Source organism: Bacillus sp. VT 712 (genome assembly GCF_001614195.1).
GTDB lineage: Bacteria > Bacillota > Bacilli > Bacillales > Bacillaceae_H > Priestia > Priestia flexa.
In genome coordinates this window covers 1-57,671 of record NZ_LWBK01000012.1, presented here as the reverse complement: position 1 = coordinate 57,671, position 57,671 = coordinate 1, and the positions used below count along the sequence as shown (strand labels likewise).

The 57,671-nt window shown below is 38.5% G+C and carries 50 protein-coding genes and 1 other annotated feature; of the genes, 15 read left to right on the top strand and 35 right to left on the bottom strand.

Going from position 1 to position 57,671, the window contains the following annotated elements:
* Positions 1-171: 171 nt before the first annotated feature.
* From A2U94_RS07910 to A2U94_RS07900, 3 genes are all read left to right on the top strand, one after another.
* Positions 172-1,395, top strand: coding sequence for an efflux RND transporter periplasmic adaptor subunit (locus A2U94_RS07910; protein ID WP_025908147.1), 1,224 nt, complete (start codon positions 172-174; stop codon positions 1,393-1,395).
* The gene (locus tag A2U94_RS07905) at positions 1,382-4,471 is read left to right on the top strand and encodes an efflux RND transporter permease subunit (protein WP_025908148.1); all 3,090 of its coding nucleotides are present in this window, start codon (positions 1,382-1,384) and stop codon (positions 4,469-4,471) included. Before A2U94_RS07910 ends, A2U94_RS07905 begins: the two co-directional genes overlap by 14 nt.
* 152 nt (positions 4,472-4,623) lie before the next feature.
* The gene (locus A2U94_RS07900) at positions 4,624-5,199 is read left to right on the top strand and encodes a GNAT family N-acetyltransferase (protein WP_025908149.1); all 576 of its coding nucleotides are present in this window, start codon (positions 4,624-4,626) and stop codon (positions 5,197-5,199) included.
* A gap of 257 nt (positions 5,200-5,456) precedes the next feature.
* Here A2U94_RS07900 and A2U94_RS07895 read toward each other — a convergent pair whose 3' ends face one another.
* The 5 genes from A2U94_RS07895 to A2U94_RS07875 all read right to left on the bottom strand — a co-directional run bounded on the left by A2U94_RS07895 (position 5,457) and on the right by A2U94_RS07875 (position 11,050).
* Positions 5,457-6,374, bottom strand: coding sequence for an ABC transporter ATP-binding protein (locus tag A2U94_RS07895; RefSeq protein WP_025908150.1), 918 nt, complete (start codon positions 6,372-6,374; stop codon positions 5,457-5,459).
* Between the two features lies 1 nt (position 6,375).
* Positions 6,376-7,446 carry an ABC transporter ATP-binding protein gene (locus A2U94_RS07890; protein WP_025908151.1) on the bottom strand — a complete coding sequence of 357 codons (1,071 nt, stop codon included), beginning with the start codon at positions 7,444-7,446 and terminating at the stop codon, positions 6,376-6,378.
* Between the two features lie 13 nt (positions 7,447-7,459).
* Complete coding sequence (locus A2U94_RS07885) at positions 7,460-8,377, bottom strand: ABC transporter permease (protein ID WP_025908152.1); 918 nt, start codon at positions 8,375-8,377, stop codon at positions 7,460-7,462.
* A gap of 6 nt (positions 8,378-8,383) precedes the next feature.
* On the bottom strand, positions 8,384-9,319 hold the full coding sequence (locus A2U94_RS07880) for an ABC transporter permease (protein ID WP_025908153.1): 936 nt from the start codon (positions 9,317-9,319) through the stop codon (positions 8,384-8,386).
* Positions 9,320-9,415: 96 nt separating this feature from the next.
* Entirely contained in the window at positions 9,416-11,050 is a 1,635-nt protein-coding gene (locus A2U94_RS07875) for a peptide ABC transporter substrate-binding protein (RefSeq protein ID WP_025908154.1), read from the bottom strand.
* A 536-nt stretch (positions 11,051-11,586) separates the two neighbouring features.
* Positions 11,587-11,785 (top strand) — a binding site (T-box leader).
* A 55-nt stretch (positions 11,786-11,840) separates the two neighbouring features.
* Here A2U94_RS07875 and trpS point away from each other — a divergent pair.
* The gene (gene trpS / locus A2U94_RS07870; protein ID WP_025908155.1) at positions 11,841-12,827 is read left to right on the top strand and encodes a tryptophan--tRNA ligase; all 987 of its coding nucleotides are present in this window, start codon (positions 11,841-11,843) and stop codon (positions 12,825-12,827) included.
* Between the two features lie 43 nt (positions 12,828-12,870).
* Here trpS and A2U94_RS07865 read toward each other — a convergent pair whose 3' ends face one another.
* The 4 genes from A2U94_RS07865 to A2U94_RS07850 all read right to left on the bottom strand — a co-directional run bounded on the left by A2U94_RS07865 (position 12,871) and on the right by A2U94_RS07850 (position 16,988).
* Positions 12,871-13,620, bottom strand: coding sequence for a YjbA family protein (locus A2U94_RS07865; protein WP_025908156.1), 750 nt, complete (start codon positions 13,618-13,620; stop codon positions 12,871-12,873).
* A 196-nt stretch (positions 13,621-13,816) separates the two neighbouring features.
* Positions 13,817-14,587 (bottom strand): DUF2268 domain-containing putative Zn-dependent protease, encoded by a 771-nt coding sequence (locus A2U94_RS07860; protein ID WP_025908157.1) that lies wholly within the window; start codon positions 14,585-14,587, stop codon positions 13,817-13,819.
* Positions 14,588-14,773: 186 nt separating this feature from the next.
* Positions 14,774-16,015, bottom strand: coding sequence for a beta-ketoacyl-ACP synthase II (gene fabF, locus A2U94_RS07855; RefSeq protein WP_025908158.1), 1,242 nt, complete (start codon positions 16,013-16,015; stop codon positions 14,774-14,776).
* Positions 16,016-16,049: 34 nt separating this feature from the next.
* Positions 16,050-16,988, bottom strand: a complete 939-nt coding sequence (locus A2U94_RS07850) for a beta-ketoacyl-ACP synthase III (RefSeq protein WP_025908159.1) — start codon at positions 16,986-16,988, stop codon at positions 16,050-16,052.
* Between the two features lie 277 nt (positions 16,989-17,265).
* On the opposite strand from A2U94_RS07850, the gene A2U94_RS07845 reads away from it, so the two are divergent.
* Positions 17,266-17,457: a hypothetical protein gene (locus A2U94_RS07845; protein ID WP_025908160.1), complete on the top strand. Its 192-nt coding sequence runs from the start codon at positions 17,266-17,268 to the stop codon at positions 17,455-17,457.
* A gap of 17 nt (positions 17,458-17,474) precedes the next feature.
* Here the strand turns inward: A2U94_RS07845 and A2U94_RS07840 are convergent, their stop codons facing one another.
* The 3 genes from A2U94_RS07840 to A2U94_RS07830 all read right to left on the bottom strand — a co-directional run bounded on the left by A2U94_RS07840 (position 17,475) and on the right by A2U94_RS07830 (position 19,460).
* Entirely contained in the window at positions 17,475-17,669 is a 195-nt protein-coding gene (locus A2U94_RS07840) for a ComZ family protein (protein WP_025908161.1), read from the bottom strand.
* Positions 17,670-17,781: 112 nt separating this feature from the next.
* Positions 17,782-18,657: an NAD-dependent epimerase/dehydratase family protein gene (locus A2U94_RS07835; protein ID WP_025908162.1), complete on the bottom strand. Its 876-nt coding sequence runs from the start codon at positions 18,655-18,657 to the stop codon at positions 17,782-17,784.
* 65 nt (positions 18,658-18,722) lie between these two features.
* Entirely contained in the window at positions 18,723-19,460 is a 738-nt protein-coding gene (locus A2U94_RS07830) for an alpha/beta hydrolase (RefSeq protein ID WP_025908163.1), read from the bottom strand.
* A 246-nt stretch (positions 19,461-19,706) separates the two neighbouring features.
* Here A2U94_RS07830 and A2U94_RS07825 point away from each other — a divergent pair, with 246 nt between their 5' ends.
* Positions 19,707-19,895, top strand: coding sequence for a YjzD family protein (locus A2U94_RS07825; protein ID WP_025908164.1), 189 nt, complete (start codon positions 19,707-19,709; stop codon positions 19,893-19,895).
* Positions 19,896-19,926: 31 nt separating this feature from the next.
* Here the strand turns inward: A2U94_RS07825 and A2U94_RS07820 are convergent, their stop codons facing one another.
* Genes A2U94_RS07820 through A2U94_RS07805 form a run of 4 tightly spaced genes read right to left on the bottom strand, consistent with a single transcriptional unit; the run spans position 19,927 to position 25,766 of the window.
* Positions 19,927-21,921, bottom strand: a complete 1,995-nt coding sequence (locus tag A2U94_RS07820) for a beta-galactosidase (protein ID WP_025908165.1) — start codon at positions 21,919-21,921, stop codon at positions 19,927-19,929.
* Positions 21,922-21,980: 59 nt separating this feature from the next.
* A complete protein-coding gene (gene galT / locus A2U94_RS07815) occupies positions 21,981-23,516 on the bottom strand; it encodes a UDP-glucose--hexose-1-phosphate uridylyltransferase (protein ID WP_025908166.1) in 1,536 nt (511 codons plus the stop codon).
* A gap of 58 nt (positions 23,517-23,574) precedes the next feature.
* Complete coding sequence (gene galE, locus A2U94_RS07810; protein WP_025908167.1) at positions 23,575-24,573, bottom strand: UDP-glucose 4-epimerase GalE; 999 nt, start codon at positions 24,571-24,573, stop codon at positions 23,575-23,577.
* Positions 24,574-24,587: 14 nt separating this feature from the next.
* Positions 24,588-25,766 carry a galactokinase gene (locus A2U94_RS07805; RefSeq protein WP_062954504.1) on the bottom strand — a complete coding sequence of 393 codons (1,179 nt, stop codon included), beginning with the start codon at positions 25,764-25,766 and terminating at the stop codon, positions 24,588-24,590.
* A gap of 613 nt (positions 25,767-26,379) precedes the next feature.
* Between A2U94_RS07805 and A2U94_RS07795 the strand changes: the two genes are divergently transcribed.
* On the top strand, positions 26,380-27,273 hold the full coding sequence (locus A2U94_RS07795) for an AraC family transcriptional regulator (protein WP_025908170.1): 894 nt from the start codon (positions 26,380-26,382) through the stop codon (positions 27,271-27,273).
* A gap of 60 nt (positions 27,274-27,333) precedes the next feature.
* Here A2U94_RS07795 and A2U94_RS07790 read toward each other — a convergent pair whose 3' ends face one another.
* The 4 genes from A2U94_RS07790 to A2U94_RS07770 form a co-directional block, all read right to left on the bottom strand.
* Positions 27,334-27,576: a hypothetical protein gene (locus tag A2U94_RS07790; RefSeq protein WP_025908171.1), complete on the bottom strand. Its 243-nt coding sequence runs from the start codon at positions 27,574-27,576 to the stop codon at positions 27,334-27,336.
* A gap of 377 nt (positions 27,577-27,953) precedes the next feature.
* Positions 27,954-29,543: a solute:sodium symporter family transporter gene (locus tag A2U94_RS07785; RefSeq protein WP_025908172.1), complete on the bottom strand. Its 1,590-nt coding sequence runs from the start codon at positions 29,541-29,543 to the stop codon at positions 27,954-27,956.
* Positions 29,544-30,371: 828 nt separating this feature from the next.
* Positions 30,372-32,972 carry an ATP-dependent chaperone ClpB gene (gene clpB / locus A2U94_RS07775; protein WP_025908174.1) on the bottom strand — a complete coding sequence of 867 codons (2,601 nt, stop codon included), beginning with the start codon at positions 32,970-32,972 and terminating at the stop codon, positions 30,372-30,374.
* Between the two features lie 103 nt (positions 32,973-33,075).
* Positions 33,076-33,255, bottom strand: a complete 180-nt coding sequence (locus tag A2U94_RS07770; RefSeq protein ID WP_025908175.1) for a YjzC family protein — start codon at positions 33,253-33,255, stop codon at positions 33,076-33,078.
* 224 nt (positions 33,256-33,479) lie between these two features.
* On the opposite strand from A2U94_RS07770, the gene A2U94_RS07765 reads away from it, so the two are divergent.
* Positions 33,480-34,292 carry an undecaprenyl-diphosphate phosphatase gene (locus A2U94_RS07765; RefSeq protein ID WP_025908176.1) on the top strand — a complete coding sequence of 271 codons (813 nt, stop codon included), beginning with the start codon at positions 33,480-33,482 and terminating at the stop codon, positions 34,290-34,292.
* 37 nt (positions 34,293-34,329) lie between these two features.
* Here A2U94_RS07765 and A2U94_RS07760 read toward each other — a convergent pair whose 3' ends face one another.
* The 9 genes from A2U94_RS07760 to A2U94_RS07720 form a co-directional block, all read right to left on the bottom strand.
* Positions 34,330-34,974, bottom strand: a complete 645-nt coding sequence (locus A2U94_RS07760) for an SDR family oxidoreductase (RefSeq protein WP_025908177.1) — start codon at positions 34,972-34,974, stop codon at positions 34,330-34,332.
* 356 nt (positions 34,975-35,330) lie between these two features.
* Entirely contained in the window at positions 35,331-36,281 is a 951-nt protein-coding gene (gene argF / locus A2U94_RS07755) for an ornithine carbamoyltransferase (RefSeq protein WP_025908178.1), read from the bottom strand.
* Positions 36,278-39,394 carry a carbamoyl-phosphate synthase (glutamine-hydrolyzing) large subunit gene (gene carB, locus A2U94_RS07750; protein WP_025908179.1) on the bottom strand — a complete coding sequence of 1,039 codons (3,117 nt, stop codon included), beginning with the start codon at positions 39,392-39,394 and terminating at the stop codon, positions 36,278-36,280. Before carB ends, argF begins: the two co-directional genes overlap by 4 nt.
* Complete coding sequence (locus A2U94_RS07745) at positions 39,387-40,481, bottom strand: carbamoyl phosphate synthase small subunit (RefSeq protein WP_025908180.1); 1,095 nt, start codon at positions 40,479-40,481, stop codon at positions 39,387-39,389. Before A2U94_RS07745 ends, carB begins: the two co-directional genes overlap by 8 nt.
* A gap of 69 nt (positions 40,482-40,550) precedes the next feature.
* Positions 40,551-41,705 carry an acetylornithine transaminase gene (gene argD / locus A2U94_RS07740; RefSeq protein ID WP_025908181.1) on the bottom strand — a complete coding sequence of 385 codons (1,155 nt, stop codon included), beginning with the start codon at positions 41,703-41,705 and terminating at the stop codon, positions 40,551-40,553.
* Positions 41,671-42,495 carry an acetylglutamate kinase gene (gene argB, locus A2U94_RS07735; RefSeq protein WP_025908182.1) on the bottom strand — a complete coding sequence of 275 codons (825 nt, stop codon included), beginning with the start codon at positions 42,493-42,495 and terminating at the stop codon, positions 41,671-41,673. Before argB ends, argD begins: the two co-directional genes overlap by 35 nt.
* Before the next feature lie 12 nt (positions 42,496-42,507).
* Positions 42,508-43,740: a bifunctional ornithine acetyltransferase/N-acetylglutamate synthase gene (gene argJ, locus A2U94_RS07730; protein WP_373688705.1), complete on the bottom strand. Its 1,233-nt coding sequence runs from the start codon at positions 43,738-43,740 to the stop codon at positions 42,508-42,510.
* 26 nt (positions 43,741-43,766) lie between these two features.
* Positions 43,767-44,810, bottom strand: coding sequence for an N-acetyl-gamma-glutamyl-phosphate reductase (argC, locus tag A2U94_RS07725; protein ID WP_025908184.1), 1,044 nt, complete (start codon positions 44,808-44,810; stop codon positions 43,767-43,769).
* A 200-nt stretch (positions 44,811-45,010) separates the two neighbouring features.
* On the bottom strand, positions 45,011-45,319 hold the full coding sequence (locus A2U94_RS07720) for a metal-sulfur cluster assembly factor (protein ID WP_025908185.1): 309 nt from the start codon (positions 45,317-45,319) through the stop codon (positions 45,011-45,013).
* Positions 45,320-45,772: 453 nt separating this feature from the next.
* On the opposite strand from A2U94_RS07720, the gene A2U94_RS21115 reads away from it, so the two are divergent.
* Both A2U94_RS21115 and A2U94_RS07715 read left to right on the top strand, forming a co-directional pair.
* Positions 45,773-45,925, top strand: a complete 153-nt coding sequence (locus A2U94_RS21115; RefSeq protein ID WP_153301193.1) for a hypothetical protein — start codon at positions 45,773-45,775, stop codon at positions 45,923-45,925.
* A 3-nt stretch (positions 45,926-45,928) separates the two neighbouring features.
* Entirely contained in the window at positions 45,929-46,300 is a 372-nt protein-coding gene (locus A2U94_RS07715) for a hypothetical protein (RefSeq protein ID WP_025908186.1), read from the top strand.
* A gap of 42 nt (positions 46,301-46,342) precedes the next feature.
* On the opposite strand, the gene A2U94_RS07710 is transcribed toward A2U94_RS07715, so the two are convergent.
* Positions 46,343-47,191: a YitT family protein gene (locus A2U94_RS07710; protein WP_025908187.1), complete on the bottom strand. Its 849-nt coding sequence runs from the start codon at positions 47,189-47,191 to the stop codon at positions 46,343-46,345.
* 209 nt (positions 47,192-47,400) lie between these two features.
* Between A2U94_RS07710 and A2U94_RS07705 the strand changes: the two genes are divergently transcribed.
* Both A2U94_RS07705 and A2U94_RS20585 read left to right on the top strand, forming a co-directional pair.
* The gene (locus tag A2U94_RS07705; RefSeq protein WP_025911871.1) at positions 47,401-48,264 is read left to right on the top strand and encodes a DegV family protein; all 864 of its coding nucleotides are present in this window, start codon (positions 47,401-47,403) and stop codon (positions 48,262-48,264) included.
* A 55-nt stretch (positions 48,265-48,319) separates the two neighbouring features.
* Positions 48,320-48,451, top strand: coding sequence for a DUF3941 domain-containing protein (locus tag A2U94_RS20585; protein WP_076513403.1), 132 nt, complete (start codon positions 48,320-48,322; stop codon positions 48,449-48,451).
* 48 nt (positions 48,452-48,499) lie between these two features.
* Here A2U94_RS20585 and A2U94_RS07700 read toward each other — a convergent pair whose 3' ends face one another.
* Positions 48,500-49,363, bottom strand: coding sequence for a CvfB family protein (locus tag A2U94_RS07700; protein ID WP_025911873.1), 864 nt, complete (start codon positions 49,361-49,363; stop codon positions 48,500-48,502).
* A gap of 189 nt (positions 49,364-49,552) precedes the next feature.
* Between A2U94_RS07700 and A2U94_RS07695 the strand changes: the two genes are divergently transcribed.
* The 3 genes from A2U94_RS07695 (at position 49,553) to A2U94_RS07685 (ending at position 52,557) form a co-directional block, all read left to right on the top strand.
* Positions 49,553-50,044, top strand: a complete 492-nt coding sequence (locus tag A2U94_RS07695; RefSeq protein WP_025911874.1) for a YajQ family cyclic di-GMP-binding protein — start codon at positions 49,553-49,555, stop codon at positions 50,042-50,044.
* 138 nt (positions 50,045-50,182) lie between these two features.
* Positions 50,183-51,049 (top strand): SDR family oxidoreductase, encoded by an 867-nt coding sequence (locus tag A2U94_RS07690; RefSeq protein WP_025911875.1) that lies wholly within the window; start codon positions 50,183-50,185, stop codon positions 51,047-51,049.
* 110 nt (positions 51,050-51,159) lie between these two features.
* Positions 51,160-52,557 (top strand): sigma-54 interaction domain-containing protein, encoded by a 1,398-nt coding sequence (locus A2U94_RS07685; RefSeq protein ID WP_025911876.1) that lies wholly within the window; start codon positions 51,160-51,162, stop codon positions 52,555-52,557.
* 10 nt (positions 52,558-52,567) lie between these two features.
* Here the strand turns inward: A2U94_RS07685 and A2U94_RS07680 are convergent, their stop codons facing one another.
* From A2U94_RS07680 to A2U94_RS20580, 4 genes are all read right to left on the bottom strand, one after another.
* Positions 52,568-54,226, bottom strand: a complete 1,659-nt coding sequence (locus A2U94_RS07680) for a M20/M25/M40 family metallo-hydrolase (protein ID WP_035321451.1) — start codon at positions 54,224-54,226, stop codon at positions 52,568-52,570.
* Between the two features lie 68 nt (positions 54,227-54,294).
* The gene (locus A2U94_RS07675; protein ID WP_025911877.1) at positions 54,295-55,497 is read right to left on the bottom strand and encodes an ornithine--oxo-acid transaminase; all 1,203 of its coding nucleotides are present in this window, start codon (positions 55,495-55,497) and stop codon (positions 54,295-54,297) included.
* A gap of 37 nt (positions 55,498-55,534) precedes the next feature.
* Positions 55,535-57,082, bottom strand: coding sequence for an L-glutamate gamma-semialdehyde dehydrogenase (pruA, locus tag A2U94_RS07670; protein ID WP_025911879.1), 1,548 nt, complete (start codon positions 57,080-57,082; stop codon positions 55,535-55,537).
* 423 nt (positions 57,083-57,505) lie between these two features.
* Positions 57,506-57,671, bottom strand: a 166-nt coding sequence (locus A2U94_RS20580) for a transposase domain-containing protein (RefSeq protein WP_197473393.1), incomplete at its 5' end; no start/stop codon positions are given.

The window sequence follows — 57,671 nt, the reverse complement described above, 5'->3', positions numbered from 1 at the left end:
GCACCTTATTAGGCGAAATAATAGGAAGATACGTGTATATTAAAAGATAGGTATTCGTCAATTTTTGCATGACTTTTGTCAAAAAAAATCATAATTTTATAAGAGATAATAGGCAAACTGAGACGATGTAGTTTATTATGAAGAAATTTAGGCCAACGAGGTGATTCACACATGAAAATCTTGCAGCTTAGCGCTGTTGCGACTGTTTTATTATTAGCCGCTTGTGCTCCGCAAGAAATTACTACCGAAGACACGAAAGATAACGTACCGGTAGTAGAAACAGCAAAAGTTTCAAAAAGTGACTTGGTTAACACCACTGAACTATCGGGAGTAGCGATGCCTTCAAAACAAGTCCCTATTGTAACGGCAAACCCCTTAAACGTAGAAAAAGTCCATGTTAAAGTAGGTGATACTGTCCAAAAAGGTGATTTGCTTGTGTCTTTAGATGCTTCCGAAGCAACTAAACAGCTTAATGAAGCTAGACAAGCGGCTGCTGATATTAGTAAAGCAGTTAAAGAAGCAGAAGCAAAAGCTACGCCTGATCAATCCCAAGAAATTCAACAGGCCCAAAAGGAACTTGAAGCTTCAATGAACAAATCAGAATCTTTGCTAGAGGAAGCTCAAAATGGAGATGTAACCTCTTCTGATTTAGTGCAAAGCGGACTCGAAATTTCATTAAATCAAGCAAAGTTAGCTCAAAAGTCTCTGTCACAGATTTCATTAACTCCTGATATGCTTCCGCAGTTAAAGCAGCAACAGCAACAAGCAAACCAAGCAGTTGCTCAGGCTGAGCAGATTGTTGCATCTACTCGTCTAACTGCTCCAATAAGCGGAACGATTGCGGATGTCAGTGCTGTTGAAAATGGAATTGCCGCTCCTAGTACTCCACTTATGACGGTCATTGATCAATCCAATGTGGATGCTACTTTTCAAGTTAACAGCTATCAAGTATCACAATTAAAAGCTGGAAACCAAATTAAACTTACATTTGACGGGGTAACACAAGAATTTACTAGTAAAATTTCAACCGTGTCTCCTACCGCTAATCCTGAAACTGGACTGTTCACAGTAAAAGCACCTATTGAAAATGCAAAGAGTCAAGTAAAAGGTGGCATGAAAGCAACTGGAGAAGTAACAATTGATTCTTTATCAGATGCGTTAGTCATTCCATCCAGCGCCATCTCGTACGATGAAGAGCAAGCGTATGTATATATTGTTAATGGGAAGAAAGCAGTTAAGACTCCTATCACATTAGGATTTGCAAATGACGACCAGTATCAAGTTGTCGATGGTCTAAAAGCAGATGATGTCATTGTGACTGATGGAAAAGATCAGATACAAGACGGCAATGAAGTAAAGCAACGAGCGAGTGAAAAACAAGATGAAAATAGTTAAGCTATCCGTTCTTCGCCCTGTTGCCATGTCAATGGTTCTTGTTCTTCTTCTCATTCTTGGAGGCGTTAGTGGAAGAAACATGCCCGTTGATTTATTTCCTGAATTAACGTTTCCCGTAGCTGCCGTTACAGCTACATATGACGGAGCAGGTCCAAAAGAAATTGAAAACCTGCTTGCAGAACCACTTGAAAGTTCTATGAGTACGCTGCCTAATGTTGAAAGCGTACGATCTGTCTCTCAAAACGGTGGCGTACTCGTGCTTGTTTCGTTTACGTGGGGAACCGATATGAACTTCGCTACGTTAAATATGCGCGAGCGAATCGACATGGCACGCGAAGCTCTACCTGAAGGTGCTTCCCTACCGCGAGTCATGCGCTTTGACCCAAGTGATCTACCGATTGTTCAGCTCTCATTAACAAGTGAAAATGAGCAAATTCTAGAAGATTTAAAACAAATTGCAGAAGAAGATATTAAAGCTGCTCTAGATGGAGCTGATGGTGTTGCTTCCGTTACGGTATCGGGTGGAGCGGAAAAAGAAATCTTACTAACGCTTGATCAGCAAAAAATGTCTTCTTATAACTTAACGTTACAAGACCTTCAACAAATTATCGGATCAGAAAATTTAAACTTACCTGCTGGAAATGTTCAAGATCAAAATCAAAACTTACCAATAAGGATTACGGGACAATTTACTTCAATTGAAGATATTAAAGAGCTCCCGATTCCTACACAGTCTGGTGTTATTAAGCTCGAAAATTTAGCAGAGATAAAAGAAGCTTATGCAGACGCTGACCAACTGAGCTACCTAAATGGAAAAGAAGCTGTTGGAATCTCTGTCTTAAAACAATCAGGGGCAAATACTGTTTCCGTAGCAAATGAAATTGATGACAGGCTGAAAGAGTTAAATCAAACGCTTCCTGAAGGTGTAAAAATAGATACGATTTTGGATCAGAGTGATTTTATTAATCAGTCCATTAAATCCGTAACGTCCAACATGATTGTGGGAAGCATTTTAGCATCAATTATCCTTTACCTATTTCTACGAAATCTTCGTAGTACCATTATTATTGGTCTTGCAATTCCACTTTCAATTGTCACAACCTTTGTATTTATGTACTTTAGCGGTCAAACGCTTAACTTACTCACATTAGGTGGACTAGCACTTGGAATTGGGATGATGGTAGATAATGCCATCGTTATTCTTGAGAATATTTTCCGACTTCGAAAGCAAGGGTTATCAAAGAAAGATGCAGCTATTAAAGGAACAAATCAAGTTGGGACAGCAATCATTGCTTCCACTCTAACAACTGTTGTTGTCTTTCTTCCAATAGTATTCGTAGATGGACTGGCTGCGCAGCTCTTTAAGCCGTTAGCTTTAGTTATCAGCTTTTCATTGCTTGCGTCTTTATTTACAGCTTTAATCATTGTACCTCTGTTTTCTTCACTGTTCCTTAAGTTATCGACACGTGAAAAAGAGCAAAGTAATACAGATGGAAAGTTGTTTGGTAAAGTAAAGCATTTTTATAAACGAAGATTAGACACCGCTCTACGCCATCCGAAAAAAACAGTTGGTGCAGTTTTACTTCTATTTGCTTTATCCTTTGCAGGAATTCCTTTTATCGGAACAGAATTCCTTCCTGCCCAAGATCAGAGCACCGTTTCTGTTACAGCTAAGCTACCTCAAGGAACGGCTTTAGAAGCAACTTATGAGAAAACGGAAGAAATTAATGAAATTCTTAAAGATATTCCAGAGGTTGACTTATCATCCGTTACCGTAGGTGGATCGAATAACTTTTCAGGCTCCGCTGGATCGAATACAAATCAGGCTACTTATAACATCTTATTAAAACCTGTAGATGAGCGAGATCGTTCAGATAAAGAAATAGCTGATGAAATCCGCAATAAGCTTAACGACATTCCGAGCGTTGATGCAACCGTATCATCTAGTGAAGGAGGCTTTACTGGAGATCCGATATCTCTTGAAATTTCAGGCCCTGATTTGGATGAATTAGTGAGAATCTCAGATCAAACTGTCGATATTTTATCTGAAATTGACGGGGTAAGAGAACCCGAGTCAAGCTATAACGATGGAAATCCTGAAGTTGTGATTTCAATCAATCGTGATAAAGCATCACAATACGGAATTGGAAGTGCACAAATCTCCAGCACGATATCAGAAGCTACACAAGGCGTTGTCGCTAGCCAGCTTGCTCGTGACGGTGAAGAGCTAAACGTTCGCTTATTAATTGATCGAAAAGATACAGCTTCAACATCTGACTTAGAAAATTTATTAATTAAATCGCCAACTGGTACAACGGTTCCGCTAAAAGCGGTTGCTGATATATCAAGGGGACAAGGTCCATCGCAAATTACGCGTGAAGATCGATTGCGAGAAATTCGTGTCACAGCAGACATTATTGGACGTGACCTCGGAAGTATTACAGATGATATTGAAAAGCAGCTAAAAAGCGAAATTTCATTACCAAACAAGCAATATAAAATTGTATTTGGTGGTCAGAATGAACAGATGAATGATGCGTTTTATAAGCTTTCACTTGCACTTGCTTTAGCAGTAGTTCTTGTTTATATGGTAATGGCAGGACAGTTTGAATCTTTCTTGTATCCATTTATCATTATGCTTTCCGTTCCCCTAACTTTTATTGGAATCATAAGCGGTTTGCTAATTACCAATCAACCTTTAGGCGTAGGCTCTTTAATTGGAATTTTAATTTTAACAGGTATTGTTGTAAATAATGCCATTGTATTAGTCGATTACTTACAGCAGCTTCGTAAAGAAGGCTACGAATTAAAAGAAGCGATTTTACTAGCAGGTCCAACGAGACTTCGTCCGATTTTAATGACAACACTTACGACGATTATCGGCTTAATTCCTCTTACGCTAGGTATTGGAGAAGGAACAGAACTACAGCAGCCAATGGCCATTGTCATTGTATTTGGCCTAAGCTTTGCTACTATTATTACGCTCATTTTTATTCCAGTCATTTATTATCTAGTTGAAAAGCGAAAGTTGAAAAAGAAAGCGAAAAAAGAACAAAAACTGATTGAAGAAAGTTAATCCCCTTCCCTTGAACCACTCATTTTGATGGCTAACAATTTAGTCCCCGTGATGAGTGGTTTTTCTATGTTTATTGTCGTTTATTTTAAAGAAAAACGGGTAATTCTAAAAGGAAAACAAAGTGAGTCACTTAGTCCCAAAGGAGGGGTATTATGAATTGGTATGAAAAATTAAGTCAATACTTTCCTATAGAAGAAATGAAATCGAAGAAGCATTTAGAGCTACTATTAAGTGAACAAAGTGAAATTTACAACAAAGATGAAGGTCCTCACCACGTCTTGATGTATGTCGAAACGGATGAGTTTATCTTTATTGATTACTTATTTGTATCAAAGGATGCGCGAGGACAAGGGTTAGGTGGAAAATTAATCAACAAGCTTAAAGATCATCAAAAGCCAATTATTTTAGAAGTTGAACCCGTTGACTATGCTGATTCCGACAGTGAAAAACGTCTTCACTTCTACAAAAGAGAAGGTTTTAAGCACGCGACTTCTATTGGTTACAAACGTCGATCTCTAGCGACAAACGAAGTCAATCAAATGGAAATCCTCTACTGGTCTCCTACTGAAGAAAGCGAAGAGAGTATTTTAAACAGCATGAAAAAAACGTATGAATTAATTCATACTTACAAAGATAAAGAAATTTATGGTGAAAAATACCAACCTGTTGACGAAGTGTTAGTACTAGATAAAAATCGTGAAGATATCGATATTCTATCTGAACTATAATCTTTCTAAAAGGGAACTATCCAACAATTGTTCACTTTTTATATTTATACAAGATATAGAATAAAAAATGGAAAAATATTGATTTTAAGAAGTTTTATATGCATAAAGAAAGCGATATTATAAATTTCTGAAAATTTTTAATAGTATTTAATCCTACTTTCATGTATAATATTTTTAAAGTAAGATGTCAGAGTAAATGACATGATTTTCTAGTCCTATATAATCAGAAAAAACGACCTCTTGTGAGATCGTTTTTGTCAACTCGTGTATTTAGCAAACTCAGTTTGTGAGCAAGATACGTAGTGTCCTGGTGATACTTCACGAAGTTCAGGCTCTTCACCATCGTAATTATGAATACTTGGATCATATACTTGACGCAGACGCGTACGCTCACTATCCGGATCTGGCAACGGGATTGCTGACAGCAATGCTTTTGTATAAGGATGAATGGGGTTACGGTATAGCTCTTCGCTTGTCGCAAGCTCTACAATTTTACCTTGATACATTACGCCGATACGATCGCTAATGTATTTTACCATTGAAAGGTCATGGGCGATAAATAAGTATGTTAATCCACGTTCACGCTGTAGCTTCTTCATTAAGTTAACAACCTGAGCTTGAATTGATACATCAAGTGCTGAGATTGGCTCATCAGCAATAATGAAGTCTGGCTCAACAGCTAGTGCGCGAGCAATTCCAATCCTTTGGCGTTGGCCACCACTGAATTCATGTGGGTAGCGGTTTGCGTGCTCTCGGTTTAATCCTACTGTTTCAAGAAGGGCTTGAACCTTTTTCATACGCTCTTCTTTGCTTTTTGCTAAACCGTGAATATCAATTCCTTCTGCAATAATATCAGCTACCGTCATACGTGGATTTAGTGATGCATATGGATCTTGGAAAATCATTTGCATTTTACGGTTGAATTTCTTCAGTTCAGACTTTGACTTACGACCGTGAACATTTTCACCGTTAAATAACACTTCACCATCCGTTGCGTTATAAAGGCGAATAATAGTACGACCCGTTGTTGATTTACCACAACCAGACTCTCCTACAAGACCTAATGTTTCCCCCTTGTAGATGTCGAATGTCAGACCATCAACAGCCTTAATCGTTCCTTTTGATGTTGGAAAGTGCTGCTTTAAATTTTTAATTTCTAGTAACTTTTCAGCCATCTTATTCACCGTCCTTTCGAGATAAAACTGGTTTTGTATAAGCTCCTTTTACTGGACGCATACGGCTTGTCACAGATGCTGGCGGTTCTACTTTTGGTGCATCTGGATGTAATAACCATGTTTTCGCATAATGCGTATCCGATACTTGAAACATTGGTGGTTCTTGCTCAAAATCAATTTTCATCGCATATGGATTACGCGGAGCAAACGCATCACCTTTTGGTGGATTCGTTAAATCTGGCGGTGTTCCCGGAATTGCAGCCAGCTCTTCTTTTGTATCGCTGTCAAGGCTAGGCATTGAAGCAAGTAGCCCCCATGTATAAGGATGCTGTGGATTATAGAATACTTCATCCACTGTACCCGTCTCGACGATTTGACCGGCATACATAACAGCAACGCGATCCGCAACGTTAGCTACTACTCCTAAGTCATGCGTGATGAAAATAATAGATGTATTTGTTTTCTTTTGAATATCTTTCATCAATTCTAAAATTTGAGCTTGAATTGTTACGTCAAGAGCTGTTGTTGGCTCATCGGCAATTAATAGCTTTGGATCCGATGCCAATGCCATTGCAATTACAACACGCTGTCTCATACCACCACTGAATTCGTGAGGATATTGGTTAACACGCTGATTTGGAAATGGAATACCAACAAGCTTTAATAGCTCAATCGCACGCTCTTTTGCTTGTGTTTTTGACATTTTAGAATGCTTAACAAGTACTTCAGCAATTTGACTACCAACTTTCATCGTTGGATTTAAAGATGTCATTGGATCTTGGAAAATCATCCCGATATCTTTTCCACGGATTGCCTCCATCTGCTTATCTGTTTTCTTTACAAGATCAATACCGTCAAATAAAATTTGACCTTTATTAATTCGACCTGGTGGCATTGGAATAAGGCGCATAATTGTTTGTGATGTTACACTTTTCCCTGAGCCCGATTCACCTACAATTGCGAGCGTTTCACCCTTATCTAAGTGGAAGTTAACACCTCGCACAGCTTTAACTTCTCCACCGTATGTTTGGAATGAAACTTCCAAATCTTTTACATCTAATAAACGTGACATAGGTTTCACTTCCTTACTTACGTAGTTTTGGATCTAATGCATCGCGCAGTCCGTCACCAATTACGTTAAATGCTAAGATTGTTAAGCAAATGAACGTTGCTGGGAAGAATAAACGCCATGGATAGTATTCTAATGCTGGTAATCCATCCGAAGCCATTGTTCCCCAACTTGCAAGTGGTGCGGGAACACCTAGTCCTAAATAACTTAAGAAAGCTTCTGTAAAAATTGCTGATGGAATTGTTAACGTCATTGTTACTAAAATTGGTCCCATCGAGTTTGGAATTAAGTGCTTAAATAGGATTCGTTTTGTATCGGCTCCAAGCGTTTGAGCTGCCATCACGTACTCTTGGTTTTTCAACTGTAGTACTTGTCCGCGAACGATACGCGCCATGTTAATCCATCCAGTGATGGTCATCGCAAGAATCATTGTACCTAAGCCTTGCTCTAACACAACCATTAAAAGAATAACAAGAAGTAAATATGGAACACCGTATAAGATATCTGCAAAACGCATCATTGCTTCATCTGTACGTCCACCGCGGTATCCAGAAATGCTTCCCCAAATAACACCGATGAACAAATCGATTAAAGCAGCAGATAAACCGATAAATAACGAGATACGTGCACCTTCCCATGTTCTTGTAAACACGTCACGACCAAGGTCATCTGTTCCAAACCAATGTTCCGATGAAGGTGGTTGGTTCGTATTCATTAAGTCATTTGTTTTGTAGTCATAAGGCGTCATCATTGGCCCGAAAATTGCCATGAAAACTAATAGAGCTAGTAATACAACACCAAACATCGCTAATTTATTTTCTCGAAAGCGTAAGCCTACATCTTTCCAAAACGATAAACTAGGCTTTGAAATCTTCTCTGCTTCGTTTGCATCAACTGATGCTGGTTCAAACATATTTTTTGGAATTTGTTGCATCGCTCGTTACGCTCCTTTCTTTCCGCCGCTTAGCTTAATACGTGGATCAATTAATCCGTATAGAATATCAACGATTAAAACAGACGCTAGTAATAAGATACTATAGAAGACTGTTACGCCCATGATAACCGTGTAGTCACGGTTTGTAATGCTTGTTACGAAGTGAAGACCTAAGCCTGGAATACCAAAGATTTTTTCAATAACGAAACTTCCTGTTAAAATACCCGCTGTCAGTGGTCCAATGTAAGAAACAACTGGTAACATTGCATTTCGCATCGCGTGCTTCACCGTAATAACTGGTTTACTTAAACCTTTTGCTTTTGCTGTTCGAATATAATCATTATTTAGAACTTCAAGCATACTGGAACGCGTTAACCTTGCGATAAACGCCATTGGAGTAGATGCTAAAGCGAGGGCTGGTAAAAACGTATGTGCCCATGATTCCCAACGTGCAACCGGAAATAATTCTAGTTTCATAGCAAAGATATATTGTAATGCCGTTGCCATGATAAAGCTTGGTACCGATATTCCAAGTACTGCAATAATCATCGCCGTGTAGTCCTGCCATTTATTATGTTTTAAAGCGGAAATGACTCCTAACAACACTCCAAATGCAAGCGCTAATAAAATAGCTTCCATTCCTAGCATAAATGAAACTGGAAAGCCGTTGCTAATTAAATCATTGACCGTTTGGCCCTTGTATTTAAACGATGGTCCGAAATCAAGGGTTGCAACAGATTTTAGATAGTCGAAGTATTGAACATATAGTGGTTGGTCAAACCCGTAAAATTCATTTAGGTTTGCTTCAATTTCTGGCGGAAGCTTTTTCTCTGCTGAGAATGGTCCCCCAGGTGCTGCTCTCATTAAGAAGAACGTTGCTGAAACAATAAGGAAAAGCGATAAGAACATGTACAACAAACGTTTACTAATATATTTAAGCACCGACAAACACCTCCATAATTTAACATTTTTCGCTCTTTAAACAGAAAAGTATATGGGGGTAAGAGATCACCCCCATATACTTGTTAATGCTAGTTATTACTCAAAGTGAGCCCATTTGAACTGTACATCACCTGTAGATAATACAGTAACATCTTTTAAGCTATCGCTTTGAATCCAAGCATCAGTGTAGTAATAGATTGGTGCCGCCGGCATTTCATCCATTAAGATTTGTTCTGCTTGTTTTAAGATATCTAAGCGTTTCTCAACGTCCGTTTCACCGCGAGAAGCATCGATTAGTTTTTTGTACTCAGCATTTTCCCAGAACGTATCGTTGTTTCCGCCGTCTTTATCTTTGAACATTTCTAAGAACGTAATTGGATCGTTGAAGTCACCAATCCAGCCCATACGTGCAACTTCGTAGTTACCTTTTTGTAACTCATCAATGTAAACGTTCCACTCTTGGTTGTTTAATTCAGCTTTAATACCTAAGTTTTTAGTCCACATATCTTGAATTGCTTGTGCAATCTTTTGGTGGCCTTCATCTGTGTTATAAGAAATCTTAATTGCAGGTAATTCAGACATACCTAGTTCTTTTAAACCTTCGTCAAGAAGTTTCTTCGCTTCTTTAACATCAGCATCTTTGAATAGTTCGTTCTTTTCGTCACCATATGCTTGTGGCGGAACCATTGCTAATGCTGGAACTTGCTCAGCTTTTGTAACGTTTTCTACAATCGCTTTACGGTCGATTGCGTAAGTTAATGCTTTACGAATTTTTGCATTGCTTAAAGCTTCTTCTTGAGTGTTAAACTTGTACATGTAAGTACCAGTTTTCACTTCAATGTTTAAGTTACCTTTATCTTTTAACTGAGGAATTGCGTCAGTTGGAAGTTGCCCAATTGGGTTACCTGCCCAATCTAACTCATCTTTTTCAAACATTGAAAGTTCAGTATTTGGATCGTTAATCATATACATATTGATTTTTTCAAGTTTTACTGTGTCTTTATCCCAGTAAGTGTCGTTTGCTTCTAATACGATTTCATCGCTATGCTTCCACTCAGTCATTTTAAAAGGTCCGTTTGATACGTAGTTTTCACCAGCGTCTGTGTACCATTTGTCATTTGCTTCAGCAACTTTTTTGTTAACAGGGAAGTACGTATAGAATGCTGTTAACTCTAAGAAATATGGAGTTACGTGATCTAACGTTACCTCTAAAGTTTTATCATCTACGACTTTAACACCGACATCATCGATGCTTCCTTCACCTTTGTGTGCTGCTTCTCCACCTTTTAAGTAGTACATCATTTCAGCATATTGTGATTCGTTCTTAGCATCTAAAACCCATTTCCAAGCATATTCGAAATCTTGTGCTGTTACAGGGTCACCGTTTGTCCATTTTGCATCTTCACGGATTTTGAATGTGTAAGTTAATTTATCCTCACTTACATCGATTGACTCTGCCATTGCTTCTGTAGGCTTCCCGTCTTTATCTAAACGAGTTAAACCTTCAAATGTTTGACGTAATACGTTACCAGATACGTTATCGTTTGCTAAACCTGGATTTAAAGAGAATGGTTCTGTGAGAATATTTACGCGAAGCGCTTGTTCTTTTGAACCGTCGCCGCTACCGCCTTCTTTGCCGCTCCCAGAATCGCTACCGCCGAATCCACACGCAGCCAAGAAAAGACTCATTACCAGCAGCATGCTGAAAAGAATGGATAATCTTTTCTTCATTGAATCTTACCCCCCATTGGAATTGTATGACTGACAAACATAATTTTTAATCATTTTTCAATACAAAATAGTCAGAAAGTTTTTCACCTGGTAGAGCATTAAAGCCCCTGTAGCAAAAAGAATACCTTAATTCTTAAAACGGTGGTACATGCATGTATATGTATGCCATTCATTAAGAAAAGACGTGCTACCTAGTTGTAATAAAACATTTTCTATTTTATATTTTCTGAAAAATTAAGATATTGTAATATCTTTGTAAAAAATATGTTTGTTACGCCTATTATAAATATTTTAAAAATTTATTGCAATACTATTATTTACTGGTATTTTTTTGCTCCCCCCTACAAAAGCCGGTTTTATAAGGATTATGACTTCTTGTCAGACATCTAAAATCTTTTTTGTAGAATAGGTATTGCAATAATGTTACAAAAAATATAGCATAAAATGATTTACTTGCAAATGTTTTTTTTCAAGATTTCGGTTTAATTTTTTTTAAAATCGCGTTATAATGGACTACAAACTGAAAAATTTCATACTGTAAAGCGATGAAAAAGAATAGTACATAGTTCCTTCATTTTTAGAGAGTTTGTGGTCGGTGTAAACAAACAATGAAGCCTATGGAATGGACTTTGGAGCTTTCAAGTGCAAAGCTTGAACGCTAATTGGCGTTATGTAAATGAAGATGATTACTTTGTAATCTAATTAGGGTGGTACCACGGTTTATGCGTCCCTAGCTCCGGCTAGGCTTGCATAAACCTTTTTTATTTTCAAAAAAGAAAGGAAGTACGTTATGCAAACTATATTTTCAGGCATACAGCCAAGCGGTACAATTACACTAGGAAACTATATCGGAGCAATGAAACAATTCGTCGAGCTGCAAGATGATTATAACTGTCATTTTTGTATTGTTGACCAGCATGCTATTACAGTACCGCAAGATCGACTAGCTTTACGAAAAAACATTCGTAGCCTGGCTGCGCTTTACATTGCAGTCGGCATCGACCCAACAAAATCAACGCTCTTTATTCAATCAGAAGTTCCAGCTCACACTGAAGCTGGATGGATGCTTCAATGCGTTGCTTATATCGGTGAGCTTGAGCGCATGACGCAGTTTAAAGATAAATCTGCTGGAAAAGAAGCTGTTTCAGCAGGATTATTAACATATCCACCTTTAATGGCAGCCGATATCTTACTATACAAAACAGATCTAGTACCTGTTGGTGAGGACCAAAAGCAGCACTTAGAATTAACGCGTGACTTAGCTGAACGTTTCAACAAAAAATACAATGATATCTTTACTATTCCTGAAGTGCGTATTCCGAAGGTGGGAGCGCGTGTGATGTCTCTTCAAGAACCAACGAAGAAAATGAGTAAATCAGATCCAAACCAAAAAGCGTTCATTACCATTTTGGATGAGCCAAAAGTTATTGAAAAGAAAATTAAGAGCGCTGTTACGGATTCAGAAGGCATCGTACGTTTTGACAAAGAAAACAAGCCTGGAATTTCAAACTTGATGAGCATTTATTCAATCCTTGGAAATGTATCAATTGAGGAAATCGAAAGAATGTATGACGGAAAAGGATACGGTGACTTTAAAGCCGACACAGCAAAAGTTGTTGTCGAAGCACTTGCACCAATTCAGCAGCGTTACTATGAGCTAATTGATTCAGAAGAGTTAGACCAGATACTAGATGCTGGTGCTGAAAAGGCAAATTTCGTCGCTAATAAAATGCTGCGTAAAATGCGCAATGCTATGGGATTGGGACGCAAACGATAAAACAAACCATAAAAAAGCTGTGCAGGAAAACTGCACAGCTTTTTTAGTTTACTTTTGGCTCTTGCTCAATCTCCCAAAGCTTTTCAAAGAAAGGTTGTCCTTTAATAAGATGCTCACATAATTGACGATGCTTCGATGACCACCCTCGCTTTGTTTCTTCATAGAGCTTGGACCAAACGTCTTCAAATGACATGATTTGAATATCTTCGTATTCCGTTGGATTCCACTCTGTATACCAATAGCGAATTTGAGCTGTGTTTTTCGTTGTATGTAGTTGATCTAATGCCATGAACAACAGCTGCTTTAACTGGCGCTCTTTTCGAGTTAGCCCGCTCATTGTTACAGGTGATGGCGATAAAATATGATATTCTTTTCCAACTAATTCAGATTCTGTAAATTTATAATCGATTACTTCTTGATCAGCAATCATTTCATACACAAGCTGTTCCTGTCTTGGAATAAGCCTGCTTTTACGAATTGGAATTTGATATCCCATTGTATCCACTGCTAGGATATTCGTTCCATCTGTTACAATAAAGCAATACTCTACTTGCGTACGCTCATGATTTTTCCGAATATAAGCTTTTTGATAAACATCTTGTAGTAACTGTTGAGGTAATTCGGAAAGATCATTTTCAATATAACTGAATAATAAAGGACTTACTTTTAACAACGGCGCTTGATCTAGCAACTCCACACAATCATCTTTTCGCCATTCATGAAAATGACAAACATTGTAACCATTTTCTTCGCCTTCAAACCAATTAACCCATACATCATGAAGATATAGCATTTTTTACCCCTCACTTACTAACTGTTTGTTACCCCTCAGTATAGGCAAACAAAGGAAGTTTTATTCCAAAACATACTATTTTCTTTCTAATTTTTTCAAAGCTTTTTGTATCTCTAATTATTTTACTTTTTTCGAGTTTCTACTATTATATATGTGTTTGTCAGACCTTCTGACAAACACATATATTGATTTCATGTTAAAAGGTTGATTTTCTTAAAATTTCTTCTGATGTAAACTGAAAAAATTTTTGTGTGTCATACCCAAACTGCTGAGACACTTTACTAATCATTTGATACCCAATATTGTATCCTAACATTGTTGGGTACCACTTATGGCCATATAATAAATCATCGTATTTTTTATCACGAGGTGTTAATTCTATATATCCCTCTACATACTTGTTCCAAAACCTTTTTACTTCTTCATACGTATAATAAGATGTCCAAGGTGCTAAATACGCCTTTCCACAATGCTCTTTTACGGCTAATTCAGCTAAGCCTTCCATCAGCATGGCATCTAATAAAGTAATGGTTCGATCACTTTTTTTCATCTGCATTAACCGACAAGCATGATGATATTCGTGTGTTAAAACAGAGAGAACTTCTTCATCAGTCGTTTGATTAGTTAACAGTACGAAAATTTTATCTGTAAACGCCACTCCTGCTCTGCCATGAAATTCTCTTTGCATTTTATGATTATGAGGATTGCTTGGCAGTAGAAATACCGGCACATCTGGTCCTCCCCACTCATGCTTCAACAGCTCAAATTTCCTCTTTACCTTTTTCCAAAGAGTATGTCTCTTTCCTATCTTTTCTAATTCAAGCATAAAGGTTGATGAAGGTGGACACATTCCATATCCGACTAAAACATCTAAGAATTTGTCTTTTGATAAATCTTTAAAATAACGCTCAAGGCGGGTTACAACTTCTTTTTCTTTTGTCCATTTTAACGTAGCGACAACCGGCATTATATCACCTTCAATTTAAATTACTGTCGCTTTCATCTTATGTAGGAGACGTTTTTTTGGTTTCTGTATTTTCAACATAAAAAAGCTGTTTTACCCATGTAAAACAGCTTTTTTATGTTGACGAGAACCTTACAGATTTCTCGTCAATCTGAAAAGCGCAGCGGATTAGCCGCTGCGCTTTTTCTATTAAGCTTCATATTTTTTAAAGATAATCGTTGCGTTATGGCCACCAAAACCTAAAGAGTTACTTAATACTGCCTTCACTTCTTGCTTTCTAGCTTTATTTGGAACATAGTCTAAATCACACTCTTCATCAGGCGTCACATAGTTAATTGTTGGTGGAATAACACCATCAGCAATAGCTTTTACGCTAAAGATTGCTTCGACACCACCAGCTGCTCCTAGTAAATGACCCGTCATTGATTTTGTTGAGCTGATTGCTACTGATTTAGCATAATCTCCAAACACTTCTTTAATCGCCATTGTTTCAAACTTGTCATTATACTCAGTGCTTGTACCATGAGCATTAATATAACTGATATCTTGTGGCTCAAGACCTGCATCAGCAATAGCTTTGTTCATTGCGCGAACGCCGCCTTCTCCTCCTGGAGCTGGCGCTGTAATATGATGCGCGTCGCCTGTAGAACCATAGCCAACAATTTCTGCATAAATGCGTGCACCGCGTGCTAGCGCATGTTCAAGTTCTTCTAAGACAACGATTCCTGCACCTTCACCCATGATAAAGCCATCACGGTCTTTATCAAAAGGACGACAAGCTTTTTCTGGGTCGGGATTCGTTGATAGCGCTTTGTTTGCACAGAATCCAGCGATCGACAGCTTTGTAATTGGTGCTTCTGTTCCGCCCGTAATCATCACATCAGCATCTCCACGCTGAATAACTTTAAATGCATCTCCGATTGAGTTTGTACCAGTTGCACATGCCGTCACAGTACAAGAGTTTACCCCTTTTGCACCTAGAGCAATTGATACTTGACCAGTAGCCATATCCGGAATCATCATTGGAATAAAGAATGGGCTTACGCGACGCTGACCCTTTGAAAGCAATGTTTCAAACTGGTTTTCGAACGTTTCCATTCCTCCAATTCCAGATCCGATCCACACTCCTACGTTTGGTGCAATTTCGTCTGTAATGGTTAAGTCCGCATCTTTAACAGCCATTTTGGAAGCTGCTAACGCATACTGCGTAAAGCGGTCCATTTTGCGTGCATCTTTTTTGTCGATAAATTCCTCAACATTAAAATCTTTTAATTCCGCAGCTACTTTTGCAGGAAATTCTTCTGGATTTAAGCGAGTTAATGGGCCAATACCTGATACACCCGCAACTGCATTTTCCCAAGTTTTGTCCACGTTATTTCCTAACGGCGTTACCGCTCCAAGACCTGTTACAACAACACGTTTATTACTCATGTTAGCTTCATCTCCTTCAAGAAATTATCTACAATTATCTTCCCCATCTAATTGCGATTGCACCCCATGTAAGGCCACCGCCAAAACCTACCATTACGAGTAGATCATCATCTTTAATTTTACCTTGCTCCAATTCATGCACAATTGAAATCGGAATTGACGCAGCAGATGTATTCCCATAGTATTGAATCGTTTTTGACATCTTTTCTTCTGGTAAATCTAATCGCTGTCTTGACGCTTCCATAATGCGAATATTCGCTTGGTGTGGGATTAAGAAATCCACGTCTTCTTTTGATAACCCAGCTTTATCAAGAACATTAATAGCTGACTCACCCATTTGGCGCACCGCAAATTTAAATACTTCTCGGCCGTTCATGATGATATGATCATGTTCATCTTGATACAGATGCTTTCCACCCGTACCATCTGAACCTAGTTCAAATGATAAAATGCCTCGACCTTCTGATACAGGTCCAACAACAACCGCACCAGCACCGTCACCAAATAACACGGCCGTATTACGATCGTTCCAATCCGTAATTTTTGAAAGCTTTTCAACACCAACCACTAAGACATTCTTATAAGCATTCGTTTCAATGAACTGCTTTGCGGTAATAACACCGTACATAAAGCCTGCACAAGCTGCGCTCACGTCATAAGCTGCTGCTTTTTTCGCCCCTAGCTTTTCTTGTAGCATACAAGAAACCGTTGGAAACGGCTGGTCGGGCGTCACGGTTGCGACGATGATCATATCAAGGTCTTCAGCTGATATATTTGCATTTTCTAGTGCATTTACTGCCGCTTTATACGCTAAATCAGATGTATCTTCATTATCTGCAGCGATTCGTCTTTCTTGGATACCCGTTCTTGTACGAATCCACTCATCTGAAGTATCAACCATTTTTTCAAGGTCAAAGTTTGTTAAAATTTTCTCTGGTACATAACGTCCAATTCCAATTACACCAGCGTTCATATTCTTCACTCCTTTTATAGAAGATGTGGGAACTACACACCTTAACGCGACTGCCTTTATGGAACAAAGCAGCCTTTTTTGATCAATCCTCGCTACTAAGATGATCGTTTCTATATCTTTTACAGTTTATATAATCAAATATTATGAGTTGGTACTAATTTTACTTCATTTTTTATTTTTTGTCTATATAGGTGTTTGTCCTAGTCGAATTTAATGGCTTCTACATATAGTGTTTATACGCAATGTTTTTACTCTTACCAAGAAAGGATGAGACAACATGGCGCGCAGACGCTCACCTGACTTTTTCTCACAAGTGATGTTTGGTCGTTCTCCTAAGCAAGAGGAAGAAAAAGTAGACTGGGAATCCTTGCTTACTCAAATTGATGAGATTATCGTTTCAATCGATGAATTGGCTCCCCTACTGCTTGAGCTTTCTCCACTCCTTGATCGCTTCCTCGACAAAAAATAACAGTCCAGAGTGGACTGTTATTTTTCATTCTGCTCTTTTAACGCATCTTCTTTACCAAGTTCATAAGCATCATTCATTACTTTTGTTAAAAGCCCTAAAACTGGCTGAACGTGCTCCATAGAAAGCTCTACGCCTGTTTGATCTAAAATCTCTTTTGCTTCTGGTAAATACTTCATTGCGATTTGCATAAACTGCATTTGTTGTTCCATCATTCTTTCTCCTTCATATAAAGAATCTGTTCTTTCGTTTCACATTTTATATTAGCGATTATTATGCAAAAGTACAACCAGTATAGCTTCTGTTTTTAGTAAGTCATCACTATGACTAGAAGAATGTTCTCATATGCCTTCTTTGAGCGCGAATCCCCTCTTTTAAGGTTGTTTTTGTTTCATAGTTTAAAAGTGTTTTTGCTTTTTTACTATACTCATACGCTTCATGTCGACTATTTTCCTCTACGTAATCTTTGTTCAGTAACTGTGCACCATCTTCCCACTTTTCTATTTTTTGATCAAGTAAGTGAATCACTTCGTTTCCATTTGCTCTTTCTTCTTTACATTTTAAAAAAGCAGGTACAACATCTTCAATATACGCAATATAATCGGTACCTTCTCTTATATCCGCTGGCTTTTGATTGCTTAATAGCTGCGAATAGTACATAGAAAGCGGCTGCCATGGGCCATACAAGTTTGGTATTCGGACAATAATGCACATTAATCCTTTTTCGCGATACTTATCAATAAGCTGCTCAAACTGTAGAAAAAGGCGCCCTTCACTATTGTCAGGTTCAGGCTTCGTTTCTTCTCTTACTTTTAGCTGTTTTTTTCCAAATACGCGTAAAGATGACGTAAAGATTAGCTTGGTATGAGTCTGAATGCATTTTTTTACTACATCACGCAGCGTTTGATATGCATTATTCATCTCTTCTCGTAAAAAATCATCATGATAAAAGTCGCCACCGTCAAAGTATGCAAAGTATACAGCATCTGTTTCAGATGTAATCATCTCTAGAACATCACGATCCGTTCGCTTTTCAAAATTAGCATTTCGTCCTAGCAGCAACCCCATTTCATTTTGCAAACTCGTTTCTGAAGTATGAGCTTTATGAACAGATCCGCTCACTTCTTCTCCATTTTCTAATAGCGCCGTACAAAGGTGGAACCCCAAAAAGCGGTTCGCTCCTATCACTACAAAATTCCCCATTTCTTCTCCCCCAGTCTTATTCAGAAAAAAAGCTCCTATGATATGTATAATCATAGGAGCTCTCCTTATAACACTTTTTCATTTAGTTTATAAAATTGTAAAAGCGAACGTTCAAACAAATATTTTTTTTCCATTAGATAAAGCGACAATGAAATCGGTGATTGTAAGCTTAAGCGATGCTGCTCATACTGCTTACTGTGAATAAGCGGATAGTGGGTGACTTCATTAGCAGTCGTCCAAATTTTCACAGGCAGTGTAGACGTTAATTGTTCACATGTAGGATACTGAGCAATCATTTTCGCAACTTGTTTACGCTCTACATCATAGGCTACCGTCATATCTCTTGTAAATTGCTTGTAAAAAAATTTATTCTGTTTCTCATGACTAGCATGCGTATGCAAATCAATACACGGGTTCAAAAGAGCTACCGATCGAATAAACGTTTCTCCGCCTTCCATTAACTGCATGGCAAGCAATGCTCCCATACCCTCGGCTAAAATATGAATGCGTTTATTTAAGATTTCTTGTTTCATAACCAAGTGATATAACTGTTTGGCTAAGCGGTTGGCTTTCGGGCTGCCCCAATGGCGTCCGTATAAGTTTGAATAAAAAACAGTATAGCCTTCATCTTGTAAATATTGCAGCAGTTGAGATCTGCCACCGTGCTGAATCCAAAGACTTGTAGAGCTTTCAACAAAGTGGTCTTTATCACCAAGTACTAACACCCCGAAACCATTCGGCTTTTCTGGTACCTGTACGACATTCCATTGAGTATCTAGACTAAAAAAACGTCGATGCATCATGACTGATCCTCCGTATAAAAAGCTACTTTCCTTTCATACAGCTTATGACAAAGCGTCACAATGTGACCGATTCGAATGCCTATTTATTCATGAGTTTATCAATACGCTATACATTTTTTTAAACAAAAAAGGACTCTGTGTATAAATGCACTGAATAGAAAATACTATTCATAAAAAATTCAATTTCTTCTTTGTAAACGCTATGATAAAATAAAATCAAACTGTACTGTGAATGGGGTGAAAGTTGTGCGCATTATTGCTGCTTTATTTTGGGGATTTTTATTAATTAACATGTCGGTTTATGTTATTTCTTCTATGTCTGGTCAAGCGTTTGATTTTGCAACCGCTTCGATTATCAGCGTGGTATTTACGCTGTTAGTTGTTGTACTTGGTGAAGCCGGTGTTCCAAACGAACCTATTGACACTCATCATTAAAAGAACCGCTAGCTTTTGCTAGCGGTTCTTTTTATTCGTTAATTAACACCACTGCTTGAAGCGGCTTCAGCATTAATTCACCTTTTACAAGCTCATTTGTTGCGGCAGTCTTCCATGTTCCATCTGGAAGTTCAACTGGTGTTGTCTCTGTTGTTGAATGATTTAAAAAGCTATAGAATTGACCTCTTTTTACAACTTCAACTTCACCATTTGTTTTAAATGTGTCTACTTGCGCTTCAGCTAAGATATCATCATATAATCCATCTAACATAGCATCTTCAAGCGCTGTACCGATATAATAAACAGTGCCTTCCCCAAAACTATTCTTAGTTATAGCAGCAGTGCCTTCATAGAAACAACCTTTGTACTCTGCCAGCACTTCAGCTGTTGTTGGCTCAATTAAGTCACACCAAATCGTTGCTGTTGACTCTTGCCCTTTTATCGTACCTTTTGTGCCTACAACCATATTTTGTTGTGATGTTTGTAGGGATTCATATTCATGAATTTGAATACCCGTAAACTCTGATAATGCACCTGGAAGCGTTTGTCCTGTGACAAAATTGTTTTCTTCTTTTACACCTGCACGATAAGATAAAATAGCTGTTCCACCATTTGAAACAAACTGCTTTAACTTCTCCGTAAACTCACTATTTGTTAGGAAGTAAATTGGCACGATAACCGCTTTGTAGCGCGCTAAGTCATCTGCAGCCGTAACCAAATCTGTTAATACGTTTGCACTATGCACAGGGCGATAGAAGCGAAGAAATTCTTGCTTGTAAGCAAATGCATCACTTTGAGGCTGAATTCCCCACGCCCATGCATTCTCAATATCATAGTAAGCTGCTACTTCCGCTTCATATGACGCATTAATCCACTCATCACCAAACGTTTTTAGTTCTTGAATAACTTCTTTTACTTCCTCATACTTGCGCTTTGGTAACCCATCATGATCTAAAATCCCATGACAAAATTCTTCTGTCCCGAACTGAGCTGCACGCCAGCGGAAGTAAACGATTGCTTCTGCTCCTCGAGAAATCGCTTGATACGTCCACAGCTTAATATGACCTGGACGCGGTAAGTAGCCAATACGACTCCACCCTTGCGCTCCCGATAATTCTTCCATTACCCAAAAGTTTTTTCCGCCTTTTGCAGAGCGACATAAGTCGTGCTGCTGAGCGATTGCTGCTGGCTTAATTGGTTCAGCTAAACCGCCCCAGACAGGGTAATTATCAAACGAAACAAAATCTAAATCCTTTGACATATCCCATTGATTGATGGCTTGATCTGTAAATACAAAATTATGCGTAATGAATTGATCTTTACGAACAATGGAGCGTAAGATATCAACTTGAAGCTTATTATAAGCCGTATAAGCATCTGCACAGAAGCGGTCAAAGTCTAAAAGAAGGCTCGGGTTATGCTCTTGATAAACTTTACGCGGCGTTGGAATTTGTGACCAGTCCGTATACGTTTGACTCCAAAATACCGTTCCCCACTGCTGATTCAACTCATCAAGCGTCTGGTATTTTTCTTTTAACCAGCATTGAAAAGCAGCACGATCAAGGGCTCCATAGCTACGATCTGACTTTTCATGGCCATATTCATTGTCTACCTGCCAACCGATGATGTCAGGGTGTTGACCATACTTTTCTGCCATTTTTGTTACGATTTTTTTCGTAAACTGATGGTATTTTCCACTATTAACCGTGTAATGTCTACGCGCTCCAAAGGAAATAGTTACTCCGTTTTCATCAACCGGTAAAATTTCTGGATAGCTATGAATCATCCAAGCTGGTGGCGTAGCAGTTGGTGTACCAAGCACTACTTTGATTCCGTTACTTGTTAATAGTTCGATAGCTTCATCATATAGTGAAAAGTCATATACTCCTTCTTCGGGCTCCATTAACTGCCAACCAAATTCAGCAATACGCACAACATTAATACCTAGTTCTTTCATTAAGCGTACGTCTTCTGCCCATCTTGTTTTAGGCCATTGTTCTGGATAATAGTCCACACCAATATACATATCTTTCAGTCTCCCTTTAGCTGTTTATTTATCAAATGAATGTAAGAATGTTTTCTAGGTTATTCGCTACGTGCCGTTTGTTTTTTTAGCTGCTTTGTAAATTGATGAAAAGCTTCTTTCCCCTGCTCGTCTCGCTTGAATACACCAGCATGCTCTAAAATCGTCATAAATGTGGTACCAATCTCCTTACGAATAATTTGCTGGACATTTTCTTTAGTAAAGCCTTCATAGCTTTCTCGGAGCCGTTTCATCCATGCTTCATGCTTTTGAATATGTGCATGCTCATCTCGAATTGTACAATCTCCGTTAACCAAGTATTCACTGACTAGACGCATTTCTTCTTGTAAGCGACCCGGTAATACCGCAAGTCCCATCACTTCAATCAACCCAATGTTTTCTTTTTTAATATGGTGGACTTCTTGATGAGGATGGTAAATACCATCGGGATGCTCGATACTCGTTCGATTATTTCGAAGAACAAGGTCTAACTCAAATAATTCTCCTCTTCTTCTCGCAATTGGGGTTACCGTATTATGCGGCGTTTCCCCCGTGAAAGCATGAACCCCAACGCTTTCATCACTGTACTGCTGCCATGTTTTATATACATGATTAGCGCATTCCACTAGCTCCTTTTTATCAGTGCTCTGCAAGCGGATAACGGACATCGGCCACTTGACAATTCCCGCTTTAACTGTCGGATAGTCTTCCATTGTAAAAGTTGCTTCTACGTGTGCTTTAGCCATTGGAAACTCATGATTTCCACCTTGAAAATGATCGTGAGTTAAAATGGATCCTCCTACGATGGGCAAATCTGCATTTGACCCCAAAAAGTAATGCGGAAATTGGTCCGTAAATGATAGTAGACGTTCAAACGTAGCCGATGAAATTTTCATTGGCGTATGTTCACCGGAAAAGACAATCGCATGCTCTTGATAATAAACATAAGGTGAAAACTGCAGGTACCACTGCTCTTCTGCAAGTTCAACAGGGATGATGCGATGGTTTTGTCTAGCTGGATGATTAACACGTCCCGCATAGCCCGTATTCTCTTTGCAAAGCAGACAGTTAGGATATGAGCTCTCCTTCAACGTCTTGCTCGCAGCAATTGCTTTTGGGTCTTTTTCTGGCTTTGATAGGTTAATCGTAATCTCTAACTGACCATACGGTGTATCAGTCAGCCACCCCTCATTTTTAGCAATTCGATTTGTTCGAATATAGTGAACATCTTTTGAGTATTGATAAAAACCTTGCGTAGCTTGCTGCGCGCCTTCTTGTTGAAATGTTTGATAAAAACGGCGATTAACCTCAGATGGAAGTGGCACAAAACTACTCATGATTTTTGTATCTAGTAAATCTCGGTACGTAATGGTATCTTCTATTAGATTGTGTTCAGCCGCCCAATCAAGCATTTTCTCTAAAATACCAACTGGATTTTCATAGGTTTCTTGGCTAACAGCCGCTGGGATATATTCATCGAGCTGCAGTATTTCTAACAGCTTATTCCGAACAACATCAACGTCCCATGCTGTTATAAGCTCTTTTTGCAATCCGTATTGAATAAGTCTTTGAATTTGTTCATGAATGTTGACTGACATACAATCTTCCTCTCTTCTCGTTCCGTAATCTATGGCTAAGCTATTTTCTAACAGCTTTTTATCGTTGAGGCTGTTTATACCCTTCCGGATGTGCTTGAAACCATTTCCATGCACTTTCAATCATTTGCTCCATTGACGTATAGCGTGGATTCCAACCCAGTTCATCCATTGCTCTTTGAGAAGATGCTACTAGTTTGGCTGGGTCTCCCGCACGTCTCGGCGCAACGATAGCTGGAATGGAATGATTCGTCACTTTACGCGCAGCATCAATTACTTCTTTAACTGTAAAGCCGTTTCCGTTCCCTAAATTGTAAGTACCGCTTGTATTGTCAAGCGCTAACTTTTCAAGCGCTAATACATGCGCATCAGCTAAATCTGTTACGTGAATATAATCTCGAATGCACGTACCGTCTTTCGTATCGTAATCGGCACCAAAAATTGAGATATGCTCACGTTTTCCAAGAGCTACTTGTAAAATGATTGGTATTAAGTGTGTTTCTGGCGTATGATCTTCCCCTAGCTTCCCATCCATATGAGCACCTGCAACGTTGAAGTAGCGAAGAACAACATAACGAAGTCCATACGCTTTCTCTGACCATTTCAGCATTTTTTCAATTGCTAGCTTCGTTTCACCATAAGGGTTTGTTGGCTCTGTTGGATCATCTTCTAAAATTGGAAAGTTCTTTGCTTCTCCATATGCTGCAGCCGTGGATGAAAATACAATGTGCTTAACACCATGTTTATTCATCACTTTTAACAAGCAAAGTGCGCCGTACACATTGTTATCGTAATATGTTAAAGGATCTGTTACGCTTTCCCCAACAAGAGAATCCGCTGCAAAGTGCACAACCGATTCAATCTCGTTTTCCTGAAAAACTTCATCTAAAAACTCGATATCTCTTAAATCGCCAACATATAAACGTACGCCTTCTAAAATCGCTTCTTTATGACCTTTTTGAAGGTTATCAACAACGACTACGTCTTTCCCTTTATTCAATAACTCTGCTACCATATGGCTACCGATATAGCCAGCTCCTCCGCATACTAATACAGCCATTCTTGCTCCTCCTTTTATACCGTTTCCAATGCTAATTCTCGTGCGCCTTCTCCAACTTCAACAACGTAAAAGTTTGCTTGTAAGCCTGTTGCTTTTGTATAAGCAGCGCTTACTTCAGAAATAAATGAATCGACCTTATTTTCTTTCACTATACTAATTGTGCAACCACCAAACCCTGCTCCTGTCATTCGAGAACCAATCACACCTTCTTGAACCCAAGCAGCTTCAACTAATGCATCCAATTCTTTTCCCGTAACTCCGTAGTCATCTCGTAGTGAGCGGTGAGATTCGTTCATTAATAAACCAAACCCTTGCAGATCACCGTTGTTCAGCTTTACCACAGCTTCTTTTGTTCGTTCATTCTCATAAACTGCGTGTTTTGCACGCTTTTGATTCGTTGGGTTTTTAATCAAATGTTTTAACTGCTCAAACTGTGCCTTCGTTAGATCGCCTAATGACTCAAGCTCATAATTACTTTTTAAGTCTGCTAATGCTTGATCACATTCAGAACGGCGTTCATTATATTTGGAGTCTGCTAGCCCTCTTCGCTTGTTCGTGTTTGCAATTACTAACACTGCATTTTCTAACTGAAGCGGGCTGTACGTGTAGTCAAGTGTTTGGCAATTTAACAGAATTGCCTTATCCTCTTTCCCCATTCCAATTGCAAATTGATCCATGATTCCACAGCTAACGCCAATAAATTCATTTTCCGCTTGCTGTGACATCTTAACCATCTCGACCATATCAATATCTAATTCTTCTAATTGATTTACTAAAACAGCCGTTGCTAATTCGATAGACGCTGAAGAAGATAAACCAGCACCATTTGGAATATTGCCATAGAATAACACGTCAAATCCATTTCTTAGTTCATAGCCATTTTTAACAAATGTGCTAATTACTCCTTTTGGATAATTGACCCAATCATGTTCTTCTTCAAATACAAGCTCATCAAGCTTGTATTCTATTACACCTTTATCCTCAAAGTTTGCCGAGTACATACGAACCTTCTGATCGTTTCGCTTGTGCACAACTGCGTATGTTCCAATACTTAAAGCACATGGAAATACGTGCCCTCCGTTATAATCTGTATGTTCACCAATCAAATTAACGCGTCCTGGTGCGAAGAAGCAACGAACGTTTTCCGTTGTTTGAAAGATTTCTTGAAACTTTTTAATTAATTCACCTATCATGTCACATCACCTGTTTCTTTTTTATATCGTTATCGCCAAACTGTAAACGTATTCATGCCTCTATTTTAAAAGCGTTAAGCACGTTTTCTCAATGGTAAAAATAATCCCTGTAAACGGTAATTTCTTGCTAACAAACTTACAATTATGAACACCCACTGCTAATAAAAACAGTGGATATCTTTTGAGAATGTAAAGAGTTTGGGACATAACAAAATGATTGCTTCTAAAAGACGAACACTCGCTGTTCCCATCTCTTTGATTTGTCTCAACTCGTTCGTTCCATTTCGCTACGGTCACTCGCTTTCCGCGGGGAGGAACCTGAGCTTCCTCGCTGCGCTGCGGGATCTCCGTTTTCCCTCTCTTTCCCGCAGGAGTCGAGTGTCCTACGCTCCATTCCACCCTGTTTCCAACATTGTTTTCACAATCAACCAAAAAACCTGAACGATTAAAAGTTATGAACTCTCAATCGTTCAGGTATAGTAAGGACTGAATTACTTATGTCTCAGTCTCCTTTTTTAATATTTTCATAAATAAAGTGAAATATATATAGCGAAATGAAAACGATTACGTTAAAGTATAAATAACAACATTTTTTAAAAAAGAAGGTGAAAATTTGCTACCACAATTTCAAACAAAAGAATATGCTACCTATGCTTATCGTTTCTTCGAATCCCGTACCAGTGATGTTGCACAGCTATGGTCAGTGGGATGGGATGAAGTATACTCTCCTCTTTATAATTGGAGCGGGAAACAGCGAAAAGAGGTAGGGAAATATATTTTTCAATATACAGTGTCTGGATATGGAATGATTGAAGTAGACGGAACTCAATATAAGGTAGATGCAGGTAAAGCCTTTATTGTCAGCACGCCGGGAGACTATAGATATTATTTACCTAAAGAGAGTGAAAATTGGGAATTTATCTTTTTAACGTTGTATGGTGATGAAGTGAAAAAATGCTGGGATTACATCAAAACAAAGTTCCAGTCAGTCATTCGATTCCACCCCGAATCAGCACCGATACAGCTTCTGGCTCAAATCTATAAGGGAGCAAGTGAAAAAAACATTACAGATCCATTTTATGCATCAAGCCTGTGCTATCGCTTTGTAATGGAGCTTTATCAATATGTAAAGAATATGGACTCCTTTACTGAAGACTGGCCTGAGAGCATTATTAGCTCTATCTTATTTGCTAGAAACCATTATCATGAAGAAATCGGCCCAGATGAAATGGCGGAATCAGCAAATTTATCTCGCTATCACTTCAGCCGCTTATTTAAGCAAACAACGGGATTGACTCCGATTCAATATTTAACAAAGATGCGGGTTCAAAAAGCAGCTGAACTTTTGAACCAAACAAAATACTCAATTGAAGAGATTGCAGAAAATGTCGGCTATGCCAATGCTAATTACCTTACGAAGGTGTTTCGTAAAACCACAAATATAACGCCTGGACAGTATCGAAAGAGCAACGCATCAATTGATGAGCTTTTTATTCTTCCAAAATAATCGTACAAGCAAAAAAATCCCTTTGTTGTCCAAGATTCTCGACAACAAAGGGATTTTCATTTATTTTTCCGGTATTTCTACAACAACAGAGCCGTTTTCATAAATAAAAGTAAGTTTCTTACCCGGAATAATCATATTTTCTAAAATGTCGCGTGCTGCTTGCAAAGCAATTTCCGTACGCTGTCTTTTTTCTTTTATTTCATCATCTGCTTCTTCAGTGCATTCAACGCTTCTAATTTGTTGAAGTGCTTGATCAATAAAGTCATATGCCTCATCATATACGCGCTCAACATGTTCTTTCATAAATTCAACCGATTCCTTTCCTTAACCTCTAATCGAATTACGCTTTGTGCTTATTATCTTAAAGGATAGTACTTCGTTCGACAATATGCAAGATAAGAAATATTCATTCAACCCGTAAAATACTCTACTCTCTAGAGACAAGTTTGTTACATTGCGCCCCAGACACTTGCTTTCCGCGGGGAAGAATCCCAGCCTGTTCGCTTCGCTGCGGGTTCCCAGCTCTTTCTCTCTTTCCCGCAGAAGTCGTCTTTTACGCTTCATTCCACCAGTTTTTCAACTTGTTTTCGGAACGAACAAAAAATATCCGACCGATTGCAGGTTAGCAATCGGTCGGATATCTCGTTGACTGAAATATTTATATCCCAGCCTCTTTTGTCTTAAGAAGCAATTCCAATTGGTGAAAAGAGCGCGTAAACTACTAACATTGCAAGAACCGCTGCAATTCCCATCGGATACAGAAGCTTCCAAGGGGTTAAATCTACTGCTTTTTGATCTTCTAACACATATAGATCTTGCTTTGGAGCAATTTTTCCGATGATAAACATTAATCCGCTACATAAAACGAATAAGATGGCTAAAATGTGAAGATAGTGTAAGCCTGTATCCCATACTAGCTGCGTTACGGCATAGATTGAGATAAATACAGCTAATGACACTTTTGCTGCAACCGCAGGCACTTTTTTCGTTACATAGCCGATAAATACAATCGTAAAGATTGGAACGTTATAAAAACCGTTAACCATCTGAAGATATGCAAAGAATCCGTTTGGTACATTTGCAATTAAAGGCGCTACGCACATTGCAAAAATAGCTAAGAATACGCCTACCAATTTTCCATTTTTTACAAGCTCTTTATCCGTAGCTTTTGGCTTAAAATAAGGCTTGTAAATATTTAAAACAAAAAGCGTAACGCTCGAGTTTAACGCTGAGTTAAACGATGATAAAATAGCTCCGAATAATACAGCGGCAAAGAAACCAACAAGTGGCGTTGGCAATACATGATTAACCAACTTTGGATACGCTTCCATCGGTGGAAGTCCCGGTCCAAAAATATTAAATGCAATAATACCAGGGATAATTAAAAATGCTGGTCCTAATAGCTTTAAAAATGCTGCAATAATTAACCCTTTTTGCCCTTCTTTAAGATTTTTGGCAGCTAATGCACGCTGCATAATATGCTGTGCTGTTCCCCAATAAAACAAGTTTACAAGTAGCATTCCCGTAAACATCGTGCTGAACGGCACGGGATCTTTCTCTCCACCGATTGAATTTAGCTTCTCGGGGGTATTTTCCATAATTTTATTGAATCCATCAACTGGTGAACCATCACCTAAAGCCATCAGCCCTAAAAATGGAATCATTAATCCTCCAATCAATAAACCAATGCCATTTACCGTGTCTGATACAGCAACCGCTTTTAATCCTCCGAATATTGCGTAAATTGATCCAATAATTCCAATTCCCCACACTGTAATCCACAGCGCGGTCGTTGAACTAACTCCAAACATGCCTTGAACATTAAAGATGCTGCTTAGTGCAGTGGCTCCTGAATATAAAATAGGAGGTAATAAATTTAGTACATAGCCAAATAAAAATAAAATGGTAACAATCTGTTTAGTGCCTGAATCAAATCGAGATTCTAGAAAGTCTGGAATTGTTGTAATTCCACCTTTTAAATAGCGTGGAAGTAAAAATAACGCAACCAATACAAGAGCGATTGAAGAACCTACTTCCCAGCCCATTGCGGACATATTAAACGAATAACCATCCGCATTTAAGCCTACAAGCTGCTCTGTTGATAAGTTCGTCAATAACAGAGACCCAGCAATAACCCAACCAGTTAAGCTTCTTCCCCCTAAAAAATATCCTTCTGATGTTTCAAGATTTTCATCGCGAGTAAAGCGATATGAAATATATGCTACTAAAACGGTAAAGAATATAAATGATCCCACAGTGACTATATTCATTGATGAACACCCTTTTCTATTTTCTGTCGTGTGCATTTTGATGAAGGAGAGATATTTTTGAAGCAAACATCTACTTTTATAACGCTTACAATTAGCTGTTTTCATATCATCATACTGTTTTTTGTCAGACAGTTCGATGATTTCTATACCTCTTTAATGAATCTATTTATACTGCTGCTTACTTTTTTTTATACGCTATTGATTCAACAAGCGCTAAACAAAGTAATGAAAGTAAGAGCTTGTCTTCTTTTCGTGCAAATTAACGACTTATTTTTTTTCATATTATATATGGTCGTAATTTTCAACGGAATTTTTTCATTTATAAACGAGCAGGTGTTACATAGCTATCGTTTATTTACGCTCGTATGTATGATTCCATTTTATTTCATTTTAGTCTGGCTTTCTCTTCACCTCTTTATAGAAATGAAAAAAAACGCGTTGTTGACTCTTTCGTTAGGTGCTCTGCTATTAGCTTGTTATCCCTTAATATCGCTTATTTCGTTAGCATCACCTTTCTCTAGTTTACTATTGCTTTCCTCCTTTATCTGTATAAGTTCTTTTGAAACCAAACAAGTATACGCATAATTATTTACTGTCCGTTGTTTCTTTTAGGATCCCAAATAGTGCTTTGCTAAGAAAGCGAATTCAATAATTTATACTCATTCTATAAGCGCTTACAATTATAGTCAATAGTAAAAATCCATTCTCACAAAGGTAGTTTTTTGCTCATTAAAAAGATCGATTCTATAGCTCCAATGCTTACGAGAATACACTTCGTTTTTTAAAAGCACAAAAAGACCATTTAGCAATCACTAAATGGTCTTTTATTTATTGTTCAATAATGAACTCTTCACCTCTATTATCAATAACTACATCGCTATGATTTGTGATATGGCCAGCAATTAATTCCCTAGCAATTTTAGTTTCAACATACTTTTGAATAAATCGTTTAAGCGGGCGCGCACCATAAACAGGATCAAACCCTGCTTTCGCAATGTAATTTTTTGCTTCTTCAGTTAGTGTCAGCGTAATATGTCTTTCTTGCAAACGGCTTTCAAGCTGCTTAAGAAGCTTTTCAATAATTGATTTTACTTCACTCACTGACAGTGGCTTAAATAAAATCGTGTCATCCACACGATTTAAAAACTCAGGTCGAAAATGCTGGCGAAGCTGCTGAAGTACTTGTTCTCGACTTGACTCCTCAATGTTTCCATCTTCTGTTAAACCTTCTAACAGTGTTTGTGAACCAATATTCGATGTCATAATAATAATCGTATTTTTAAAATCAACGGTCTTTCCTTTTGAATCTGTTATCCTTCCATCATCCAACATTTGAAGGAGCACGTTAAACACCTCTGGATGTGCTTTTTCAATTTCATCCAGCAAGACCACGGAGTATGGTTTTCTACGAACAGCTTCCGTTAACTGTCCTCCTTCTTCATAGCCAACATATCCTGGAGGAGCACCAATCAAGCGTGAAACTGCATGCTTTTCCATGTACTCAGACATATCAATACGAATAATATGATCTTCGCTGTCAAACAACGTTTCAGCTAACGTTTTAGCTAATTCTGTCTTTCCAACTCCAGTTGGGCCCAGAAAGATAAACGAACCGATTGGGCGATTTGGATCTTGAATGCCTGCTCGTGCTCGAATCACCGCATCAGTTACAAGCGACACTGCCTCATCCTGCCCAATTACGCGCGCTTTTAAAATAGATTCCATTTTTAACAGCTTTTCTCGCTCTCCTTCTACGAGCTTTGACACTGAAATGCCTGTCCATCGTCCCACAATTTCTGCAATTTCTTCTTCCGTAACTTCTTCACGCAGCAAACGAGACTCTTGTTTTTTTGCAGCTTCGGCCTCAAGCTGTTTTAATTCTTTCTCATAGGCTGGAATATGTCCATGACGAAGCTCTGCTGCTTTATTTAGGTCATAACGCCCTTCTGCTTCTTCTAGATCTCGCTTTGCTTTTTCTAGCTTTTCCCTGACGTCTTGGACAGCTTGAATGGACTGCTTCTCCTTCTCCCATTGAAGCTTCATCACGTCTGCTTTTTCAGTTAAGTTCGCTACTTCTTCCCGAATAGCGGTTAGACGCTGTGTACTAGCAAAGTCCGTTTCTTTACTTAATGCAGCCTCTTCAATCTGCAGCTGCATGACTCTTCTTGTTACCTCATCTAATTCTGCTGGCATAGAATCAATTTCTGTTCGAATGGTTGCACACGCTTCGTCAATCAGATCAATTGCTTTATCGGGCAAAAAACGGTCAGATATGTAGCGATCTGACATAACAGCAGCTGAAACAAGAGCCCGGTCATGGATGTTTACACCGTGATGAATTTCAAATCGTTCTTTTAACCCTCGAAGAATAGAAATCGTATCTTCTACCGTTGGCTCTTCAACTAACACTTGCTGAAAGCGGCGCTCTAACGCAGGGTCTTTTTCAATATATTGACGGTATTCATCCAGGGTTGTTGCTCCAATGCAGTGAAGTTCACCGCGAGCAAGCATTGGCTTGAGTAAATTTCCAGCATCCATGGCTCCATCTGTACGGCCAGCTCCTACAATGGTATGAAGCTCATCAATAAATAATAAAATTTGGCCATTGCTTTTTTTGACTTCTTGTAACACCGCTTTTAAACGCTCTTCAAATTCACCGCGAAACTTCGCTCCTGCTACTAAGGCTCCCATATCTAGAGCAAACACCATTTTATCCTTTAATCCTTCCGGCACATCTCTTCGCACAATACGCTGTGCAAGTCCTTCTACAATCGCCGTCTTCCCAACGCCTGGTTCTCCGATTAATACTGGATTATTCTTCGTTTTACGAGACAGGATTCGAATCACGCGACGAATTTCTTGATCTCGTCCAATAACAGGATCTACTTTGCCTTCTCGTACTTCTGCTACCAAATCACGACCATACTTGCTTAAAACTTCATATGTGCCTTCTGGTGTTTGGCTCGTAATGCGCTGGTTGCCACGAATTTTTTGCAGAACTTCCATTAGTTTTTGCTTCGTGATTCCGTACTGGCTAAACAACCTTCCCAAGCTAGTTGTAGAGGCCTCATTAGCAGCGGCTAAAAATAAATGCTCCACCGCCATGTACTCGTCTTTTAAACCGTCTGCCTCTTCTTGAGCTTTAACGAGCAGTTGCTGTAGAGCAGACGTAATATATATTTTGCCAGCTTCAACACCTGAACCTGTTACAGACGGCTTTTTCGCTAGCTCCGCTTCTACACTTTTTACAAACTTCTCTGTTTCAATATGTAAGTGCTCTAAAATACGAACTGCAATTCCATCTGGCTGATGAATCAATGAGTAAAGCAAGTGTAGACTATCAATTTCTTGATGACCTCGCTTGATGGCCTCAGATTGTGCGTTCATAACTCCTTCCTGAAGCTTTTGCGTCATTTTATTTACATCCATTGAAACCCCTCCGTTTTTGACTATTTTTGACCTTTATTTCATATTATAAAATGGTTTTCCCACGCAAGTAAAGCCATCTGCAGAAGATGGCTTTACTTGCGTATTATGGCTTTCTAATATATGTCCAATGACGATCATCATTAGACGTTTCTGGAAAGCGATCTCCTGCTTTTAACTTCACTTTTTTCGGATGATTCACGTTGCTTCCAGTTTCACCAATTTCTATATAAACACCGTTATTTGGCGCTTTTTGACCTGCTGTAAAATGACGATTTTGTCCCATTTCCCTTCCTCCTTCATTAATAAAATCCAGCTCTTCTCTTATACTATGCCCCCTGTTTTTCATTTCATAATCAGGATATGAACTAGGAAAACATTAGAAAAAGCGTTTACATTTAAAGGAATTCCCCTTTTCACTTCACAGTGGCGCAAAGTTTTTTTATACTGGGATATGTACCTTTAACAAGTATCTAAATTAACTATTAAAAATGTAGAAAGGATTTATGCATGGAACAATTTTATTTGCTTTTGAAATATTTATTTTTAGGCCTTTTCCAAGGGATTACAGAGCCAATTCCTGTCTCGTCTAGCGGACATATTGTACTAGCTCAACATTTATTCGGTTTAAATATTGAAGGCCTCAGTTTTGAAATTTTAGTCAATACAGCTTCTCTCATTGCGGTACTCATTATTTATCGTGAAGATATTATTCGACTTATTGTAAATGGCCTTAAGTTCTTAAAAACAAAAGATCCAAATTCGAAATCAGATTTTCAATTTATTATCTATTTAATTATCGGAACAATTCCAGCAGGCGTTATCGGTGTACTGTTTGGCGATGTAATTGAAGCCAATCTAAAATCATTAAAAGTGCTTGGTTTTGCTTTAATTGCTACAGGTATTGCCCTTTGGATTATTCGTAACCTTCGCGGGCGAAAAAATGACGCAGCGCTTTCTGTAAAAGACGCTATCATTATTGGATTAGCACAGGCCGTAGCGCTTATCCCTGGAATTAGTCGCTCAGGGGCAACAATTGTTGCTGCTATGCTACGCGGAACAAAGCAAGAAACAGCTCTTCGTTTCTCATTTTTACTTTACATTCCCGTGAGCTTAGGTGTAACAGTATTAGGAATTAGCGACATCTTAAAGGATCCAAACGTTTCTGAGCTATTACTACCCTATACAGTAGCTTTCTTTGCTTCATTAATCGCTTCTTACTTCTCATTAAAGTGGTTTATGGGCATTATGGCGCGAGGAAACTTAAAATACTTTGCCATTTACTGCTTTATTGTCGGTGCATTAGTGGTTATTTTCCTTTAAACAAAAAATGCGGATGGTTTTTTCCATCCGCATTTTTTTAATGAGCAAATTGAATTGCTTGTTCAATTTCTGTTTTACCGCTTAATATTTCAAACGTTTTGCCAACTGTTGTTTCTTCATCTAAGCTTGCTACAAGTACTTTGGCAACGTCTGCTCGAGGAATTGTTTCTGATTTGTCAGCAATGTCTGTGTTCACATCAATTTCTCCAGTGGCTTTATCATCTGATAAACTTCCTGGACGAACAATTGTATACGCTAGGTTTGATTGTTTTAAATACTCATCCGCAATTGCTTTGGCACGAAGATAGAGTTGAAGCCCATCTGGACCTTGCTCAGGCGCATCCGTCCCCATTGAACTTAACATAACAAAGCGCTTCACTCCTGCTTTCTTTGCTGCATCAATAACATTCTTCGCTCCATTTTGATCCACGGCAATTGTCTTATCATCTCCCGTATGACCACCAGATCCTGCGGTAAAGATAACAGCATCCATTCCTTTAACTGCTTCTGATACGTCTTTTTCTAAATCAGCTAATACCACATCTACATTTTGTTGTTCGAATGCTTGTTTTTGTTCTTCTTCACGAACCATTGCATATGGTTGGTGTTGACTAGAGCTAGCTAATAATTCAACTACTTGCTTACCTGTTGTTCCATTTGCTCCTACTACTAAAACTTTCATTATGTCCTCACCTTTCGTTCTGCTTAATATGTTTATCGTGTTCCCCGGGATTGTCCAAATTAAACATGATACGAAAGGAACATATATACAACAAGCTGTGACATAACGAAATGATTCCATCTCTAAGACGAACCATAACGTTTCTAAACGAGTTAGGTTGTAAAAACAAGTTCGTTCCACTGCGCTTAAGACATTCGCTTTCCGCGAGAGTCGAGTGTCTTAAGCTCCATTCCACTAGTTTTTAGTGGTTTTTCAAACTAACAAAAACTATCCGAGCTACCAAAAGTATTTAACTTTCAATAGCTCGGACAGTTCATTGGCTGAAATACTTATGTCCCAGTCTCTTTATGCCATCATTACGCTAATATTGCTTGCAGCAATGCTTTTTGTACGTGCATGCGATTTCCGGCTTGCTGGAATACAACGGAGTTCGGCCCGTCAATAATGCTTGCTGTTACTTCTTCTTCACGATGTGCAGGTAAGCAATGTAAAAACAGATAATCTGACTTAGCATGCTGAACAAGCTCATCGTTCACTTGATACGAAGCAAATACTTCTAAACGCTTTTTCGCTTCTTCTTCCTGCCCCATACTCGTCCATACATCTGCATAAATAGCATCAGCATTTTGAACAGCTTTAACAGGATTTTCTGTAATTGTAATGGTTGCTCCAGTTTCGCTGGCAACTTTTTTTGCATATTCCGTTACAAATTCCTTTGGTTCATAGCCAGAGGGACAACCAATTGAACAATCAACTCCCATTTTTGCACATGCAATCATTAGTGAATGAGCTACATTATTTCCGTCACCTACGTAAGCTACCTTTAAACCGCTGAACGTTTGTTTATGCTCATAAATTGTAAGCAAATCCGCTAGTGCTTGGCACGGATGATAATCATCCGTCAAGCCATTAATTACCGGGATAGAAGCGTATTCTGCCAGCTCTTCTATTTTAGAATGTTCAAACGTACGGATCATAATCGCATCGATAAACTGCGACAGCACTTGAGCCGTATCGCCAATTGTTTCACCGCGGCCAATTTGAAGGTCTTGACTGCTTAAAAACAACGCATTTCCACCCAGCTGAAGCATGCCTGCTTCAAACGATACACGCGTTCGTGTAGATGACTTTTCAAAAATCATTCCCAATGTTTTTCCTTCAAGCGTTTTAACGATTTCTCCATTTTCATGCTTTTCTTTTAAGGTAATAGCGCTTTCTAGTAAAAACATAATATCTTCTGGTGTTAAATCTTTTAACGTGAGCAAATCTTTACCTTTTAAGTTTGCGGATGCTGATACGGTACTCATGAGATTGTCACTTCCTTTTCGTTATGTTGAAACCATTCTTGTATTGACGATACACTATACTCACTTACATGATATGACTGTAAGAACAGTTCAAACGTTTCTAGTTCTGTTAGTACTAGCAGACCGTGCTTTAATGCAAGCATACGATTATCTTTCTTTGCAGAATCAAAACTTACAAATAGTAATGCTTCTTTACCTTTTGTCCACGCTTGTAAATCTTTCGTATCTGCCAGTTTCAAGCCAGCATGGGTAATCGCTGTTTTTAACTCTTCTGATACTTCTGCTGCATCAATATAGACTTCAACAGCTTCTTTTTTAGATGTTACGTATTGATGAAATGCTTTTTTAGATGCTTCTTCAATTGTAGAAGCAATCGCAATTCCTTCTCCCGTTGATTTCATTTCCGGCCCAACAAGCGGGTCTACTCCTGATAACTTACTTGTCGAAAAGACAGGAAACTTAACTGTTACGTATGATGGGTCTGGCAATAAACCCGTTTGTTCGCTCATTTCCGACAAAGATTTCCCGAGCAATACTTGCGTTGATAGCGAAATAAGCGGAACATCGCATACTTTACTTACAACAGGGACTGTACGACTTGCACGAGGGTTTACCTCTAAAACATATACTTCGTCGTTATAGATTACATATTGAATATTCATAATTCCTTTATAGTTAAGCTTTTGAACAATTTTTTGAGCATATAAAACCATTTGTTGTTTATGAGCGTTCGTTACACTTTGAGCTGGTAGAAGCGCATAGCTATCACCAGAGTGAACACCTGCTTTTTCAACATGCTCAACGATTGTTGGAATTAAAACGTCTTTTCCATCGCAAACGACATCCACTTCAGCTTCTTGCCCCGGATAGTAAGCATCGAGAAGCATTGGGAAATGTGATGGTTTAATGGATGATAAACAATCCATGAGCTCCTGTTCACTTTGAAGCGTAAGCATTCCTTTTCCTCCAATAACGTAAGAAGGACGAATTAATAACGGAAAGCCCATTTCTTTTGCCTTTTTCACAAGCTGTTGCTCGTTGTCTGCCATCTCACCAGGAATATGAGGAATATGACAATCGTCTAACAGCTGATAAAACTGTTCGCGGTCTTCCAGTGCATCAATCATGCTGTTAGTAATACCAAGCAAGTTCACTCCTGCTTCTTCAAGTCCTTTAACTAATGAAATAGCCGTTTGCCCGCCATACTGAACGATAACGTCATTTACGCTTTCTGCTTCTAAAACGTTTAAGACATCTTCAACCGTAACTGGTTCAAAATAGAGGCGATCTGCTACTTCAAAGTCTGTGCTAACCGTTTCTGGATTGTTGTTAATTAAAATTGTTTCATAACCGGCCTTTTCAAGCGCCCACACACCGTGTACAGAGCTGTAGTCAAATTCTACACCTTGCCCAATTCGAATCGGTCCAGACCCGATAATTGCCACTTTTTTGTTTGAAGACGTTTCGATTTCATTTTCCCCATAGTAGCTAGAATAGAAATATGCAGTAGATGATTCAAATTCTGCTGCGCACGTATCAACCATTTTGTAGCTTGGATAAATCTTCATATTTTTACGCTTCGAGCGTACTTGCAGCTCTGAAACATTCCAGATCGATGCTAAATATACATCAGTAAAGCCTTGTTCTTTTGCATTCTTTAGTGCTTCTTTTTCAATTGAATCCAAATTAACGTTCTTTAATTCTTGCTCTTGTTTAATTAAGTTACTGAAATGATTTAAATAGAAATAATCAATTTTCGTTTTTTCATGAATCTCTGTTGTTGTCACACTTCGACGTAGCAATTCTAAAATGATAAAGATTCGCTCGTCACTTTGATCTGCTAGCTTATCAAATAGAGCTTCTAAAGATAAATCCTGTAGTTCTTCTACTTCTAGTCCATTTAAATCAATTTCAAGAGACGATAATGCTTTTTGGAAGCTTCTTGTAAAGGTACGATCAATCGCCATTACTTCACCTGTTGCTTTCATCTGCGTTCCGAGCGTTCTTTCTGCATAGAAGAATTTATCAAATGGCCATCTAGGAAACTTAACAACCACATAGTCTAACGCTGGTTCAAAGCTAGCATACGTATCGCCCGTAACAGGGTTTAATAACTCATGAAGGTTATATCCAACGGATAGTTTCGCTGCAATCTTTGCAATTGGATATCCCGTCGCTTTTGATGCTAAAGCTGATGAACGACTGACGCGCGGATTTACCTCAATCAGATAATATTGCTTGCTAGTAGGGTCAAGCGCAAATTGAATATTACAACCACCAATAATACCAAGCGCTGAGATAATTTTAATCGATGATGAACGCAGCATCTGATACTCAACGTCTGTTAATGTTTGTGAAGGTGCGACTACAACAGAATCCCCTGTATGTACACCAACTGGATCAATATTTTCCATGTTACAAATTGTAATGCATGTTCCGTTGGCATCACGCATGACTTCATACTCTACTTCTTTAAATCCTGCGATGCTTTTTTCAACTAAACATTGGTGAATAGCACTTTCTCGAAGACCTGACGTAGCAAGCTTTTCAAGTTCTTCTAGTGAATGTGCAATCCCTCCACCAGTTCCACCCAGAGTATAGGCTGGTCGAACAATAACTGGAAAGCCGATTTCTTTCGCAAACGTTAACGCTTGCTCAACTTCTGTTACAACTTCACTTTCAGGAACCGGTTCATTTAGTTCTTGCATCAGAGCACGAAACTCTTCACGGCTTTCTCCTTGCTTAATAGATTCAATTGGTGTACCTAGCAGTTTCACACCGTATTTTTCTAAAATTTGATGTTCATGTAGCTCTAACGCTAAGTTCAGTCCCGTTTGTCCTCCTAGTGTTGCTAAAAGTCCATCTGGTTTTTCTTTTGCAATAACCTTTTCAACAGAATCCACTGTGAGTGGTTCAAAATAAATGCGATCAGCTATATGCGTATCCGTCATAATGGTAGCCGGGTTGTTGTTAATTAAAATGACTTCATAGCCTTCTTCTTTCAGTGAAAGACACGCTTGTGTGCCTGAGTAATCAAATTCCGCTGCTTGCCCAATGACAATTGGACCAGAGCCAATAACTAAAATGGTTTGTATTGTTTTATCTTTAGGCATATACTTTTTCGCTCCCAACTTGCTGTACTTGCTTCATAAATTCATCAAAGATATATGTGCTATCACTTGGTCCCGGATGCGCTTCTGGGTGATACTGTACTGATAACACCGGAAGTTGCTCATGTACAAGACCTTCAACTGACTGATCATTTACATTTTTAAATCGTACTTTAAGAGGCGTTTGTTCGATTGTCATTTCATCTACCACATAGCTATGGTTTTGTGACGTCATACATACTTTGTTCGTGAATAAATCAATAACAGGCTGATTTGCTCCACGATGACCGAACATTAATTTTTTGGTTTTTGCACCGAACGCTAGGCCAATTAACTGGTGACCAAAGCAAATTCCAAGCGTTGGATACTTACTGATAATTGCTTTGATTTCTGATAATTGATTCGCCACTTGCATCGGGTCTCCCGGTCCGTTTGATAGAACAATTCCATCTGGCTTTAAGTCTTTAATTTCGTCTAGTGAAGTCGAATAAGGAACCACCGTCACTTTGCAACCACGGTTTAACAATTCTTGTAAAATAGACTTCTTACAGCCAAAATCCATTAGTACAATATGTTGTTTATCTCCAGCGTGTGATACAACTTCTTTCGTTGATACTTGCTTAACTACGTATGGTTCAGAGTGCGTTACTACGTATGGTTCAGAGTGCGTTACTACGTTACCTTGAGCAGAAGCGGAAAAGGCTGCTTGCATTGTACCCTCTTTTCGAATTCGTTTAACGACCGCTCTCGTATCCACATGTGTGATAAGAGGAATATTCCACTTTTTCAAATATTGCTTAAAGCTATACATCGCTTCATAATGGAATCCTTCATCGGAACATTCGTATACGACAACGCCTGCTACGTGAGGTTTTTTACTTTCAAAGTCTTTTTCATTAATTCCGTAATTTCCAATCAATGGATAGGTGAAAACAATAATCTGGTCTTTATAAGAAGGATCCGTCACAACTTCTTGATAGCCTGTCATTCCTGTAAAAAAGACAATTTCTCCGCTTGCTTGGTGAGAGGCAGTATGTTCAATACTACCTTCAAATGAATCTCCGTTTGCTAAATGTAAATATCCATTCATTTTGCATCCCTCTTCGAATAATTATTTATTTTAAAGAATTTTTATACATAAATCCCAAAAAAATACCGGTTATATCGTTACCTTAAGCTCTTGAAATACTTGCTTCATAATATTTAGTGCTTCTGCCAATTCTTCATTACTTACTGTTAATGGCGGTAGTAAACGTATCACGTGAGGACCTGCACCTAACACTAAGAGCCCTTTTTCACGCATCTCAGTGATTAACTGTGCTTGATATTCACCGCATTCAATACCAATCATAAAACCTTTTCCACGAACTTCTTTAACAACCGAATAGCTTTCTAGCATTTCTGCTAACCGATTGTTGAAAGTGACTGACTTGGCATTGACTTCTTCTAAGAATTGCTTATTAAAAATAATTTGTAGCGTTGCTTTAGCCGATGCTAAGGCAATTGGATTCCCTCCAAATGTCGTACCATGGCTTCCTGGTCCAAATGACTCCGTTAAAAAGGCTTTCCCAATCATCGCACCAACAGGCATTCCGCTTCCTAACCCTTTTGCAGCTGTAATAATATCAGGAGATAAATTAAAATGCTGATAAGCAAATGGTTTACCTGTTCGACCGATTCCTGTTTGTACTTCATCGACAATAAACAGCGCACCGTATTCCTGACATAGCTTTTGAATAGTTGTTAAAAAGCTTTCTGTTCCTGGCACTACCCCGCCTTCACCTTGAACAACTTCTGTCATGATTGCAGCTACCGTATCATCCATTTCCGCCTCTAAGCTTTCTACGTCATTATATGGAAGATAAACAAACTCATTAACAAGCGGTCCAAATCCTTCATGAATTTTTGCTTGCCCAGTTGCCGTCATTGTTGCAAACGTACGACCATGGAATGATTTCGTAAACGTAATAATTTTATGCTTTTTGGTATGCTTTCTCGCTAGTTTAATAGCTGCTTCGTTAGCTTCTGCTCCGCTGTTACAAAAGAATACTGCGTCTCCGCTTGAATTAGCAACAAGCAAGCTAGCTACTTCTTCTTGAATGGATTGATGAAATAAATTAGACACGTGCCATACTTTATTTAACTGTTCTTCTACTGCTTTTTGAACTTCCGGATGACGATGTCCCACGTTACATACGGCAATGCCTGAAATAAAATCTAAATATGTTTGATTCTTTTCATCCGTTAAATGTGTTCCGTTTGCTTCTTTTACATGTATATCAAGACGTTGATACGTTGGAAATAACGAGCTCATCTTTGTCCTCTCCACCTTTAATAGTATGTTTAATTGCAGTTCCGACTAAGTTTCCATTTTGATCTAAAAAGCCGTTAATACCGCTGATAATATTGACTTCGTGTAGCGTTGGAGACAGCGCTTTGACTGCTGACATGACCTTCGGAATCATACCACCATAAATGGTTTTCTCTTCGATTAGGTAGTTCACTTCTTCTACCGTCAATTCTGGTAACAGCTGCTGGTCTTTTAAAACACCTTGCACATCCGTTACAAACATGAGCTTTTCTGCTCCGAGTGCCTTAGCAATCGAACCTGCTGCTACATCAGCATTGATGTTAAATATCTCACCTTGTCTATTTAAACCAATTGATGAAATAACTGGAATATAACTTTGATCTATTAGCTGCTTTAAAAGCTGCTCATTAACAGAAACCACTTCGCCGACATAACCTAACTTTTCAAAGTCGATAGCTTCGGCTTCTAAGAGCTGTGCATCACACCCTGATAAACCAACTGCTTGGAGGCCTTGAATTTGAATATCACGCACCAGCTGTTTGTTTACTTTTCCTGAGAGCACCATTGTCACTACTTCTAAGGCTTCTTTAGATGTTCGGCGCAAGCCATCGACAAACTCTGCTTCAATATTAAGCTTTGCTAGCATATTCGCAATATCTGGACCGCCACCATGTACCAATACAATATTATGTCCACTGTCAATCAGCTTTTTTAAATCCCGAAAAAATGAATTGGTTAGCTGATTAATGATGCTTCCTCCACATTTTATAACAATTGTTTTTACACCTGACATCGTCTTCTCTCCTTACGTTCGGTAACTTGCATTAATTTTCACGTAATCGTAGGTTAAGTCACACCCCCATGCTTTCCCTTTGGCTGTTCCTTCATTAAGAGATACATTCACAGCTACATGTTCCTGCTGTAAATAGTTTTTAGCCGCTTCTTCATCAAACGCTTGAGGCTGACTATTTTTCAGCATCACGATGTCACCTAACGCCACCGTTATATCATTTGGATTAATTTTGACTCCACTGTAGCCAACTGCGCAAATAATTCTTCCCCAGTTTGCATCCGCTCCGTACACCGCTGTTTTGACAAGACTTGAACCAACAATTTGTTTAGCAATTATATTGGCTTCTTCGTTGGTAGCAGCGCCTTCAACATTTACTTCAATAAGCTTTGTTGCGCCTTCTCCATCGCGAGCAATTTGCTTGGCAAGATCCTCACACACAAGTCGAAGTGCCTCATAAAATGCTTTCCAATCAGAGTGATTGACCGTTAGCGTTTCGTTTTCAGCCTTGCCATTTGCAAGTACTAACACCATATCGTTTGTTGATGTATCTCCATCAACCGTAATTTGGTTAAAACTTTTATTCGTAATAGAGCGAAGCGCATCTTGTAAAACGGCTGATTCGATATTGGCATCTGTCGTTACAAATCCAAGCATCGTTGCCATGTTAGGATGAATCATACCTGACCCTTTTGCTGCTCCACCAATCGTAACGGTTTTTCCATCTACGACCACTTCATAACAAGCAGTTTTCATCACCGTGTCAGTTGTTAAAATCGCTGTTTGAAAAGCTTCTGCTCCTTTCTGCGTGTTTACTGGTTGGAGTTGCTTAATTCCTGCATTAATCTTCTTCATGTTTAATAGTTCGCCAATTACTCCTGTAGAAGCGACGGCTACATAATGAGCCGGTACGTGAAACTGCTCAGCGCTTGTAGCACGCATTTCATATGCGTCTTCTAAACCTTGCTCACCTGTACAAGCATTCGCACAAGCGCTGTTCACAACAACGGCTTGTAATTTTTGTTCTTGACTGATGCTATCTTTTGTCACATATAAAGGTGCTGCTTGAAACGTATTCAGCGTATAAACTGCCGCACAATTAGCAGGCACTTCACTCATAATAACCCCAATATCTTTTTTCTCATATCGAAGTCCTGCGTGAACTCCCGCAGCGGAAAATCCTTTTGGACTAACAACTGTACCATTCTCTATCTTTTTAATATCTAGCAAACTCTTTTTTACTGTAATCACATTATTCCCTCCTACGCTGCTCATCATGGATAAACAGGTAATCCATTAATACCTAAATTCTCTTCAAAGCCCAGCATGATATTTGCATTATGTACGGCTTGCCCTGCTGCACCCTTCATCAAGTTATCAATGACTGAGACAATTGTGACCCTTTTTGTACGCTCATCGTAATCAAGGCCTATATCACAATAGTTTGATCCGCTCACTTCTTTTGTTGATGGAAATTCTCCCAGCTTCCTCACTCGAACAAAAGGCTTTGCTTCATACGCCTGCACATACAGTGCATGAAGTTCTTCTATCGACTTTTCTTCTTTTAATTGTGCGTACATCGTAGTCATGATTCCTCGCGTCATTGGAATGAGATGCGTATTAAACATTACGTTACCAATTTCAGAATCCCATCGTGATAATATGGATTCAATTTCTGGAATATGTTGATGCTTATTAACTTTATAGATTTTCATATTTTCATTAATTTCAGCATAATGTGCGAGTTGAGACAGCCCACGACCCGCTCCTGAAATACCGGACTTTGCATCAATAATAATAGAATTAGAAACCACTATCTTTTCTTGAGCAAGCGGTGCTAGCCCTAATAACGTTGCCGTTGGGTAACATCCTGGGTTTGAAATAAAGTCAGCGGATGATACCTCATCTGCAAACCATTCTGATAAGCCATAAATGGCCTTCTCTAAATCTTCCAAACTAGCAGAAGGCTTTTTATACCATTGCTCATATAACTCTTCATCTTTTAATCGAAAATCTCCTGAGAGATCAACTACTTTTAATCCTTCGTTAATTAGTGTGGGAACTAGTTTACTCGATACCCCTGAAGGAGTTGCTGTGAAAACCAGTTCAACTTCTTTTGCCATTTCTTTAGGATTAATTCCTTTTAATTTATATGCAAAATGGGATAAGTGTGGATAAACTTCAGATATTGGCAAATCATTTTGTGAAGATGAATAAACCGAATGAATATTAAAATGTGGATGACCGTCTAACAACCGAATTAGTTCGACGCCACCGTAACCTGTTGCTCCAACAATACCGACGTTAACCTGTGTCATAATACTACTCCTTTTTCTACGTAACTGTTTGAATTATTTCTCATTATAATACTGTATAAAAATAAAATCAAACGAATATTTAAAAAAAGTCTATCTTTTTTTGAAGTTTATTATTTTGTTTTAAATATACATACAAATTAATTTTTATTACATAATATTCAAAAAAAGTACTCCAACTTTTAAGCTGAAGTACTTTTTCTTCACTGAATGCCTAATGCGATTTTCGCATATCGTGACATTCTCTCCTTTTCCCATGGAGGGTTAAAGGTAATATTCACTTCGACATTTTCAACGCCGTCTACCTCGATTACATTTTTCTTTACGTCTTCTGTAATTGCTCCTGCTAACGGGCAACCAATTGATGTTAACGTCATCGTCACAACAACTGTTTGGTTCTCCTCCATAATTACGTCGTAAACAAGGCCTAAGTTTACAATATCAACGCCTAGTTCAGGGTCAACTACCTCTTCCAGTGATTCCATGATCTTTTCTTTTAATTGTTCATCCATGTCGCAATCTCCTTTCATATATGAGATTCTTTTTTGATTGTTTTACCGTAACAATCTCATTTCTATCTGTCAAACGTTGTGCTTTGTTCTTTCCACAAACTTATGTAAGATAGAAAATAAGCGAATGAATTACGCTCTTTTTTAATATATATAAATCCAACTAATTAAGTTCGATTACTTATTAAGATGTGTAAAGGAGACTGTATGAATACAAAAAAACATTTAATTGCTTTAGATTTAGACGGCACGCTATTAGCTGATAATAAAACCATTCTACCTTTCAAATGAAGACAATGGTATTGCTTATTATTTGGAAAAGACCTTAAATTTATAACTTAACTATTTTTTGAAAGCACAGGTAATTTTTTTTACGCTATCTTTTCATCAAAGCTGCACACACTATAATCGACGCTTAGTTAAGTGTCGATTTTCTTTATTTTAGAGGAGGAAGATATGATGGGTAGAAGCAATCGATCAAAGCGTTTTGTCAAACAAGGTGCAGATGCAGTACAAAAGCATGATGAACGTATTCCTTATCATATGACACTGGCGGAGGCTGAAGCGTTTCAAGCCCAGCAAAGCCACGCTCCTCATGGAGGTCAATAACGTATGAAACAGTCATTTTTTCAACAAGTAAAAGAGACAATCCAAAATGTTGTTTCAAATCGCTCTGAGCATCATAAAGGCGAGAGTCTTTCAAATCATGAAAATCATAAAAGCCACAACGGCGAACTTGATATTTCAGGCGAAATGTTAAAAGCCGTGATGTCGGATGCTTCATCTCAAGAACAGGAGAAAATTCAGCATTTCGAAAATTCTTTAAATCAAACATATAATACAAAGCAGGCTGCTTCATCACACACGCCAGCAGGTCAGATGGAAATTGCGGAAGATATGTTATCTCATATTGAAAACAATGCCTCTCCATCTGAACAAGCACAGCTGCATGAGCTTGCTGAATATTTAGAAAAAAAGAATTAATAAAAGCAAAAGCACGCTATGTATTGCAGCGTGCTTTTGCTTTTATTCTTCTTTGCGAAATAACCCGAATATGCCTGTCGTTTGTACAATATTCGTAAACGCATGAGGATCGACGTCTTTAATAGTTTTTTCTAAATCAAAAAGCTCATATCTTGTCAAAACAATCATTAGCATTTCTTTTTCTTCATTTGTAAAACCACCTTTTGCAGGAACAGCGGTGATACCTCGTACCAACTTGGAATGAATGGCTTTTCTAAGCTCCTCGCCTTTTTTGGTTACAATCATCGCTGTCACTTTCACGTGGCGCGTATGAATAACATCGATGACTCGAGTCGTTGTATATAAGGCAACGAGCGTATATAACGATTTTTCAGCCCCATATAACAGACCTGCAGCTGCAATAATGACAGCATTTAACGTAAATAAATAGCCACCGATTGGCTTATCTTTCATACGGGACAACACCATAGCAATGATGTCTAATCCTCCTGTTGAAGCACCAAACTTCAGCGTAATTCCTACTCCTACAGCTAAAATGACTCCTCCAAATACCGCGTTTAAAATGATGTCTTGAGATAAAGCTTCAATCGGTACAAACTCTAAAAACACCGTTGTAGCTAAAACGCTATAAAAGCTATAAATCGTAAACGTCTTACCTACCTTTTTCCATCCTAAAATTGTTACGGGAATGTTTAATAAAAGCAGCAAAATACCTGTGGAAATTGTAAACGGCGTATAGTCAGTTACAACGCTTGAAATTAATTGGGCGACTCCTGTAAATCCACTGGCATAAACATTCGCTGGAATTAGAAATAAGTTTAAAGCAACTGCGTTTAATAAAGCACCAACTGTAATAACAATAATTTTTTTGACTTCCAGCCACTTGTTCAATCGTTTCAAACCTCCAAACTTATGTATACATGTAGTATTTGCTCATTCTTTTTTTATAGTATGAACATTTTTATTTCATAAAAAAATTATTCATAAATTGTATTTTTTCCTCAGTGCTTATACACTAGTATTATTATTGTATTTATTTTCTTTTCATCAAACCGTAAAAAAATAAACGCTTAGATAAATGTAGTAGGAAGGTGACATTTATGTCAATAAAAATTTTAACAGATAGTGCTAGTGACTTACCTTGTTCTTTTTTCAAAGAAAATAACGTTTCATTGCTTCCTCTTCGCGTTCATTTACGCGACACGGAATATTTAGATTTAGAAACAATTAATCCTGCAGAAGTATACGAAGCCATTCGAGAAGGAGCAATGCCGAAAACATCTCAAGCTGCTCCAGCTACTGTATATGAAACATTTGAAGAGTTGGCTAAATCAGGTGAGCAATGTATTTATATTGCATTTTCTTCTGAACTCTCAGGAACCTACCAAACAGCTGTGATGGTCAAAAACGAACTATTGGAAACATACCCTAACTTCGAGTTAGAAATTATTGATACAAAATGTGCGTCTCTTGGGCAAGGTCTTGTGGTACACTATGCTGTTCAACAGCTGGCAGCTGGTCTCAACTTTAAAGAACTTGTATCTAAAACAAGACAATATGCGTCTAGCATGGAGCATATCTTTACTGTAGACGACCTTGATTTTCTTGCACAAGGCGGACGCGTAAGCAAAGCTTCTGCATTTGTTGGAGGATTGCTAAATATCAAGCCTTTATTACATGTTGAAGATGGTAAACTCGTTCCAATTGAAAAATTAAGAGGGCGTAAGAAAGTGTTAAAGCGTATGATTGATATCATGGACGAACGCGGTGCAAAAAATCTAGCTGATCAAACCATTGCAATTAGCCACGGTGATGATGAAGAAACAGCTATGCAGTTAAAAGCACTGATTGAAGAGCGATTCGGCTGCAAGTCGTTTTTAATTAACATGATTGGAGCTGCCGTTGGTTCTCACGCTGGACCTGGGACGATTGCTCTTTTCTTTTTAAACGAAATTATCGAATAATGCTTGTAGTTAAGGGTAATCTAACGATATGTTCTAAAAAGGAGTGTGTGTTAGAATGCCTCATACAAGTGATAACGATAAAAAGGCAAAAGATAATCAAGCAAAGCAAGAACAAAAGAATCTACATGAACAAAGAAATAGACAAGCAGGAAAACATTCATTTTCTAAAAAAACGGATCATCTATAAAGGCATTACAAAACCGCTTGGAAGCTTCCAAGCGGTTTTGTAATGCCTTTATTTATCTTTTTTGAAGTATGTCCATCCTTCTTCTTGATAAACCTTATCTTCTTTCATCAGCTTTCCTAATGCGCGCTTAAACGCTGCTTTACTCATATTGAAACGCGTGCGAATATCTTCTGGGTAACTTTTATCCCAAAATGGCATAACGCCTCCGCGGCTTTCCATGTAATCGTATAGAACTTGCGCATCTTCATCCATACTTTCTTGCTTACGAGGTAGCAACGAAACATTCAGTGTACCGTCTTCTTTTACATTCACAACGCGTCCCGTTACAAGCGCACCAATCTTCGGTTCTTTCTTACGTTCTGATTCATGAATAAATCCAACGTAGCCTTCTTCTGTCATAATGAAAGATCCTACTCGTAGCACGCGATAGATACGACCCGTGACTTCACGATTAAACAGATGACTTGGAGCCGGCTTAGCCATTGCTTTCATAACATCATCTGTTGCCACTTTCCCGTAAATTTTTCCATGCTTTGATATTTTCATCGTACAGTAAAGCTTGTTTCCTACATCAGGCCACAGACTTTCTAAAGCTGGAAGATCCGTTGAACCGATCAGCATATCTTTACTCATACCAATATCCACAAATACACCTAAGTCATCATTTACGTCAACTACTTCGACCCACGCATACGTTCCCTCTTCGACAACTGGCATATGCATAGTAGCAGTTAATCGACTTTGGTTATCTAAATATACAAACACTTCTACTTCTTCTTGCTCTGCTAGCTCTTGCGTTGTTTCATTTTTATGAAGAAGGATTTCTCCATCTTCACTGTCAAGCATATATCCCATCGGCGTTTCACGACTTACAGTCAAATATGCTCTTTGGCCTGGTTTTACTCTACTCATTTTTTATCCATCCTTTATGTGAAGTTCCTTTATTTCTTTTATGATCAAATTGTATTATCATCATTGATTCTACATTATGAAAACAAACGTTCAAAATTGTATTGTATCAATTTCAAGATGCTTGTTCAATATCAGTTGTATCCCCTTTTCGTTTTATTTATAATTAAAGAAAAAAACAAGGAGGATTCTATGGCAAAAGATAGCTCATTTGATGTAGTATCACAGGTTGACTTACAAGAAGTAACAAACGGAATTACAATGGCTTTAAAAGAAATTCGAAACCGCTATGATTTTAAAGGAAGTAAAAGCGACATTTCTGTCGATAAAGAAGAGCTTGTATTAATTTCCGACGATGAGTTTAAGCTAGAGCAGCTAAAAGATGTTATGGTTTCAAAATTAATTAAGCGCGGTGTACCAACAAAGAACATTGAATATGGAAAAGTTGAGAACGCTTCAGGTGGTACGGTCCGCCAGCGCGGTAAACTGATTCAAGGTATCGATAAAGAAAATGCTAAAAAAATTAATAATTTAATCAAAAAAAGCGGTTTAAAAGTAAAGAGCCAAATTCAAGATGATCAGCTTCGCGTAAGCGCTAAAAGCCGGGATGACCTACAGCAAGTAATCGCAGCGATTAAAGAAGCGGATTTGTCAATTGACGTGCAGTTTATTAATTACCGCTAAGTTTATTCATTATTGTTAAGGGTAAAGACCAGTAGCTATGCTATTGGTCTTTTTTTCCTTTATGCATACTTATTCTAGCACCACGCATACTATTTACATTCTATATCATCAATTACTTTTAAAGGAGTGTATAAGCAAATGAGTCAACAACAGCAAAAACAAACCTTTCCCCCACAACATCAGCAAAAACAACCTGGCATTGAATCAGAAATGAACCCAAAACCAACTGCGATTGAGCCGGAATACAAAGCTAGTGGAAAACTTTCTGGAAAAGTAGCGATTATTACAGGCGGTGACAGCGGTATTGGACGTTCAGTTGCGTATCATTTCGCAAAGGAAGGCGCCAATATTGTTATTACGTATTTAGATGAGCATGACGACGCAGATGAAACGAAGAAGACCATTGAAGAATATGGTGTATCATGCTTAGCTCTTTCTGGAGACATTGGTGAAGAGCCGTTTTGTGAAAAAGTAGTTCATGAAACCATTGAGAAATTTGGACAGCTTGATATCTTAGTAAATAACGCTGCTGAGCAGCACCCTCAAAAAGATATTACACAGATTAGTGCTGAGCAGCTGCAGCGAACATTTCAAACAAATATTTTCTCATTTTTTTATTTTACAAAAGCAGCGATGCCTCACTTAAAAAAAGGAAGTTCTATTATCAATACAACATCTGTGACTGCTTACCATGGTCACGATCAGCTTATTGATTATTCATCAACAAAAGGAGCCATTGTATCATTTACGCGCTCGTTGTCAGCATCATTAGCTGCGAAAGGTATTCGAGTAAATGGTGTTGCTCCTGGACCTATTTGGACACCTCTTATCCCTTCAACCTTTGATGAACAACAAGTAGCTTCATTTGGTGCAGATACGCCGATGCAGCGTGCTGGCCAGCCTTCTGAGCTTGGACCTGCTTATGTATTTTTAGCAAGCAACGATTCATCCTATATATCTGGACAAGTTATCCATATAAACGGTGGAACGATTGTAAATGGATAATACGTTACTGAAGCTGTAGATTTCCCTACAGCTTCTTCTTTTTTGCATATAAAAGACATATCTGCTTAAATAATAAATGATAAGATGCTGCTTTAAAGGGGATTGAGGAAATGACAAAGTCTAACTATTCTACACCGCTGGTTCAGTCCATCTTTGAAAAAATCATTAATGAAGTTGATGCTGGTATTCATGCAATTGATGAACATGGTACAACCATTATTTATAATGAACAAATGATGAAAATGGAATCAATGGAAAAACATGATGTGCTTCATAAGAACTTGCTTGATGTCTTCATGTTCCAAGATAATCAAGAAAGTACGCTTGTCAAAGCTCTACGTGAGGGTAAAACAACCATTAATGTCAAGCAAACGTACTTTAACAATAAAGGAAAGGAAATTACTACAATCAATAATACCTTTCCAATTATTGATGATGGAAAAATTAAAGGGGCGGTTGAAATTGCGAAAGATGTAACTCAACTTGAAAAGCTCATCCGCGAAAACAACCGACACCGAGAGTCAAAAATGGTGACGTTTGAGCAGATCATCGGTAGCAGTACCGCTATTCAAGATGTAGTGAATATCGCTAAACGAGCCACGCGCACTCCTTCATCCGTTTTGATTGTAGGTGACACAGGCACCGGGAAAGAGTTATTTGCTCAAAGCATACATAATGGAAGCAGTCGATCAGCTAAACCGTTTATTTCACAAAACTGCGCAGCAATTCCAGATACCTTAATGGAAAGTCTTCTTTTCGGCACAGTGCGTGGTGCTTTTACGGGCTCAGCAGACCAGCCTGGACTTTTTGAACAAGCTAATGGAGGAACACTGCTGTTAGATGAAATAAATTCGCTTCCTACAAATCTTCAAGCAAAGCTGCTTCGTGTTTTGCAGGAAAAAACGATTCGTCGCATTGGTGACACGAAAGAAAGAACGATAGATGTTCGCATTATCGCTAATATGAACGAAGATCCCATTGACGCTATTAACGAAAACCGATTGCGAAAAGACTTATACTATCGCTTAGGGGTCGTTACGCTACAGATTCCTCCTCTAAGAGAGCGTAAAGAAGATATCCCAGAGCTTGTTCAAACATTTATTCAAAAATACAACGATCGCTTTCAAATGGAGGTAATGGGAATTGATGAACGAGTCATGTCGTCTTTTTCACAATACGAGTGGCCAGGTAACGTTAGAGAGTTAGAACATGTCATTGAAGGCGCGATGAACCTCATGATTGGTGAGGAGGAAATTCATTACCATCACTTGCCATTTCAATATCAAAACCGCTTCCTTCCCCCTGTTAATACCAAAGTGATAAGCCAGGTACGGAATGAAGATCAAGCCTATGTCCCTTTGAAAAAACAGCTTTTACAGTTTGAAGCTCACTGTATTAAAGAGGCGCTAGAACACCATGAAGATAACATTTCACAGACAGCTAAGGCACTAGGAATGAGTAGACAGAGCTTACAATATCGGATGCGCCGTTTGAATATAACGAAATAAGGCTTTTGCCTTATTTCGTCTTCAATAGCTCCGTTGTCACATGCTGGATGAACTGAGGTAAAATCTTAAATGAATAAGGCTTATAGACTCTTTCCGTCCATTTATGACCATCTTTTCCATATACGCCAAGGTTGATAGATGGAATGTCTAAATCCTTAATTTCTTGAAATGGGATGGTTTGATCAAACTCCCAACCTGGAAAATTCCTCGTGAAAGACTGTATTTCTTCTTGCGTTTCTGAAAATGATAAAAAACTTCCATCAGATAAATAAGGAAAAAACTTTCGCACTTCGAATTTCTCATTCGTTTCAGAAGTGAACTTTTCCACACAAGCATGTATCACGTTCACAAGTTCATGCCCTTTCTCAGTGCTTACGTCTACGTGATTATGCGGTAAATAAGGTGGTGCATAAAACAAAATCACTCGAGGCTTATGAGAAGCATCCAAAGCTTGAAGTGCTTCTACTAGTTTAAAAGCTTTCATTCGAGCTTCTAACGACTCATATTTAATTAGCGTTTGCTCGATATGAGAGCGCGGATCAATGCCTTGTATTTGTAAGTCTAGAAGGTACTGGTGTAACGTAACGACTTCTACCTCAAATGACAGGGTGCGATTAGGCAATTGTGCTCTTCTACAAAAATCTTCATACGCATGAGCAAGCCTATGTTCAACCTCTTTACATGCTTGACGTGCAACTTTCAACAATTCATTCGTTACTTCATTGATTTTCTTTTCATACATAAAATAATTAAAGTACAAATGCGTATATACAGCCGTCTGCACATTATATGCGTCTTTTCCATCTCTCTGGTACAAACAAGTCGGTGGTAAAATCATTTCACCTTCAAGCTCTTCTGCTAAGCTCATATTATTATGAATACTTCGCGTCAGCTCAGAGGCAATCACATTTGGATCAATTCCTAGCAGCGTATCGCCTACGTGCACCGTACGACCATGAATGTAAAAGCATGGCAATACCTTTCCAGCTGTACCCGTATAGAGATAGCGTGTTTGATCTCCTTCATACAAAGGCGCAATGAAGTCATTGTTAATGGCCGTTACGTAGTCTAGCTGATACTCTGCTTTCACTCGTTTCAACTCTTTAACAGCAGCTAAGATTCCTCGGTGCTCACTTTCTTCATCCCCATTAATGACCAATAATACATTTCCTTCGAGCTCCTTAATTCTTTCCGTAAAGTAAAGAGTGTTAACAAGATGAACTGCAATACCACTTTTCATATCAAGGGCCCCACGACCAAATAGCCAGTCACCGGATGCTGCATCAGCTTGAACTTCTGCATCCTTTTGCTGAATCATAAAATATGTCTTTAATTCATCAGCATCGTATGCAATGTGCTTAAGATGTCCATAATCATCTACCCCCACCGTATCTAAATGTGCATGGTACACAATGGTTTTTGCCGATTGCTTTTTACCTTTCACAAATGCAAAGATATTTTTTCGATTCACGGGATCTTGAGGAACGCTTTGTACCCATAGGTGATGGGGGTTTTCAATAAAATAAGGAAATGTTTGAAGTAACTCTTTTACAAATTCAGCAAGCTTCTCCTCTCCTTCTGTTCCGTTGACGCTTTCGATTTTCACCAATGTTTTTGTGAGCAGCTCCACTTTTTGTTCCAATGACAAATGAACAAGTTGTTCATACATATTATCAACATCTCCTTCTATCGTAAAAAAGCTCAGTCGCACGATGTAACACCGTACGACTGGGCTTTTTAGATATGAAATACTTTTTGAATTCGCTCAATTGCCCAATCAAGCTCTTCTTTCGAAATCGTGAGCGGTGGAGCAAATCGAATAACTGTGTGATGCGTTTCTTTACATAAAAGTCCTTCTGCTTTTAACTTTTCACAATATGGTCGAGCTGCTTCGTATAGCTCTACACCAATAAATAGACCACGACCTCGAACTTCTTTAATAATCGGGTTTCCAATTTTGCTGAGCTCTTCTTTGAAGTAATTACCTAATTCCAATGAACGCTTTGCTAACTCTTCTTCTTCAATCACTTCTAGCGACGCTAGGGAAACAGCACAAGCAAGTGGGTTTCCTCCAAACGTAGAACCATGCGACCCTGGATTAAATACACCTAGAATATCATCGTTTGCAACAACGCATGAAATTGGGAATACGCCTCCCCCTAATGCTTTTCCTAAAATCAGCATATCAGGCTCAAAACCTTCCCACTCGTAAGCAAATAGCTTTCCAGTACGAGCCAGCCCCACTTGAATTTCATCTGCAATGAAGAGTACATTATTTTCTTTACAAAGTTCAAAAGCAGCTTTTAAGAATCCTTCTGGTGGAAGTACTATCCCTGCTTCACCTTGGATGGGTTCAATAAGAAATGCTGCTGTATTTGGTGTAATGGCAGTTTTCAAAGCTTCTAAATCACCATATGAAATTATCTTAATTCCAGGTAGCATTGGACCGAATCCTCGTTTATACTCCGCTTCTGATGATAACGAAACAGCTGTCATTGTACGGCCGTGGAAATTTCCTTCACAAGCGATAATTTGCGCTTGATCTTCCGCAACGCCTTTTATATCATACGCCCAGCGACGAGCAGCTTTAACTGCTGTTTCAACCGCTTCAGCTCCCGTATTCATCGGCAATGCCATATTTTTATTTGTCATTTTGCAAATTTTTTCATACCATGGACCTAACTGATCATTGTGAAAAGCGCGTGACGTTAACGTAACTTTATCTGCTTGGCACTTTAGTGCCTCAATAATCTTAGGATGACGATGACCTTGGTTCACTGCTGAATACGCGCTTAGCATATCCATATATTTATTGTTTTCTGGGTCATGCACCCACACTCCTTCTGCTTTTTCAATAACAATTGGTAGTGGATGATAATTGTTTGCTCCGAACCTTTCCGTTTGTTGAATAATTGTGTCTGTTTGTTTTACCTGTACCATTTAAGTCATCCTCCTTCGTTTTATTTTACGTATATTATTAGAACATTTCAGATGTTGTTTTTGCTTGCATATGAAGCAGTAAATAATCAGGACCACCAGCTTTTGAATCAGTACCCGACATATTGAATCCACCAAATGGTTGGTAACCAACAATCGCTCCCGTGCACCCTCTATTAAAATATAAGTTTCCGACATGAAATCCTTCACGCGCACGCTCAATATTAGCGCGTGTATTTGATAGGACTGCGCCTGTTAATCCATAATCCGTGTTGTTCGCAATTTCTAACATATGATCAAAATCTCTCGCTTTACAAACCGCTACAACAGGCCCGAAGATTTCTTCCTTCATCAAGCGAGCATCTTGATGTATATTCCCAAACACAGTTGGCTGGACGAAGAAACCGTTAGATGAATCCCCTTCCCCTCCTACTAATAAATCTCCTTCTGTTCTACCAATCTCAATATATTTCATAATTTTATCAAACGACGCTTGGTGAATAACCGGTCCCATGTACGTATCTACGCTTTCTGGATTCCCTACTTTTAATGTTTTTGTTAAGGAGACAACCTTTTCGACGACCTCATCATATACGTCTTCATGAATAACTGCTCTTGATCCTGCTGAACACTTTTGACCAGAAAAGCCAAAAGCAGAGTAAACGATGGATGAAGCAGCTAACTCTAAATCAGCATCGCGGTCAACCAACACAGTATCCTTGCCACCCATTTCTGCAATCACACGCTTTAGCCAAATTTGGCCTGACTGTACTTTTGCTGCGCGTTCATAAATACGACATCCTACTTCTCGAGAACCTGTAAACGAAACAAATCTTGTTTTTGGATGCTCAACTAAATAATCTCCAATAATAGATCCTTTACCAGGAATAAAGTTAAGGACACCTTTCGGTAAACCTGCTTCTTCCATGAGCTCTACAAACTTGGCTGCAACAACGGGCGTTGCATCAGCTGGTTTTAATAGAATGGTGTTGCCAGTTACAATGGCCGCAATTGCTGTTCCAGCCATAATTGCAAGCGGGAAGTTAAAAGGTGAAATGATGACCCCTACCCCTAACGGAACATAGTTATATTGATTATATTCGCCTGGACGACTATTAACTGGCTGCCCTTTTGTAAGCTCTAGCATTTGCCTTCCATAATATTCAATAAAGTCAATTGCTTCTGCTGTGTCTGCATCCGCTTCGTTCCAAGGCTTCCCAGCTTCTTTGACTAGATAGGCAGAAAACTCATGCTTTCGGCGTCTTAGCATTGCTGCTGCACGGAACAAAATATTTGCTCGGTCTTCAGCTTTCCATTTTTTCCAATCTACAAAAGCTTCTAACGCAGCATTCATTGCTTTTTCAGCTAGCTCTTGATTTGCTAATGACACGTAGCCGATTACTTCTTTCTTATTTGAAGGGTTAATAGACGTTGTTTTTTCATCCGTTTCAATACGCTCACCGTTAATGATGAGAGGGTATGTTTTTCCTAATTGTGTATTCACGTATGATAAAGCCTCTTGAAATAGCTCTTGATTCTTTTCATCTTTAAAATTAGTAAATGGTTCATGTTGATATGTACGCACCATGTAAATACCTCCTAAAGTTGACTTTTCTACTCACTAATCTTTATTGCAAGATTGATGCCAACATGCGTATCTCCGTTTTTTTCTTATTTTTCAAGAAATTCAGCTCCGACCAATAGCAAAAAATATTTGCATGCAAAAGAAATATCTATCAATAAGCAAAATTATTTTGCGTAACCTTATGCACCCTCACTCCCACAAGGTTTTTGCTATTTAAACAAACGTTTGATTAATAAAAAAACGACCGTATATACACATATACAGTCGTTTTCTACTCATTACCGCTTTTTACACGATTGCCTTGTCACAATTGAATGTGGAATGCGAATACTTTCAATTGGTGTAAGCCCGAAATATAAAAAATAGCGCACCTTCACGGTACGCACGACGAACGGCCAGCTAACTGAATTTTTTTCAGTTAGCTGGCTATTTTGCACATGTGGCTTGAATATTCTCTGACCATGGCATGTAATTATGTAAAATCTCAGGGTGTTGATGAAACGATATATTAGGTAATTCCGTCATCAGCTTTACCAAGTACTGATAAAAATCAATTCCGTTTGCTTTGGCCGTTTCAGCCAAACTCAAACAA

What these genes read in the sequence shown, in the direction of transcription:
- A2U94_RS07910 (WP_025908147.1), top strand. Translation starts at nt 172, where the DNA reads ATGAAAATCTTGCAGCTTAGCGCTGTTGCGACTGTTTTATTATTAGCC.
- A2U94_RS07905 (WP_025908148.1), top strand. Translation starts at nt 1,382, where the DNA reads ATGAAAATAGTTAAGCTATCCGTTCTTCGCCCTGTTGCCATGTCAATG.
- A2U94_RS07900 (WP_025908149.1), top strand. Translation starts at nt 4,624, where the DNA reads ATGAATTGGTATGAAAAATTAAGTCAATACTTTCCTATAGAAGAAATG.
- A2U94_RS07895 (WP_025908150.1), bottom strand. Translation starts at nt 6,374, where the DNA reads ATGGCTGAAAAGTTACTAGAAATTAAAAATTTAAAGCAGCACTTTCCA.
- A2U94_RS07890 (WP_025908151.1), bottom strand. Translation starts at nt 7,446, where the DNA reads ATGTCACGTTTATTAGATGTAAAAGATTTGGAAGTTTCATTCCAAACA.
- A2U94_RS07885 (WP_025908152.1), bottom strand. Translation starts at nt 8,377, where the DNA reads ATGCAACAAATTCCAAAAAATATGTTTGAACCAGCATCAGTTGATGCA.
- A2U94_RS07875 (WP_025908154.1), bottom strand. Translation starts at nt 11,050, where the DNA reads ATGAAGAAAAGATTATCCATTCTTTTCAGCATGCTGCTGGTAATGAGT.
- trpS (WP_025908155.1), top strand. Translation starts at nt 11,841, where the DNA reads ATGCAAACTATATTTTCAGGCATACAGCCAAGCGGTACAATTACACTA.
- A2U94_RS07865 (WP_025908156.1), bottom strand. Translation starts at nt 13,620, where the DNA reads ATGCTATATCTTCATGATGTATGGGTTAATTGGTTTGAAGGCGAAGAA.
- A2U94_RS07860 (WP_025908157.1), bottom strand. Translation starts at nt 14,587, where the DNA reads ATGCCGGTTGTCGCTACGTTAAAATGGACAAAAGAAAAAGAAGTTGTA.
- fabF (WP_025908158.1), bottom strand. Translation starts at nt 16,015, where the DNA reads ATGAGTAATAAACGTGTTGTTGTAACAGGTCTTGGAGCGGTAACGCCG.
- A2U94_RS07850 (WP_025908159.1), bottom strand. Translation starts at nt 16,988, where the DNA reads ATGAACGCTGGTGTAATTGGAATTGGACGTTATGTACCAGAGAAAATT.
- A2U94_RS07845 (WP_025908160.1), top strand. Translation starts at nt 17,266, where the DNA reads ATGGCGCGCAGACGCTCACCTGACTTTTTCTCACAAGTGATGTTTGGT.
- A2U94_RS07840 (WP_025908161.1), bottom strand. Translation starts at nt 17,669, where the DNA reads ATGATGGAACAACAAATGCAGTTTATGCAAATCGCAATGAAGTATTTA.
- A2U94_RS07835 (WP_025908162.1), bottom strand. Translation starts at nt 18,657, where the DNA reads ATGGGGAATTTTGTAGTGATAGGAGCGAACCGCTTTTTGGGGTTCCAC.
- A2U94_RS07830 (WP_025908163.1), bottom strand. Translation starts at nt 19,460, where the DNA reads ATGATGCATCGACGTTTTTTTAGTCTAGATACTCAATGGAATGTCGTA.
- A2U94_RS07820 (WP_025908165.1), bottom strand. Translation starts at nt 21,921, where the DNA reads ATGTATATTGGTGTGGACTATTATCCAGAACAATGGCCTAAAACAAGA.
- galT (WP_025908166.1), bottom strand. Translation starts at nt 23,516, where the DNA reads ATGTCAGTCAACATTCATGAACAAATTCAAAGACTTATTCAATACGGA.
- galE (WP_025908167.1), bottom strand. Translation starts at nt 24,573, where the DNA reads ATGGCTGTATTAGTATGCGGAGGAGCTGGCTATATCGGTAGCCATATG.
- A2U94_RS07805 (WP_062954504.1), bottom strand. Translation starts at nt 25,766, where the DNA reads ATGATAGGTGAATTAATTAAAAAGTTTCAAGAAATCTTTCAAACAACG.
- A2U94_RS07790 (WP_025908171.1), bottom strand. Translation starts at nt 27,576, where the DNA reads ATGAAAGAACATGTTGAGCGCGTATATGATGAGGCATATGACTTTATT.
- A2U94_RS07785 (WP_025908172.1), bottom strand. Translation starts at nt 29,543, where the DNA reads ATGAATATAGTCACTGTGGGATCATTTATATTCTTTACCGTTTTAGTA.
- clpB (WP_025908174.1), bottom strand. Translation starts at nt 32,972, where the DNA reads ATGGATGTAAATAAAATGACGCAAAAGCTTCAGGAAGGAGTTATGAAC.
- A2U94_RS07770 (WP_025908175.1), bottom strand. Translation starts at nt 33,255, where the DNA reads ATGGGACAAAATCGTCATTTTACAGCAGGTCAAAAAGCGCCAAATAAC.
- A2U94_RS07765 (WP_025908176.1), top strand. Translation starts at nt 33,480, where the DNA reads ATGGAACAATTTTATTTGCTTTTGAAATATTTATTTTTAGGCCTTTTC.
- A2U94_RS07760 (WP_025908177.1), bottom strand. Translation starts at nt 34,974, where the DNA reads ATGAAAGTTTTAGTAGTAGGAGCAAATGGAACAACAGGTAAGCAAGTA.
- argF (WP_025908178.1), bottom strand. Translation starts at nt 36,281, where the DNA reads ATGAGTACCGTATCAGCATCCGCAAACTTAAAAGGTAAAGATTTGCTC.
- carB (WP_025908179.1), bottom strand. Translation starts at nt 39,394, where the DNA reads ATGCCTAAAGATAAAACAATACAAACCATTTTAGTTATTGGCTCTGGT.
- A2U94_RS07745 (WP_025908180.1), bottom strand. Translation starts at nt 40,481, where the DNA reads ATGAATGGATATTTACATTTAGCAAACGGAGATTCATTTGAAGGTAGT.
- argD (WP_025908181.1), bottom strand. Translation starts at nt 41,705, where the DNA reads ATGAGCTCGTTATTTCCAACGTATCAACGTCTTGATATACATGTAAAA.
- argB (WP_025908182.1), bottom strand. Translation starts at nt 42,495, where the DNA reads ATGTCAGGTGTAAAAACAATTGTTATAAAATGTGGAGGAAGCATCATT.
- argC (WP_025908184.1), bottom strand. Translation starts at nt 44,810, where the DNA reads ATGACACAGGTTAACGTCGGTATTGTTGGAGCAACAGGTTACGGTGGC.
- A2U94_RS07720 (WP_025908185.1), bottom strand. Translation starts at nt 45,319, where the DNA reads ATGGATGAACAATTAAAAGAAAAGATCATGGAATCACTGGAAGAGGTA.
- A2U94_RS21115 (WP_153301193.1), top strand. Translation starts at nt 45,773, where the DNA reads ATGATGGGTAGAAGCAATCGATCAAAGCGTTTTGTCAAACAAGGTGCA.
- A2U94_RS07715 (WP_025908186.1), top strand. Translation starts at nt 45,929, where the DNA reads ATGAAACAGTCATTTTTTCAACAAGTAAAAGAGACAATCCAAAATGTT.
- A2U94_RS07705 (WP_025911871.1), top strand. Translation starts at nt 47,401, where the DNA reads ATGTCAATAAAAATTTTAACAGATAGTGCTAGTGACTTACCTTGTTCT.
- A2U94_RS20585 (WP_076513403.1), top strand. Translation starts at nt 48,320, where the DNA reads ATGCCTCATACAAGTGATAACGATAAAAAGGCAAAAGATAATCAAGCA.
- A2U94_RS07700 (WP_025911873.1), bottom strand. Translation starts at nt 49,363, where the DNA reads ATGAGTAGAGTAAAACCAGGCCAAAGAGCATATTTGACTGTAAGTCGT.
- A2U94_RS07695 (WP_025911874.1), top strand. Translation starts at nt 49,553, where the DNA reads ATGGCAAAAGATAGCTCATTTGATGTAGTATCACAGGTTGACTTACAA.
- A2U94_RS07690 (WP_025911875.1), top strand. Translation starts at nt 50,183, where the DNA reads ATGAGTCAACAACAGCAAAAACAAACCTTTCCCCCACAACATCAGCAA.
- A2U94_RS07685 (WP_025911876.1), top strand. Translation starts at nt 51,160, where the DNA reads ATGACAAAGTCTAACTATTCTACACCGCTGGTTCAGTCCATCTTTGAA.
- A2U94_RS07680 (WP_035321451.1), bottom strand. Translation starts at nt 54,226, where the DNA reads ATGTATGAACAACTTGTTCATTTGTCATTGGAACAAAAAGTGGAGCTG.
- A2U94_RS07675 (WP_025911877.1), bottom strand. Translation starts at nt 55,497, where the DNA reads ATGGTACAGGTAAAACAAACAGACACAATTATTCAACAAACGGAAAGG.
- pruA (WP_025911879.1), bottom strand. Translation starts at nt 57,082, where the DNA reads ATGGTGCGTACATATCAACATGAACCATTTACTAATTTTAAAGATGAA.